We start from the raw sequence: 55,037 nt of genomic DNA on the forward strand, positions 1-55,037 counted from the left end.
ATTGACGTCCAGCGCGTGCTCGGCGTCGATGAAGGCCGCCACCCCGCCCGAGGCTTGCACCTGCGCGATGGCGTGCAGGCTCAGGCTCGTCTTGCCGGAGGACTCATTGCCGAACAGCTCCACCACCCGGCCGCGCGGATAGCCCCCCACCCCCAGGGCCCGGTCCAGGCTCACCGAGCCTGACGGGATGACCGCGACCTTCTGCTCCTGCGCCTCGCCGCCCAGCGCCATCACCGCCCCCTTGCCGAACTGCTTCTCGATTGCCGCCACCGCCGCCGCCACTGCCTTCAGCTTCTCCGTCACCTTGTTCATGGTTGCTCCAACGCCGCCCTTCACGGGGCCTGGGTGCTGCGCCCGGGCGCTTCGCGTCCACGGGGGCATCGTGCGGGGGCAGGAGCAATGACCGTGCCGGAGGGCTTCCGCTCGGAGGCGTGCGGCAGGAGGGTCCAGAAACGAGCCGCCCGTCCCGCATCGTGGACGGGGGGCCCGCGCGAGCGCTCACACCGGAGGGGAGGGCGTCGAGCGGCCCTCGTGGCCTTGCCGGGCAATGGCTTCGTCCACGGCGCCCGGGCCGCCAATCTCCCGGTGCAGTTGGATGAGGGCATCGCGGGTCCGGAGCAGCAGGGCGTCGCGGTCAGCCCCGGTGAGCCCCCGGGTCTCGATGGGCGTTCCCACCTTCACGCGGATGTCGTGGCGGCGCAGGTTGATGCCGCCGGTGGGCAGAGCGCGGCCAGAGCCCTCGATGGCCACGGGGACGATGGGCACCTGGGCTTCGAGGGCGAGCACGAAGGGGCCCTTCTTGAAGGGAAGGATGAGCCCATCCGTGGAGCGGGTGCCCTCGGGGAAAGCGAGGATGCTCTTGCCCGCGCGGATGCGCGCACCGGCCTGCTTCAAGCTCTGCATCGCTTTGCGGCGGTTCGAGCGGTTGATGAAGATCATCCCCGTCATCGCCATGTACCAGCCGAGGAAGGGCACGTACTGGAGCACGTGCTTGGCGATGAACCGGATGTTCACAGGCAGGGCCGCGAACGCGCAGGGGATGTCCATCGCGGACTGGTGGTTCATCAGGAAGATGTGGGGCTGGCTCCAGTCGATGTCCGGCAGGGGCTCGACGTGCATGTGGGCGCCAGCGATGCGCCAGTGCATGGGGGCCCAGAGGCGCCGCGCCATCATCAACGGCACGTTGCCGTTGAGGGTCAGCACCATCAGGATGCCCGAGAGGCTGATCCAGAACACCCCCCAGAGGACCAGGAAGATGAGTTGCAGCACGTTGAGCAGCGGGTAGAGCCACATCATGTCCAGCAAAGCCTCTTGGGCGCCCCGGCGCCGCTGGGGAAGCAGCCTTCTGTCACGTCACGGTCAATCAGGCGGAGCTGGACTCCGTCAACGGGCAAGGGCGCCACAAGAGGGTTGACTTCGCGTGAAGAGGGACGGACTGCTCTGGCTGTGAGCGACCCAACGGACACCCGGCATCATGTGGTCATCCTAGGCGGAGGTTTTGGCGGGCTCCACGCGGCCCTGCGGCTGAAGCGGGCCCCGGTGCGCGTGACGCTCGTGGACCGCCACAACCACCACCTGTTCCAGCCGCTGCTGTACCAGGTCGCCACCGCGACGCTCAGCCCGAGCGACATCGCCTCGCCGCTGCGAGGCTTGCTGGGCCGCCACCGCATTGCCGTGCTGCTCGCGGAGGCCACGCGCGTGGATGTCGAGGGCAAGCGCGTGATTCTCGCGGATGGCGAGCTGAAGTACGACTCGCTCATCGTCGCCACGGGGGCCACCCACTCCTACTTCGGCAACAACGCGTGGGCCGCGCATGCGCCGGGCCTGAAGACCATCGAGGACGCCCTGGAGATCCGCAAGCAGGTCCTGCTGGCCTTCGAGCTGGCCGAGCGCGAGCCGGACCCGGAGCTGCGCCGGCAGCTGTTGACCTTCGTCATCGCCGGGGGAGGGCCCACGGGGGTCGAGCTGGCAGGGGCCTTGGCGGAGATCAGCCGCCATGCCCTGGTGCGCGACTTCCAGAACATCGATCCCACGCAGGCCCGGATCATCCTCGTGGAGGGAAATCATCACCTACTGCCGACCTATCCCGAGCCGCTCGCGCAGCGGGCAAGGCAGTCGCTGGAGCGGCTGGGCGTCGAGGTACGCGCGGGGGCCCGGGTCACCCGCATCGATGAAACCGGCGTCTTCGTGGGAGACGAGCACATCCCGTGCCGGACGAAGCTCTGGGCCGCGGGGGTCGCGGCCTCCCCGCTGGCCCGGTCCCTGGGCGTGGAGCTGGATCGCGCGGGCCGGGTGCCGGTCTCGCCGGAGCTGACCCTTCCCGGCCGCAAGGACGTCTTCGTCATCGGGGATCTCGCCTCGCTTCAGCAGGACGGACACCCCATTCCCGGGGTGGCGCCGGCGGCGATGCAGCAGGGAAAGCACGCGGCGAGCAACATCCTGCGCCAGCTCCAGGGCAAGCCGATGAAGCCGTTCCGCTACAATGACCGGGGCACGTTCTCCGTCATTGGCCGGGGCGCGGCCGTGGGGATCGCCATGGCGCGCTTCCAGATGTCGGGCTACCCCGCGTGGCTCGCCTGGCTGTTCATCCACGTGCTGTTCCTCATCGGCTTCCGAAGCAGGGTGGCCGTGCTGCTGAACTGGGCCTACTCGTACCTGGCGTTCCGCCGCTCGGCGCGCATCATCACGGGCGTCATCCCCCTGCTGCCCCAGGCCCCCGCCCGGTCCGGCGCGCTCGCGGGGAGCACGGGCCCCGGGCAGGCACCGCGCGTGGAGGCTGCGCCGCGTCCGGGCGCATCCTGACGCCGGGGGCTCAGGGCTTGCCGGGCCGGGGGAAGGGCTCCCGGCGTCCCGGCAGGGCGCCGTGCGTGTTGGCGTGCAGCCACCCCCGGCGATCGAGGATGCGGCAGTCGATGGCGAGCTGAATGTCCACGTCCTCGATGCGGGCATGGCCCTCCAGGTCGGCCCGGGTGAGGGCGAGCTTGAGGATGCGGTCGTGGGCGCGGGCGGACAGGCCGTGGTGGCGCACGGCGAGCTCCAGCATGCGCTCGGCCCGGGCGCTCAGGACGCAGTGCTCGCGCAGGAGCCGGGGCGGCATCTGGGCATTGCAGTGGATGCCCGGCTCCCCCTGGAACCGGGCGCGTTGCCGGTCCCGGGCGGCTTCCACCCGCTGCCGGTAGTACGTGCTCGGGGGCTCGTCGCCGTGGGCCCGGGCGATCTGGTGGTACTCCACGGGCCGGGTCTGCAAGGTGATGTCGATGCGGTCCAGCAAGGGCCCACTCACCCGGGCGTGGTAGTCGAAGACGCGGTGCTCGGCGCAGGTGCAGGTGCGGCCCGGCACGTTGAAGTAGCCACAGGGGCAGGGGTTCATCGCCGCCACCAGCATCACCCGGCAGGGGTAGGTGACGTTCTGGCTGGCCCGGGCCAGGTGGATGAAGCCTTCCTCCATGGGCTGGCGCAGCACCTCCAGCACGTTCTTGCGGAACTCCGGCAGCTCGTCGAGGAACAGCACCCCGTGGTGCCCCAGGGACAGTTCCCCGGGCCGGGCCGCCGGGCCCCCGCCGACGAGCCCCGCGTCGGAGATGGTGTGGTGAGGCGCCCGGAAGGGGCGCTCCCGCATCAGGGCCTGGTCTTCGCCCAGCAGCCCCAGGACCGAGTAAATCTTTGTCACCTCCAGCGCCTCGGTGAAGGTCATCGTGGGCAGGATGCTGGGCAGCCGCCGGGCGAGCATGGTCTTCCCCGAGCCTGGAGGGCCGCACATGATGACGTTGTGGCCCCCGGCCGCGGCCAGCTCGAGCGCCAGCTTCACGTCGGGCTGCCCGCGCACATCCGCCATGTCGAGGGGCGGAGGGCTCCGGGAGGCTTCCCGGGAGGCCGCCTGGCGTGCGTAGGGGGTGAGGGGGCGGGCGCCGGTGAGGTGCTCGACGGCCTCGCGCAGGTGGCGTACCGGGAGCACCTGGATGCCCTCCATGAGGGCCGCCTCGGCCGCGTTGGCCAGGGGCACCATGACCCCCTCGAAGCCCCCGTTTCGCGCGGCCACCGCCAGCGGAAGGACGCCCTTGATGGGCTTCACCCACCCATCCAGCGACAGCTCGCCCCCAAAGAGGTAGCGCCCCAGGGGCTCCTCCTCCATGAGCCGGGCCGCTGCCAGCACGCCCAGGGCGATGGGCAGCTCGAACGCCGCGCCCTCCTTGCGGATGTCGGCGGGGGCCAGGTTCACGGTGATGCGCTTCTGGGGAAGCTCGAAGCCCGTGTTCTTCAAGGCCGAGATGACCCGCACCTTCGATTCGCGCACGGCCCCTTCCGGGAGGCCTACGACGTTGAAGTAGGGAAGCCCCAGCGCCATATCCACTTCACACTCCACCACCACCGCGTCGATGCCCATCAACGCGCCGGACCTCACCCTCGCCAGCATCACCACCTCCGGGTTGCTGACGAGGCCCAGCAGCAACCCGCGTACCAATCCCTCTGCGTAGGGAAACCTGCTTCCGCCGTCCACGGTGGGGGATGGGGGCGTCCAGCGGCGGGACGGGGGCGGGCAAAGCGCAGGGGGGTTGGTTAGGCTTTCGCCCCTCATGAACGACACGTCGCCTCAAGAAACCGCGTCAGGCCGCTTTCGCATCCGCCGCGCGGATCGGCTCCGGGCGCAGCGGGTCAAGCGCTCCTATGCCGTCTTCCGCTTCTGGCTCTACGGGATGGTGGGCATCTTCGCGGAGATCTTCTTCTACAACTTCGTCCGCATCGCCCGGAACGTGCCGCTGCTGGAGGCGCTGGTGCGCTTCCGCTGGCAGGTGGACGAGCGGCTCCCGCTCAATGACATCTGGGACACGCCCGCCATCGCCGCCTACGGCCAGTGCTCGCTGTGGATGTTCGCCGTCTACGGCATCGCGTCGCTCTACTTCATCGAGCCGGCCTTCCGGCGGCTGGTGCGCCAGCACCTGCTGGTGCGGGCCGCCGTGTACGGCGTCATCATCCTGCTCTTCGAGGGCGTGAGCGGGATGCTGCTGCACGGACTGACGGGCTATCGCATCTGGTACTACGCGGACGCGGGGGCCATTCTCTGGGGCATGACGTCGCTCTACATCCTGCCCATCTGGATGGTGACGGGGCTGCTGACGGAGCGCATCTACAGGGAGTTGATGGACCCGGCCCTCTTGGAGGCCTTCGAGTCGCCGCTGCCCAGCACGGAGGAGGAGACCGAGGCCTCCTTCCAGCTGATCCGGTAGGTGCAGCCATGGCCATCATGGTCCATGGGCTCGACGCGGATGTTCTGCGCGCCCGCCACGCGCAGCCCGGCGTGGATGATGCCGGCGGTGAAGGAGGGCAGGGCGCCCACCTCGTTCATCCACAGCTCGAACTGGGAGGCGCCCAGCTCGGTGAGCCGGGACTCGGTGTAGTTGTTGCCCGCGCGGAAGCTCTGCGTCGCACGGCCCAGGGCCCGCCGGGGGCCCAGCACGCGCAGCAGTGACAGCACGGCCCGCCCGAGCATCGTCTCCCGGAAGCCCTCGATGTAGAGCTCCCCGAGCTTGAAGGCGCCCTCGTCCACGGGCAGGTCCGCGTACAGCTCCTCCGTGGCGATGCGGAGGAACGTCATCCAGGACTGGAACGCGTAGGCGGGTTTGAGCTTCTGGTCGACGTCCAGGCCGGCTTCCCGCAGGCGGGCCTTGCAGTCGGGCTTCATGCGTCCGGCGAGCGCCCGGAGAAAGAGCGCTTCGATGGTCTGCTCGAAGATCAGGAGCTCGTCGGCCATGTGAAGGCCACTGTAGCCGACGAGCCCCGGAATGGGAACGGACTGTCCTACGGAGCAGGGGGCGCGGGAGGCGCCTCGGGCACCGCACCGTCAGCGCCGGGGACCACGGCGCCCTGAGGCAGGTCTTCCGTCGCCATGCCCAGCACGAAGGCGCCGGCGGCCTTGGCGCCATCCAGCGCGGCGACGAGCGAGCCGTAGTTCGTCTTGTCCGTCGCCATGAAGAAGACGATGCGCTCCTCCTTGGGCTTGGCGGCGAGCATGCGCTTGAGCCGGGTGACGTAGTCGTCCGGGCTCGCCATCTGCTCGGCGTTGATCTTGATCTTCCCCGTCTCGTCGAGCTGCACCACGAGCTGGTCCGGGTTCTCGGGGGGAGGCGTGTTCTCCACCTCGGTCTCCGGCACCCGCACCTCGATGTCCTTCTCGAGCAGGGGCGTCACCACCATGAAGATGATGAGGAGCACGAGCACCACGTCCACCAGCGGGGTGACGTTGATGTCCGAGTTGGGGGCGCTCTGCGGCTTGACCCACTGCCGTTGCTTGTGTGCGGCCATGGCTATTCCTTCAGCTCCTCGACGCCGAGCGCGATGCTCTTGGCCTGCGCCTTGCGCGCGATGTCCATCACCCGGCGCACGTCGCCGACATCCAGCGTGTTGTCACCCTTGAGGAGGATCTTCCGGCCGGGCGTCTTGCCGAGTTCCTCGCGCAGCTTGGTCTCCAGCCCCGCCGCGTCGAACTCGTCGTTCTCCAGGAACGTCTTCTTGTCCGGCGTGACGGACAGGATCAGCGGATCCGAGTCCGTCTTGTCCTTCTCGGTGTTCTGCGCCTTGGGCAGCGTCACGGACTTGCCCCGCTGAAGCATGGGCGTGATGACCATGAAGATGATGAGGAGCACGAGCACCACGTCCACCAGGGGCGTGACGTTGATCTCGTTCTTGATCCCCTTGTTGGAGCCTGCTGACATTCCCATGAATACACCTGGGGCTCCCGGCGAGGGAGCTGGAAAGAAGGGGGCCCGCCGTCAGACGAGGCGGGCCTGCCGGTACACGGCCCTTGGATCAGGAGTGGGAAGAGGCGCCGCCGGTCAGCTGCCGGGCCACCACGTCCAGGAACTCGTTGGAAGACTCGGAGATGTCCACCGAGCGCGCATCCACCCAGCCCTGGAGGAAGTTGTAGGCCATCACGGCGGGGATGGCCACCAGCAGGCCGAACGCCGTGGTGATGAGCGCCTCGGCGATACCGGCCGAGATGGTACCCAGACCGCCCGAGCCCGCCTCCGCCATGAGCTGGAAGGCGTTCACGATACCCATCGTGGTGCCGAGCAGACCGACGAACGGCGCCGTCGAGCCCACGGTGGCCAGCACACCCAGGCCGCGCTTGAGGCTCTGCACCTCGCGCTGCGCCTGGCGCTCCAGGGCGCGCGCCACGGACTCCACGGCCACGTCCTTGTTGCTGGGGCTGATCTTGTACGCCGTCAGGCCCGAGTTGATGACGCGGCCCAGGTGGCCCACGTCCTTGCCCAGGTTGGTGTTGGCCGCCGCGGTCAGGTCACCCTTGGCGAGGATGGCTCCCATCTTCGCGGCGAAATTGCGCGAGTCCGAGCGCGTCTTACGGAAGACGAAGATGCGCTCGGCCATGACGACCAGGGATGCGACCGACATGAAGGCCAGGGTGAAGATGATGAAACGGGCGAAGAGGCCCGTGTGCGCCCAGATATCCGCAAGAGTGAATTGCATGGTTGTAGGAGCGCTCCTCCTCGAGCGCGAGGGAAAGGACAGCTGACGGCAAGGAATGAAGCCGCGGCCTGAGGCGCTAGCGCGGCAGCGAGAGCTTGATGTTGAAGGTGTAGTCGACCTGGACGGGGCGGCCCTGGAAGGTCACCGGCTTGTAGCGCTGGGCATACAGGGCGTCCAGGACCGACTGCTCCATGTGGGGCAGGGGCTTGATGATGCGGCACTTCTCGACCTTGCCCTCGGTGGTGATGACGCACTTGACGATCATCAGACCTTGGACGCGGGCCTCCAGCGCCTCACGCGTGTACTGCGGGGAGGGACCCCCGATCTTCTCGGGCCGCGTCATGCCCGCGCCGAACGGCAGCACGTCCGTCCCGGTACCGCCCACCTGGCCACCGAGCACGCCGCCCAGCACGCCACCGACGACACCGCCCACCACGCCACCGGCCACGCCGCCTTCGACGCCGCCTTCGACGGCCTCCTCGGTCGGCTCCTCGGGCGCGGGCGGCTCCTCCACGGGCTCCTGCTCGGGCGGCTTCTCCTGCGGAATCTCCTTCGGCTGGACGATGGTGTCCGGCTTCTTGACGGGCTTCTTGGGCGTCGTCTTGGGCTTGGAGGCCGCGGGAGGGGGAGGCGGCGGGGGAGGGGGAGGCGGCGGGGCCATCGCGGCCTTGAAGGTGACCTCTACTTCCTTCTCTTCGAGCGGCGGCGGCCGGGTGGACAGGTAGATCGCCACGGCGAAGAGGACCACGTGCAGCACCACGGAGACCACGGCTCCGGTGCCGAACCGGCCTCTGGGGCCGGCTCCGCGGTCAAGGACAGAGTCGAACATTCGCGATCACTCCTCAGTTACCGGCGCGACCCCAGGAGATTCCCGGCCGCTTCGCCTGATCAAAGGCGTGCTACCATACAGAAATGCAGTCCGGGTTCAAGCAAGCGGCGATCAGGACTTGACTGACGCGGGCGTACCAATCCCGTAGGTCCCAAAAAAGCAACCATTGGTTGACAACTTGGCGACCTCAAGTATTTTCGGCGACCATTTTTCCTTGCATTGGCCCACCTTGGAGGGGTTCCAGCATGAGATTGACCCGAGTGCTCCGGGAAACCGGAGTTGTGCTGCTTGCTGGCCTGTTGTTTGGCTCAGCGGCCCTGGCGCAGTCGTCGAGTAGCGTCATCATCGGTACGGTCGTCAACGCCGACCCGTCCGCGAACAGGGCTTCCCTGGCGGATGTCGTCGTGACCGCGACGTCGCCCAACCTTCAGGGTGAGCAGACCGTGGTTACTGACTCCCGGGGCGAGTACCGTATTCCCCAGCTGCCGCCGGGCGTTTACACCCTGCGCTTTGACACGCAGGGCTTCAAGCCTTTCGCCCGCTCGGACATCCAGCTGCGCCTCAACCGCACGATCCGCGTGAACGTGGAGCTGCTGCCCGAGGCCTTCACCGAAGTCATCGAGGTGGCGGGTACCCCGCCGACGATCGACATCGGCAGCACCACGCAGGGCGTGAACGTGGACCAGGAGTTCGTCCGGCGCATCGCCGTGAACCGCCCCGGCGGCAAGGGCGGCGCGGCGCGCTCGTTCGACAGCTTGGCGGAGCTCGCCCCCGGCGCGCAGAACGACCAGTACGGCGTGTCCGTCGGCGGCGCGTCCTCTCCTGAGAACGGCTTCGTGGTGGACGGCCTGTCCACCAACGACCCGGCCTTCGGCATCAACGGCAGCGCGCTGAGCGTCGAGTTCGTGCAGGACGTGAACGTCGTCACCGGTGGTTACCTGCCGGAGTTCGGCCGCGCCACGGGCGGCGTCATCAACGCGGTGACCCGCTCGGGCTCGAACGAGTTCCACGGCAGCGTGTTCGGCAACTGGACCCCGGGCTCCCTGGAGGGCACGCGCACCGTCGCCCTGAACGCGGGCTCCGTCATCACCGGCAACAACCAGCTGAAGAACCTCGGTGACTTCGGCGCCACCCTCGGCGGCCCGATCATCAAGGACAAGCTGTGGTTCTTCGCCGGTGTCACCCCGTCCTTCACCCGCTACACCCACACCCGCGGCGTCAACTACTTCCAGTTCGACGAGGCCGGCAACCCGCTGCTGGACGAGAACGGCGACCAGCGCGTGCTGCCCATCGAGGGCGCCGAGCGGACGTACTTCGCGGACTCCCGCAGCATCCAGTACCTGGGCAAGCTGACGTACCTCATCAACCAGGACCACAACGTGGCGCTGTCCGTGAACGGCACCCCCGCGAGCACGGGTGGCCGGGGCAAGCTGACCATCAATCCCCAGAGCGGTGGCCTGCCGGCTGCCCAGACGATCAATCCCAATGACATCGGTCTGCGCGAGATCACCTCGGGTGCCACGTCCGTGGGCCTGAAGTACTCCGGCTCCTTCAATGACAAGAAGCTGCTCCTCGACGTGAACGCGGGCTGGTTCCACCAGGTCGCGTCCACCCTGCCGGTGGACGGCAGCGAGGTGGGTGACATCTACGGCAGCGGCCTGGCCGGCTACTCGGCCGTGGACTACCAGAAGCGCCGTTCGCTGGCGTACTTCGAGAACCTGGGTGCCACCGCGGCCGTGTGCGATCCGGCGGACAGCACGGATCCGGTCATCTGCCCGGTGAACACCTACCGCGTGGGCGGCCCGAACCTCCTGACCGACGGCTCGCTGAACCGCTACCAGGCCAACGCCAAGGCGACCTACCTGCTCAACGCGCTGGGCAGCCACGTGTTCAAGGCGGGCCTGGACGTCGAGCTGCTCTCCTACAGCCAGAAGAAGTCCTACAGCGGCGGCGTGTACTTCAACGAGACGAACCTGGGTGGCCGCATCGACCCGCGCACGGGGACGGCGATCGCTCCGGGCACGTACGGCTGGATTGATGCCCGCCGCTTCGGCATCCAGACCCGGCCGGACAGCGCCGAGGTGCTGCCGTTCCTCCAGTCCGACGTGAGCAGCAACACGATCGGTGGCTTCCTGCAGGACAGCTGGACCATCGCCAGCCGCGTGACGCTCAACCTCGGCCTCCGCTACGACGTGCAGCAGGTGTACGGTTCGGACGGGGACCTGGCGATGGTGCTGCCCAACCAGTGGTCGCCCCGCCTGGGTGCCATCGTGGACCCCCTGGCCAACGGCCGCATGAAGTTCTTCTTCAACTACGCGCGCTACTACGAGCAGGTTCCGCTCAACCTGGCGGACCGTCAGTTCCCGCCTGAGCGTCAGGTCACCGCCTACCGTGTGGCCCCCACGACGGCGGGTGGGACGAATGGGTGTGACCCGAGCACGCTGGAAGGCCAGCGGACCGGCTGCGCCGACCCGGCCTACCTGGCGGGCAGCGCGGAGACGAACCGCAACCCGAGCCGCCTCTACGGCGGTGGCAAGACGGAGCCGACGCCCATCGACCCGGACCTCAAGCCGCAGTCCGCCAACGAGTACGTGGTGGGCGGCGAGTACGAGGTCGTCTCGAACACCCGCTTTGGTGCTACCTACACGCACCGCAACGTGGGCAACGTCCTGGAGGACATGAGCCGCGACAACGGCGCCACGTACTTCCTCGGCAACCCGGGCGAGGGCTTTGCCCAGGAGTTCCCCAAGGCGCAGCGTGACTACGACGCCGTCACCCTCTACCTGAACCGCAACTTCGCGGGCGGCTGGCTGGCCCAGGCCAGCTACACCTGGTCCCGGCTGTACGGCAACTACCCCGGCCTGTTCCGTCCGGAGACCGGTCAGCTCGACCCGAACATCACCGCGGACTTCGACCTGATCGAGCTGCTGGAGAACCGTACGGGTCTGCTGCCCTTCGACCGCACGCACTCCGTGAAGCTGTTCGGTGCCAAGGAGATCAACTTCACCAACGCGATCTCGAGCAACATCGGTCTGTCCTACCGCGGCAACTCGGGTACGCCCATCAACTACCTGGGCGCTCACCCCTCCTACCTCGAGGATGAGTCCTTCGTTCTGCCGCGTGGTTCCGGCGGCCGGACCCCGTGGACCAACATCATCGACACCAACATCGGGTTGAACTACCGGATCAACAAGGACAACGTGGTGTCGTTCACCATGGACGTGTTCAACCTCTTCAACTTCCAGACGGTGAGCACGGTGGACGAGACCTACACGCTCTCCAGCGTCTACCCGGTCAAGGGCGGTACGCGCGCGGACCTGCCCACCAAGGTGCAGATCAACACGGGCGACAGCGCCGAGGATGCGGCGAACCCCGTGTACCTCACCGAGGGCGAGGTGAACCCCAACTTCGGGAATGGGCGCACGTACCAGTCGCCCCGCCAGTTCCGGTTCGGCGTCCGTTACACCTTCTAGAGATCCGAGATGGGAACCAAGAAAGTCATGATCAAGAACATCGTTTCCACCGTGACCGCTCTGGCTGGCATGAGCCTGCTGTTGACGGGCTGCGACCAGCCCAGCGCCGGATGCATCGTGCAGGACTCGACCAGCTGGTACGCCCGGTACGACGTGAAGGAAGGCCAGACCATTTCCGAGGCCTGCGCCGCCCTGATCCCCAAGGGGGAGCCGGTCGGTGTCTTCAAGTACGTGGACCCCGAGGTGGAGAACTCGGCCGTGCTCGCCCTGCGGCCCAACACCCTGGCGCTTCGCTCGATCGATGACGCCACCGTCAACGTGCCGGCTAACGGCGTCTATCCTCAGACGGCCATTGGCAACCTGGCCGCGGAGCCGGATGGCGACGACCTGTGTGGAACGACGGAGTGGACCACGGCGTCGGTGGATGCTGCGCCGAGGACCACGCCGACCGTGCTGCCCGCAATGCAAGCCTCCTACACGTACAGCAACGTGCGGGTGGTGGCCCGGCCGGACGCGCCGGGAACGCAGATGGGCGGAGACATCGCCTTCAGCCGGACCCAGAATGGGCTGACCTGCACCGCGAATCTGACGATGCGGGCCATCTGGCCGGCGGTGCCGTGCGATCCGGCGGACCCGGATTCGTGCGGTCCCACGCACAACGTCAACCCGATCTTCGACGTGGTGTGCGACCCGGTCGTGAACTTCTGCGTGCCGCGCAAGGAAGTTCCTTCCTTCAAGTAGTGGTTCAGGTTCAAGCCGTTTGACCGTGGCCCCGGTTGCCCTCCCCTGGGAGTGGCTGCCCGGGGCCGCGGTGTTTACAGAGGACAGGATTTTCTTCGGAGGCACATGGAGGGCCGGTACTCACTCGTCGAAGCAGTCCGCGCACGGCTGGCGGACGAGCAGGGAACGCTCTTCAAGGAGGCGCCCTACCGGGTGGCCCTGTGTTACCCGAGCCCCTACCACGTGGGGATGAGCTCCCTCGGCTACCAGACGATCTACCGGGAGTTCCACGCGCACCCGGACGTCTCCGCCGAGCGCGTCTTCCTCCCGGACGATGTGGAGGCTTACAAAAAGACCCGGACCCCGCTCTTCACCTACGAGTCCGCGGCCCATGTCTCCAGCCTGCCGATGCTCGCCTTCTCGGTGGCGTATGAGCTGGAACTCACCGGGCTCTTCACGATGCTGGAGCTGGCGGGCCTGCCCGTGCTCCGGGAAGAGCGGACGGCGCGGCACCCGCTGATTGTCGCTGGAGGGCCGCTGACCTTCTCCAATCCGGACCCGCTGGAGCCCTTTGTGGATGTGCTGCTCCAGGGGGAGGCGGAAGAACTCGTCCATACCTTGCTGGAGGCCGCCCTCACGATGGAGCGGGAGGCCCTGCTGGACCACCTGGCGCAGCGGCCCGGCTTCCTGGTGCCTGGGCGGGGTGGCAAGCGCTACTTCGTTGCCAAGGCGATGGATGCCCGGCTCCCGGCCCGCTCGCAGATCATCACCCCCCATACCGAGCTGCGGTCGATGTTCCTCATCGAGCCCGAGCGTGGGTGCTCCCGGGGGTGCCACTACTGTGTGATGCGGCGGACCACCAATGGGGGGATGCGGACGGTGCCTCCCGAGCGGGTGCTGTCGCTCATTCCCGAGCATGCCCGGCGCGTGGGGCTGGTGGGCGCGGCCGTCACGGACCATCCGCGCATCGTCGAGCTGCTGCGGACCCTGGTGGACGCGGGCCGGGAGGTGGGCGTGTCCTCGCTGCGCGCGGACCGGCTCACCCAGGAGCTGGTGGACACCCTGCGCCGGGGCGGCGCCTCCAACCTCACCGTGGCCGCGGATGGGGCCTCTCAGCGGATGAGAGACCTGGTGGATCGCAAGCACTCGGAGGAGCAGATTGTCCGCGCGGCGAACTTCGCGCGGAACGCGGGGTTCAAGCAGCTCAAGGTCTACAACGTCGTCGGCCTCCCCCTGGAGGAGGACGCGGACGTGGACGAGCTCATCCGCTTCACCACCGAGCTGTCGCGCATCATCCCCGTGGCGCTGGGGGTGGCCCCCTTCGTGGCCAAGCGCAACACCCCGCTGGATGGCGCGCCCTTCGCGGGCATCCGCGAGGTGGATGCGAAGCTGGACCGGTTGAGGAAGGGGCTGCGCGGCCGGGCGGAGGTGCGCCCCACCTCGGCCCGGTGGGCCTGGGTGGAGTACATGCTCGCCCAATGTGGCCCCGAGGCGGGGCTGGCCGCCATGGACGCCTGGAAGGCGGGGGCAGGGTTCGCCGCCTTCAAACGGGCCTTCGAGGCGCGCGGGTGCGTGCCGTACCTGGCCCGCCGGGTGGATGATGGGCGGCGAAATCCCACCGTCTGGCCCACGGTGCCTCAGGTGGCCCCACTCGGGGCGGGCGCTCTGCTAGAAGGCCCGCTGGCGTCGGCGGACGGCGCGATGAGGAGACGCAGCGTTGAGCACTGAGCGCGTGGACAAGGCATGGCAGAACAAGGGCCTCCAGGGGTATTCGACGGAGGCCATCCTCGGGACCCTGGGGCACTATGGGGCGCCCACCACCGAGGCGGACTTCCGGACGCTCTCCGAGACGGTCTGGCCGGCGGACATCGCCCAGCAGTGGGGCTCCAAGTGGAAGGGCACGGGCCCCTTCAAGGTCTTCCCCTTCGGCGCGGCCGAGGAGCTGTGGCGCCGGTGGGTTCCCGACCGGCTCGCGCCCCGGGAGCTCTCCGAGAGCCTGGTCGAGGTGATGCAGTCGGCGTTGAAGCTGCTGGGCGGCATGCAGGATGCGCCCCTGGGGGCCGCGTTCGAGCGCATGAGCGCCGTGCGCCAGAAGGTGCCCCTGGATGAGAAGGGCCAGCCCAAGCAGCCGTTCATCGAGCGCGCGCTGGGCGTCTTCAACGAGAAGATCGCCGAGACGTTCGACTCGCTGGCCGAGTCGCTCACCAAGGCTGGGCACCCCCAGCATGGCGAGGCCTTCGCGGACCTGGAGGAGTTCCTCCTGCCCGAGCGCAAGGGCATCGCCAGCGCCATCGTGCGCGCGGCCAAGGGCGAGCGCGACCCGGCCATCGCCAGCCTGGAGCAGATCATCACCGACACGTCCCGGACGCAGCTCAGCCGGTTGCTCTCCGTGGATGGGTTGATCCACCTGGGCGCCTATCCGCAGGCGGCGGCGCACGCGCGGCCCGTCATGCTGCAGGCCGAGAAGGATGGGGACATCCACCTGGCGATCGATCTCTGCTCGCGCCTGGAGCACATCTTCAAGACCACGGGCGACCGGGGCTCGCAGCAGGAAGTGGCCCGGGACATGGCGCGCCTCAGCGCGATGCATGACCAGATGCACCCGGGGCACGGGCACCGGCACGGCTGACGCGAGCTACTTCGCGCCGGTTCCCGTGGGAGCGAGGGCCTCGGCTTCGGGGCCCTCCTGGCGCTCAGCCCCCTGCGCGGGCGCGGCACTCTTGCCCGCGCCCCGCTTCAGGGACACGCACAGGACGCCGGGCACCGCATCGGCCACCTCGTGGCAGGGCACCACCGCGCCCACCGTGGTGTAGCGGATGGCGCCCGTCTTCGTCGTCGTGTGCTTGAGCGGGTATTCCTTGGCCTTCGGCAGGAACCACTCCCGCACGTTCTTCAGCGGCAGGGCATGGAGCTGGGCCTGGGCGAGGAAGACGTAAACGAGCAGATCCGCGGAGCTGTAGAGGAAGCAGCCCGGGGTGTCCTTCTCCACGTTGGAGACGAGCTCGAACCAGTAGCGCCGGCGCGCCTGGCGGTCGCCCTTCACCTCGATGCCCCGCACTTCTCCGGAGGGCAGCTCCCAGAGCAGGTCCACGCCCCGGTGCTGGAAGCGCGGGTCCTCTTGCACGTCATGAATGCGGGAGCCCGGCTCGGTCTCCAGCATCCAGTTCCGGGCGTGTTGCACGGCCCGGTCGGCCGCGCCCTGCACGCCCCTCATGCTGAAGCTGCGCACCATTGCCTAGCGGCGCAGCTCGACGCCGGTGGCCACGAGCTGCACCTCGCGGGGCTTGCCGTCATTGCCCCGGGGAACCATCGCGCCCTCGGACTCGTAGTGCTTGGCGCGGGCCTCGCTCAGCTCCGCCACCTTCACCACGCCCTCCACGCGGGCCGCGGAGCCCGCGGAGTCCACGGGGACGAAGAAGCCGTAGTCCTTGAAGGTGACGCGCACCCCCGGGCTCTTGGCATCCTGCGAGGCCGCCAGCTCCATCCAGCAGCCCTTGCGCTCACAGGCCTTGCGCACCTGGCCCTCCAGGAGGACCGTCTTGCCGTCGTGCGCCTGGGGCTTGGCCAGCACGTCGGCCAGCTTCACGGCCTGGGCGCCCTTGAGGGGCTCGCCGCGCGTCAGGGTCCAGCCATCCTTCGGCGTGGCGGCCTGAGGCGGCGTGGGGTGGTGGCACTCCGCCTCGGCGGCCTTGGCGGCCTTCGGGGAAGCGGGGGCGGCGGACGGCTCACCCGCGAGCGCCACGCAGGGAACAGCGGCCAGCATCAGCAGGGCGGAACGGAGCGTCTTCATGTCCATGCGAATAGCCCAAAAGTCTTTGTCCGGGCAAGACAGCGGCCCGCCGCCGTCCACTCCTGGACCGCTTCCAGGGTAGACTGTTCCCGTGAAGGTTTTCTTTCCTCCGCCGAATCGCCGGTTCGGCACCGTGGATGTGCTCGGCCTGGTGGGACTCATCGGGCTGCTCATTGGCCGCTATGTCCCCGTGGCGAAGCTCATTCCCTTCTGGGGCTGTGTGCTTCGCGAGTCGACAGGCTGGCCCTGCCTCGGCTGTGGGCTGACCCGTGTGGCCGACCGGGTGGCCCACTTCAACTTCGTGGGGGCGTGGGAGGCCAATCCCATGGGCACGGTGGGGGCGCTCCTGTTCGCCCTGGCCGCGGTGGTGATGGTGCTGCACATGGCCTTCAAGATGCCGGTGCCCGAAATCGAGCTGTCCCCCCGCGAGTGGACCTGGCTGCGGGTGGCCTTCCCCATCCTCCTCTTCGTCAACTACGCCTATGTGGTGGTGAAGACGAAGTTTCCTCACCTGCTGACCTGAGCCCGACGTGCTCACCGCCCTCATCCTGCTGGGGTATCTCGCGGGCTCCATTCCCTTCGGCGTCCTGGTGACGCGCTGGGCGCGGGGCGTGGATGTCCGCGCGGAGGGCAGCGGCAACATTGGCGCCACCAACGTGGCGCGGGTGGCGGGCAAGAAGGCCGGAGGGCTCGTCCTGGCGCTGGATGCGCTCAAGGGGGCGCTGCCGGTGCTGCTGGCCTTGCAGCTCATGCCGGGCGAGCCCCGGGCCCATGTGTTCGTGGGGCTGGCGGCGTTTCTCGGCCATTGCTTCCCCGTGTGGCTGAAGCTGCGCGGAGGCAAGGGCGTGGCCACCGCGCTGGGCGTGCTGCTCGTGCTGGTGCCCCTGGCGGCGCTCGTGGGCGGGGCCGTGTACGCGCTCGTGGTGAAGGTGGCGCGGATGAGCTCGCTGGGCTCGCTCTCGGCGGGGGCGGCCGCCGTGGGGACCGCGGCGTTCACCGCCGCCGCGCCCGAGTACGCGTTCCTCTCAGGCCTCCTCTTCGCCTTCATGCTTTGGACGCACCGGGGCAACATCGGGCGTCTGCTTCGAAGGACCGAGCGCCGCTTCTGAGCGCCGTTCCGCCAGGGGCGCGCCCCAACTGCCCAGCCGGTAGCCCAGCAGCTCGCACTCGATGGGGCCGTTCCACACCTCGCGGCGGCTGGAGGGCCGGGCGTGGAAGGCGCTCTCGAAGCCGGGGTTGCCGGAGAGGATGTGGGCGCGCCAGCCATCCAGCTCCTGGAAGCTCTCTCCGAGCTTGAAATAGAAGGACTTCATGCCCTTCTGGCCGCCCGTGCCGATGCGCTCACCATAGGGCGGGTTGGTGATGAGCAGCCCCCCGGGCTTGGGGAGGGGCAGGGGCTTCGTGGCATCGCCCTCGGCCACCTGAATCTCCTCGGCGAGCCGCGCGGCCTTGATGTTGCGGCGCGCGGCCTCCAGGGCCTCGGGATCCTTGTCGAAGCCCAGGATGGGAAAGAGCACCTTGCGCTCGTTGCGGCGGGCATCCGCGCGCAAGTCCTCCAGCAGCTCCCGGGCCCGGGGCCCCTGGTGGGGCCAGCGCTCCACCGCGAAGGACCGGCCGATGCCGGGCGCCCGGTGCCGGGCGATGAAGCCCGCCTCGATGAGCAGCGTGCCGGAGCCGCACATGGGGTCCACCAGCGGCTCTTCACCGGTGTAGTTCGCCGCGCGCAGCAGGGCGGCGGCCAGCGTCTCCTTGAGCGGCGCCGCCGTGGGCCGCACGCGGTATCCGCGGCGGTTCAGGGGCTCTCCGCACAGGTCCAGCGAGAGCGACAGCTTCTCCTTCGCCAGGTGGGCCACCACGCGCACGTCCGGCTCCCGTGTGTTCACGTCCGGCCGGGAGCCCAGGGTGCCCCGCATGCGGTCCACGAGGGCGTCCTTGACCTTGAGCGCCACGAAGCCCGAGTGGCTGTGCTCGCTGTCGCGCAACGTCGCCTCCACCGCGAAGGTGTGGTCCGGCGTGAGGTGCTCCTCCCACGGCACGCTCGCGGCGGCCTCGTAGAGCCCCTCCGCCCCCCGGGCCTCGAACTCTCCCAGAGGGTAGAGCACGCGCATGGCGATGCGGGACCAGAGGCAGACCTGGAGGGCCTCGTACAGCGAGGCGAGGAAGCGCACGCCTCCCCGGTCCTGACGGATGCGGCGGGCCCCCAGCTCGCGAAGCTCCTCGGCCAGGAGGTCCTCGGTACCGCGAGCGGTGGTGGCGAAAAGGGGGAGGCGTTCGGCCATGGTTCCTCGCCCTTAACGGACCTGGGGCCTCTTGGGAACGGGGAAGAGGCTCATTGGGCCACGACTTCGTACAGGGCGAAGGTGGCATCCTCCTGCGCGGCCCCGGCGGCCTTGGCGGCCTGGAAGTCCTCGGATTGGAGGTAGGCCCTCAGGGCGTCCCGGTCCCGCCAGCGCGTCATCAGCAGGAACTCGGGCTGCCGCTCGAAGGACCGGAGGACTTCCAGGCCCAGGAAGCCCTCGTGCCGGTCCACGAGCCGGGCGCGCTCCTGGAACCGGGCGGCCAGGGCGTCCCCCTGGCCCTCGGGTGGCCGGAATCGGGAGATGGCGATGATCATCCCCCGGAGTCTACATCGCCCCCGCGCCGGGCATCTCGCCCACCCCGCGCAAGAGCACCTCACGGGGCTTGGCGCCATCGGCGGGGCCGACCACGCCCTCGCGCTCCATGCGTTCGATCATGCGCGCGGCGCGGTTGTAGCCGATGCGCATCTTGCGCTGGAGCATGGAGATGGAGACGGCGCGCATCTCGCTCACCGTGGCGAGTGCCTGGTCGTACAGCTCGTCGGACAGCTCGTCCTCCTCGCCACCACCCTCGGTGTCCTCGTCGCGCGGCTTGAGGATGGACTCGTCGAAGACGGGCTTGCCCTGGGCCTTGAGGTGGTCCACCGCGCGCTTGATTTCCGTCTCGGAGACGTAGGCGCCGTGCACGCGCTGCAGGTGGGCGCTCGTGGGAGGCATGATGAGCATGTCGCCCATGCCCAGCAGGGCCTCGGAGCCCACCGTGCCGAGAATGGTCATCGAGTCCGGCTTGGAGCGCAGCATGAAGCTGACGCGCGTGGGGAAGTTGGCCTTGATGACGCCTGTCACCACGTCCGTCGAGGGGCGCTGGGTGGCGACCATCAGGTGGATGCCGGAGGCGCGCGCCATCTGCGCCAGGCGCGCCACGTACGTCTCCACCTCGCGGCTGGCCACCATCATGAGGTCCGCCAGCTCGTCGATGATGACCACGAGGTAGGGCAGCTTCTTGAGCTCCTTCTTCTCCGGGGCCGCCTCGGGAGCGCTCTCCTCCACGGCGGCGTCCTCCTCGGCCTCCGCTTGGACTTCGGGCACGTCCTCCTCGGACTCGACCGCCTCGCGCATGTCCTCCAGGTCGTCCTTCGGCGCAGCCACACCGGGGCCGTCGCTGGACGCGGTGCCGTCGACGACGAGCACCTTCTTGGCCTTGGCGGGCTTCTTCTCCTCGGCGGCCTTCTCGGGTTTGACCTCGGTGGCGGAGCTCTCCACGAACTTGTTGTACCCGGCGATGTTGCGCACGCCCGCCTCGGACAGCAGCTGGTAGCGGCGCTCCATCTCCTCCACGGCCCAGCGCAGCGCGAGCGCCGCCTTCTTCGGGTCGGTAACGACGGGCAGCAGCAGGTGGGGGATGCCCTCGTACACGGACAGCTCGAGCATCTTCGGGTCCACCATGATGAAGCGGACCTCCTCCGGCGTGGACTTCAGGAGGATGCTCATGATCATCGAGTTGACCGCCACGGACTTACCCGAGCCGGTGGTGCCTGCGATGAGCAGGTGCGGGGCCTTGGCCAGGTCGAGCACGTACGGCATGCCCTCGATGTCCTTGCCCATGCACATGGTGAGCTTGCTCTGGCTCTTCTGGAAGGCGTCCTGCTCGGCGATCTCCTTGAGGTAGACGGTCTCGCGGTCCTTGTTGGGCACCTCGATGCCCACCACGCCCTTGCCGGGGATGGGGGCGACGATGCGCACGCGCATGGCCTCCATGGCCATGGCGAGATCGTCCGAGAGCGAGGCGATCTTGCTCACCTTGATGCCGGGGCCCGGGAGGAACTCGTACATGGTGACGACGGGACCGGGGCGGATCTCCACCACCTCGCCCTGGATGCCGAAGTCGGCCAGCTTGGCGCGCAGCTTCTCGGCGGTGACGAGGAACGTGTCCTTGTCCAGCGCCGTGCGCTCCTTCAAGTCACACTCGAGCACGCTCAGCGGCGGCAGCGAGAAGCTCTTGCGGCCTCCGACGAACTCGAACTCCTCCACGTCGCGCTTCTTCGGCGAGGTGGGCTTGGGCGGGGCCTTGGGCTCCACGATGAGCGGCATGCGGGCCAACGCCGAGGCAGGCGCGGGCACGATGGCCGAGGGGCCCGCGGCCACGGGGGGCGCCACGGGGGCGGGCGCCGCCTCCTCCTCTTCGGAGGAGGCCGCCGGAGACATGGGGAACACGGCGGCGGGCGTGGCCGGCGCGGTGACGATGTTGGGCGTCTTGCGGTCCCGCTTGCGCAGGGGCTCGGCGGCCACCGCCTCGGGGGAGGGGATGTTGGGGGTAGGGGAGAGGAAGGACGCCCAGGCGGGATCCGCACCCGGGGCAGGCCGCTTCTCGGCCTGGGCCACGGGGGCCGCGGCGGGCTCGGCGGGCTTCTCCTTGGCCTGCGCCTTGGCCTCGCGGGTGAGCTCCTTGGTCTCCTTGGCGGCCTTCTTGGCGGCCAGCAGCTGCTCCTTCTCGGCCTCGCGTGCCAGGCGCACGGCCTCCTCGGCCATGGCCTCGGCCTCGGCGGCCTCGGCTTCCGCGGCCTCGCGCTCGGCCTCCAGCAGCTCCTCCTCGTCCGCCTCGAGCTGGGCGAGGAACGCGGCCTCCTCTTCCTTCTCCTTGGCGGCCCGCTCCTGGCGCTGCTGGTAGGCCACCTTCTGAGCCTCCCAGAAGGCCTGGCCCGCTTCCTGGGCCCGCTTGCCGAACACACAGGCCCCCGCCCACAGCAGGGCGCACAGCTTCAGGAAGGTGTACTGCGTGCCGACGATGAGCCCCGCGACCGCCACGGCGGTGACGAGGATGACGGTGCCCACGGTGGAGAAGAGCTTCTGCAGCGTGCCACCGAGGGCCGAGCCCACGGCGCCGCCCGGTGGGTGCGCCCACCCGGGCTCTCCGGCGAAGAAGATGTGCGCGAGCACCGAGGCGCTCAGGGTCAGCAGCGTCAGCGCGGCGATCTGCGGCAACCGGCGGCGATCGCGATGCCCCACGAAGAGGATCATCGCCGCATAGCCCCCGCACAGGGGAATGAGGTAGGCGCACACGCCCAGCATCCCGCGCAGGGACTCGGCGATGAGGTGGCCCATGGGGCCGACCATGTTGCGGAAGCCAGGCCCCACGCGGTCCTTCGCGCTGAAGGTGGCAACCGACAAGAAAGAGATGATCGAAGCCGATAGGAGAAAGACGCCCACGATGGCACGCCGGCTGGCGCCTCCCGTTTGCATCTTCTTGGCCGCCAGCGCCTTGCGACGCGTGGCGATCTCCTGCCTCGACAGGACCGTCTTTTCTGCCCTGCCCTTCCTTGCCGCCGTCATGACCTTCCCTCTGTAAGACCCGTAGCAGGCTGTAGCGACTGCCCGGGCGAGTGTAGGGGGGGACGCTGATCGGTCAACTTTCCAGCCTGTTGAGCGGCGGCCGTTTGGGGCTCCAAATTGAGGTCTTGGCAGTCCGGAGCAAGTATGTTGCCTGAACCGAAGCGGGCAGGCGGGGTGCATGGACGTCCGATGTGATCGCTGTAAGTCGCAGTACCAGCTGGAGGACGCCCGAATCCCCGAGGCCGGTCTCACCGTTCAGTGCCCCACGTGCCAGTACGTCTTCGGCCTGAAGAAGAAAACGCTGCTCATCACGCTTGCGGTGAAGCCAGGCCAGGAGCTGTCCTCGCCGGTGGTGATCCTGGGCAGCTCCGCGCCCGTCGTGGCCCCCGACGAGGGCCCGGAGCCGGGCCTTCCTCCCGCCGGGGCCGGCGAGCGGTCCCGCGAGTGGCGGGTGCGCCAGGCCAGTGGGAACGTCTTCTCCCTCAAGGATCTCACCACGCTCCAGAAGTGGATCATCGAGCGCAAGGTGGTGCGCGATGATGAGATCTCCCTGACGGGGGACAACTGGAAACGGCTCGGGGACATCGCGGAGCTGGCGACCTTCTTCCAGGTGCTGGATGAGGCCCAGCGGGCCTCCCTGCTTCAGGCGCAGATGGAGCTTGGCAAGGCCCTGGGGACCCAGAAGCCGGGCGGGCCTGCGGGGGGAACGCCGGTGGGTGCCGGGAATTTGAGCCCCCGGCCTCAAGGCCCGGTGGCCATGCGGCGGGGCAGCCCTCTTCCGCTCCTGGTGTTGCTCCTCCTGGGGGCGGGCGGAGCCTTCTATTACTTCCAGGTGTGGGGTCCCCAACGCGAGGAGGCGGCGCGGGCGGAGTCCGTCCGGAAAGAGGAGGCGCAGCAGGCGCAGCTTCGCGCGGAGCGTGCCGCCGCCGAAGCCCCCCCCGCCACCCCGGACGCCGGGGGTGGGAATGACCCCTCGGACGCGGGGGAGGCGCTCGCCGCGGCGGTGCCCCCTGACTCCCAGGACGCGGGGGGGGAGGAAGACGCGGTGGAACTCGTCGATGTGGGCGCCCTCGCGGACGCGGGCGCGGATGCAGGGGAGGCGGTGGACGCGGGCGGGGAGGCGGACGCGGGGACAGACCTGGACGGGGGAAGCCCTCCGGTGAAGCGGCCCGAGCCCGTGCGCGACTACAACTACTACATGGCACAAGGCGACCGCCTGCGGGCGCGGGAGCGCTTCGTGGCGGCCGCGGAGGCCTTCGCGAACGCGGCGGAGCTCGAACCGGAGCGGGCGGAGCCCTACTCGGGCCGGGGGCTGGCGCTGCTGGACCTGGGCAACCCCCAGGAGGCGGCCAGGGAGTTCGAGCAGGCCCTCCGGCTCAACCCCCGGTACGGGGAGGCCATGATTGGACTTGCGGAGACCTACCGCTCCCAGGGAAAGAAGGCGGAAGCGATTCGCTACTACCAGCGGTACCTTGAGATCCTCCCGGAGGGTCCCGAGGCGGAGGTGGCGCGCAGCGCCATCGAGCGTTTGATGCAGTGAAGGAGAACCACATGGCCGAGTTCGACAAGCCGTCGTCCACCGAGGAAGAGTACTTCGCCCGCGAGGATATCGAGAAGAAGCGCAAGCTCGCCCTCCAGCAGTCCGAGCAGATGGCCGCCAAGCAGCGGGAGGAGCTCCAGAAGCTCCACTACATGAAGTGCCCCAAGTGCGGCCTGGACCTGCACACCCTGAAGAAGGGGCAGGTGGAGCTCGACACGTGCTTCAACTGCAAGGGGGTCTGGCTGGACGCGGGCGAGCTGGAGCAGGTGCTGCAGCAGGGCTCGGAGAACAATGGCAAGGTGATGGGCGCCATCCTCAACCTGTTCAAGGGCCGCTAGGAGGTCTCCCCGATGAAGCTCACGCTCGAGCAGGTCCGTCATGTGGCCTCCCTGGCCCGGCTGTCGCTGTCACCCGAGGAGGAGCGGCGCTACGCCACGCAGCTCTCGGCGGTGCTCGACGCGGTGGCCCAGCTCCAGGAGCTCGACGTGAGTGACGTGGAGCCCACCTCTCACGCGACGCTCGCGGCCTCGCTGTTGCGCGAGGACGTGACGCGTCCCTCCCTGCCGCCGGAGAAGGGGCTGGCCAATGCCCCCTCGAAGGTCGGCACCCGCTTCGCCGTCCCGAAGATCATCGAGTAAGGCCATGTCCCTGACCGAACTGTCGATGTTGGAGCTGGCGGCGAAGCTCGCCTCGGGGGAAGTTTCCTCCCTGGAGGCCACGCGCGCGTGCCTGACGCGCATTGCCCAGGTGGATGGGAAGGTGAAGGCCTTCCTGCGCCTGGACGAGAAGGGTGCCCTGGCCGCCGCCGAGGCCAGTGATGCGCGCCGCAAGGCGGGCAACCCCGCCAGCCCCCTGGACGGGGTGCCCATCGGGCTCAAGGACATCTTCCTGACGGAGGGCACGGAGACGACGTGTGCCTCGCGCATCCTCCAGGGCTTCGTCCCCCCGTATGACGCCACGGTGGTGCGGCTCCTGAAGGAGGCGGGCCTGCCCATCCTGGGCAAGCTCAACATGGACGAGTTCGCCATGGGCTCGTCCACCGAGGGCAGCGCGTTCGGCCCGACGTACAACCCGTGGGACCTGGAGCGGACCCCCGGCGGTTCCTCGGGCGGTTCGGCGGCGGCGGTGGCGGCGTGTGAAGTCTTCGGCGCCCTGGGCACGGACACGGGCGGCTCCATCCGCCAGCCCGCGGCGCTCACCAACACGGTGGGGCTCAAGCCCACGTACGGCCGGGTGTCGCGCTACGGCGTCATCGCCTACGCCTCGTCGCTGGACCAGGTGGGGCCCATGACACGCACGGTGGCGGACACCGCGGCGCTGTTGCAGCTCCTCGCCCGGCATGACCCGCTCGACTCGACCTCGGCGAAGGCCGACGCGCCCGACTACCGGGAGGACCTGGAGGGCGGTGTGCGCGGCCTCCGGCTGGGGGTGCCCCGCGAGTACTTCACCGAGGGCATGGACCCCGAGGTGGAGCAGGCGGTGCGCGAGGCACTGAAGACCTACGAGCGCATGGGCGCGACGCTGGTGGACGTGTCGCTGCCCCACACGAAGTACGCCCTGGCCACGTATTACCTCCTGGCCACCGCGGAGGCCTCCAGCAACCTGGCCCGCTACGACGGCATCCGCTACGGCCAGCGCGCGAAGGATGCGAAGGGGCTGAAGGAGCTCTACGGCCTGACGCGGGACCGGGGCTTCGGGGCCGAAGTCAAACGCCGCATCATGCTGGGCACCTATGCCCTGTCCGCGGGCTACTACGACGCCTACTACCTCCGGGCCCAGAAGGTCCGCACGCTGATCCGCCAGGACTTCGCGGGCGCCTTCGAGCAGGTGGATGCCCTGCTGTCGCCCACCTCCCCGGTGCCCGCCTTCAAGCTGGGCGAGAAGGTGGCGGACCCGCTGTCCATGTACCTCATGGACGTGTTCACCCTGCCGTGCAACCTGGCGGGATTGCCGGGCCTGTCGCTGCCGTGTGGGTTCACGAAGGCGAACCTGCCCATTGGGCTGCAGATTCTCGGCAAGCCCTTCGACGAGGCCCGTCTGCTGCGCATCGGCCGCGCCTTCGAGCGCGAGCACGGTTTCACCCGCCGGTTCCCGGCGCTCTAGAGGACCGCCATGCCCTTGAACGATTTCCAGGCCGTCATCGGGCTCGAGGTCCACGCCCAGCTGCTGACGAAGTCGAAGCTCTTCTGCGGCTGCTCCACGGAGTTCGGCGCGGAGCCCAACCAGAACACCTGCCCGGTATGCCTCGCGATGCCGGGGGTGCTCCCGGTGCTCAACCAGCGCGTGGCGGAGTTCGCCATCCGCACGGGGCTGGCGCTCGGCTGCACCATCAAGAAGACGAGCGTGTGGAGCCGGAAGAACTACTTCTATCCGGATCTGCCCAAGGGCTATCAAATCACCCAGTACGATCAGCCCATCTGCGAGTGGGGCGCGCTCACCATCGACACCCCGGAAGGGGAGAAGACGATCCGTATCCGCCGCATCCACATGGAGGAGGACGCGGGCAAGAACGTGCACGACGCGGCCGTGGGCGAGAGCCTGGTGGACCTCAACCGCGCCGGGGTGCCGCTCCTGGAGATCGTCAGCGAGCCGGACCTGCGCAGCGCGGACGAGGCGGTGGAGTACCTCAAGGCCCTGCGGGACGTGCTCGTCTACCTGGGGGTGAACGACGGCAACATGGAGGAGGGCTCCTTCCGCTGCGACGTGAACGTCTCGGTGATGCGCAAGGGCGAGAGCCAGTACGGCCAGCGCTGCGAGCTGAAGAACATCAACTCCTTCCGGTTCATCAAGCAGGCCGCCGAGTACGAGATTTCCCGGCACGTGGAGGTGCTCGAGTCGGGCGGTAAAATCGACCAGGAGACGCGGCTCTGGGACACGCAGCGGGGCGAGACGCGCTCCATGCGCTCCAAGGAGGACGCGCACGACTACCGCTACTTCCCGGAGCCGGACCTGCCGCCGCTGCACCTGCCGGACGCGCTCATCGACGAGGTGGCGCAGGGGCTGCCGGAGCTGCCGCGCGCGAAGTTCACGCGCTTCATGAGCCAGTACGGCCTGCCCGCCTACGACGCCAAGCTCCTGTGCGCCGAGCGCCCGCTGGCGGAGTTCTTCGAGGCGTGCACCCAGCACTTCAAGGACTACAAGAAGCTCTCCAACTGGTTCCAGGGGGAGCTGGCGCGCCTGCTGAACGAGAGCGGCGGCACGGTGACCCTCTCCACGCTCAAGTTCACGCCGGCGCAGTTCGGTGAGCTGCTGGGGGCGGTGGAGAAGGGGACCCTGTCGAACAACGCCGCCAAGGACGTGTTCGCGGAGATGTTCCGCGAGGGCAAGTCCCCGGAGGCCATCATCGCCGAGAAGGGCCTGGCGCAGGTCAGCGACGCGGGCGCGGTGGAGGCGGTGGTGGACGACGTGCTGGCCAAGAACGCGGGCGAGGCCGAGAAGTACCGCGCGGGCAAGAAGCAGATCTTCGGCTTCTTCGTGGGCCAGGTGATGAAGGCGATGAAGGGCAAGGGCAACCCCGCCCTCGTCAACGAGCTTCTCAAGAAGAAGCTCGGAGACTGACTCCCGCGGGCTACTTGATGAGGCCGATCTCCCGCAGGCGCTGCTGGAGAAAGGCATCCGCGGTGATAGGGGGCGGGGCCACCGGGTGCTCGGCGGTGGTGGTGCCCGGAATGGGCTTCAGCACGCACTGCGGATAGGGGTGGACGAAGAAGGGCATGGAGTAGCGGGTGGTGTCCTGCTCGCCGCTCTGCGGGTTCACGACGCGGTGCGTGGTGGCGGGGATGACGTTGTTGGTGACGCGGCTGAGCATGTCGCCCGAGTCCACGACGATCTGCCCGCGCAGCGTGTCCACGGGCAGCCACTCCCCATCGCGCGTGAGCAGCTCCAGGCCGGACGCGGTGCCCTCGCAGAGCAGGGTGATGAGGTTGATGTCCTCGTGCTCGGCGGCGCGGACCCCGCCGGGGATGAAGCGCTCCTTGAGGGGCGGGTAGTGGATGAGCCGGAGGATGGAGTTGCCATCCTCCGCCATGGCGCTGAAGGTGGTGCGCTCCACGCCGAAGTACTCCGCCAGGGCCTGGAGCATCACCGCCGCGGCCCCATCGAGCGCGTTGAAGAGGCTCCGCGTGTTCTCTTGGAAAGTGGGAACTTCCGAGGGCCACACGTTGGGGCCGTACTGGGGGGAGAAGTGTGGGTGGGATGCAGACAGCTCCCGTCCGACGTGCCAGAACTCCTTGAGGTCCCCCACGGTGCGGTTCTTCGCGTGCTCCTGGCCGTAGCCGGTGTAGCCGCGCTGGCCGCCGCCGCCCGGGACGGCGTAGCATTGCTTCACCGCCTCGGGGAGCTGGAAGAAGCGCTCCACGTCCGCATAGGTGCGGCGGATGAGGCCATCTTCGATGCCATGTCCCTCCACCGAGACGAAGCCAAACTCCTTGAGCGCATCCCCGAAGACTTGAACGAAGCGGGCGCGCTCCTGGGGCGTCCCGGAGCGGTAGTGGGCAAGGTGAACGAGCGGAACGCGGCGGGTGGACATGGGCGCGACTCTACCCTTCCGTAGGCCTGGAGGTCCTTCTGTCTACTGCCCAGGCGGGCAGGACGGACGCTTGCCGGAGACGCTCTCTCGAAACAGGCATGTCTGAAAGAACCGAAGTGCTGTAAAACCAGGGCGGGGGCCGGAGAAAGCGCGTCACGGGTGACTCCCTGCCAGAACATGTCGAGAATGGGCTCTGTATGAGGCTTGCTCCAGATGCCAGCGACGAATTCGAGCCCCTGGAGGCGGTGGAGGACGTTGCCGGCACCGATGCGTCCGAGGAACCGGATCCCCTGCTGGGCACGCAGCTCGGCAGCTTCCGGCTGATGCGGCGGTTGGGGCGGGGCGGGATGGGGGCGGTGTACCTGGGCGAGCACGTTTCCATCGGCAGCCGCATGGCGGTGAAGGTGCTGCACGAGCACCTGGCCGCGTATCCGGAGCTGGTGCAGCGCTTCCATGCGGAGGCGCGGGCCGTGAACCTCATCGGCCACGAGAACATCGTCAGCATCGTCGACCTGAACGCCGCGCCCCCTCGCCCGTACCTCATCATGGAGTACCTGGAGGGCATGCCGCTGTCCTCGTACGTGGGCACGCCCATGAAGGCCTCGCAGTGGGTGCCCATCCTGGCCCAGGCGTGCGAGGCGCTGCATGCGGCGCACCTGCGGGGCATCGTCCACCGCGATCTCAAGCCCGACAACATCTTCCTCGTGCAGCGCGCGCAGGGCGCCGCGCCCTTCGTGAAGGTGCTCGACTTCGGCATCGCCAAGCTCCTGGACAGCGCGGGCCCCCAGACGCAGGCCGGCATCATCGTGGGCACGCCCGAGTACATGGCGCCGGAGCAGTCCCAGACGGGGCGGATCGACGGCCGGGCGGATGTCTACGCGTTCGGGGTGATTGCCTACCAGCTCGCCACGGGGCAACTGCCCTTCACCGTGGAGGGGTCCGCCGCGCAGCTCGTGGCGCACCAGACGCAGCTGCCCGCGCCGCCCCGCTCGGTGTGTCCGGACGTGTCGCCGGTGATTGAAGCGGTCATCCTGCGGGCGCTCGCCAAGTCCATCACGGAGCGCTACCAGACGACGCTGGAGCTGCGCGCCGCGCTGGAAGAGGCGCTGGCCGAGGAGCGCCGGGGCGCGAGTGCCCCCGTGGCCGCCGCGCCGCCTTCCGGGGCCGCGCTCGATGCGCTGTCTCGGCGGAGGGCACGCCCCGTGGAGGTGCCGGCCAAGGTGGTGCTCCGGCCCGGTGCCCCGCCCGAGCAGCTGGTGTGCTCGGACATTGCCCGGGGCGGGCTGTTCCTGCGCATGGAGTCGTCCCTGCCGCCCCTCTTCTCACGGGTCCAGGTGACGCTGGAGCTGGACCGGGGGCCGCTGACGTCCACGTGCGAGGTGGTGCGGCACGTCACCCCCGAGCAGGCCAAGCTCTGGGGCATGGCGCCCGGCTTCGGCGTCCAGTTCGTGGAGCCTCCCGCGGACCTGAAGGCCGCCGTGGCCCAGATTCTGCGCGGGGGCACGGGCAACACCCCGCTGTCGGTGTCGCCACCGGTGCTGGATGCCGAGGTCTCCGCCCTGGTGGCGCCGTACCTCTCGCACCTGCAGCAGGACTACTACACGTTCCTGTCGCTCTCGCAGGACGCGGGCTTCGAGACCGTCCGGGGGCGGGTGAGGACCGCGCTCTCGGAGCTGGAGGGGCTCCGGGCCCGGCAGCTCTCCTCGGCCCAGCGGGCGCTGCTGGACTCGGTGCTCACGCGGGTCCGGGACGCGGGCGAGACGCTGGGCAACCTCACCCGGCGGGCCCTGTACGACGCGGGGCTGGGCAACTTCCGGGGCGTGGAGTGCTGCCTGGCCGCGGGGCTCACCGTCACCCAGCTGGATGCGCTGCACCGGGAGTTCCTGACCCGGAAGCCCAGCGCGGCGGGGGCCGCCCGGGTCCACACCCTCACGGGCAATGCCTACGAGCGGGATGGGCAGCTGGCCAAGGCCCTGGATGCCTACGAGCGGGGGCTGGCGGCCGATCCGCTCGACCTCCAGTTGCTGCAGCGCTACCGCACCGTGCGCCGGGCCCTGGCCCAGCGCCCCGCGCCCTGAAGAAAAAAGAAGAGCCCAGCTCCTCACGGGGAGCTGGGCTCTGACTACCTGCGCGGACTGCTGCCTAGCGGGCGATGCTGTAGTTCGCGGGGACCTTCAGCGAGCTGGCGGAGATGGACGCCGCACAAGCCCGGCTCACCTTGGTCACCAGCGTCGTGAAGCAGGCGCCGTAGGCGGCCTCGAACGGCTCGGAGTCGCTCGCGGAGCACTTGGGCAGGTCATTGATGCAGTCCGCGACGTCCTTGATCGCGTCCTTGTCGCTGTCCGAGCAATCCTCCAGCGCGTCCTTGCACTGGTCCCGCTCCTCGTCCGTGGACTTCTCGAAGTAGGACTCGTCGATGACGTTGCGGCAAGCCGCCGCTTGATCCGCCGCGAAGTCATTGGCATCCGCCAGATCGTCGCACGTGCTATCGCCACCACAGCCCACCAGCGCCAGGGACACCGCCGCCACACATGCCATCCACTTCTTCATGGGAACTCTCCTTGGGACATGAAATGAAGCGGCGGCATCCTAGCGATGGCCCCTCACGGTGCCAGGAGAGCCTGCAACCAGGCGGAAGTTCAGACGACTTTCATACTTTCCAGGTGTCCCTACATCCGTCTTGACTCCCCGGGCCTTCTCTCGTAGATCGGCCATCCTTTGCGTATCCGGGCGATCAGCCGTCCGAAATGCGCGGCGACTCCCACGGGTTGACCCAACCCGACCGATAGAGGGTTTGACGATGTACGCAGTGATTCGCACGGGCGGTAAGCAGTACCGCGTTGCCGAGGGCGATGTGCTCCGCATCGAGAAGGTCGCGGGCGATGTCGGCACTGAGGTGACCTTCAACGACATCCTCCTGCTGGGCGGCACGGACTCTCCCAAGGTGGGCCGGCCGACGGTCAGCGGCGCCAAGGTGGTGGGGAAGATCCTCGCGCAGGACAAGCACCGCCGCGTCCTCCATTTCCGCAAGGAGAAGGAAGGCTGGACGCGCCGCCGGGGCCACCGTCAGCCGTACACCGAGGTCAAGGTTACCTCCATCGCGGGCTAGTACCGGCTCATCCACTCTTCGGCCGCCTCTGGCGGCCCGTCTCACGTAGGACAGGTGTCATGGCTCATAAAAAGGGACAGGGTTCTTCTCGCAACGGCCGCGATTCGAATGCGCAGCGCCGGGGCGTCAAGGTGTACGGCGGCGAGGCAGTGTCCGCGGGCAGCATCCTCGTGCGGCAGCTGGGCACGGTCATCCACGCGGGCACCAACGTGAAGCTGGGCCGTGACTACACCCTCTACTCCACGGTGGACGGGGTGGTGAAGTACGAGCGGCTGGGGCGTGACCGCAAGAAGGTCTCGGTCTATCCGGCTGAGGCGAGCGCCGCCTAGGCGTTCCCTTCGGGCCTGGTCCTCCGGACGGGCCCTGTTGCATCCGAGCGGGTCGCTCCCGGTCCAGGTGCCTCAAGGCGGCTGGACACGAGGGCGGCCCGTTTTGCATTTTTCGACTCCTGCTTCCCCAAGCTGGGGTGAGGCCAGAGCCATGAAATTCGTCGATGAAGTCCGCATCTTCGTGAAGGCCGGGGACGGGGGGAACGGCGCCGTCTCCTTCCGCCGGGAAAAGTTCATCGAGCGCGGCGGGCCCAACGGAGGGGATGGGGGCAACGGCGGCTCGGTGGTGTTCGTGGCGAACCCCCAGCTCACCACGCTCCTGGACTTCCGCTACCAGCAGCACCACCGGGCGAAGAACGGTGAGAACGGCATGGGCAGCGACTGCAACGGCCGGGGCGCCGAGGACATGATCCTCCAAGTCCCGGTGGGCACGCTCATCCGTTCGACGGACACGGGCGAGCTGCTGGTGGACCTGAGCGCGCCGGAGCAGCGCTACGTGGCCGCCCAGGGCGGGCGCGGCGGCCTGGGCAACATGAACTTCGCCACCTCGACGCGGCAGACCCCGCGCTTCGCCCAGGATGGGACGAAGGGCGAGGAAGTTACGCTCACCCTCGAGCTGAAGCTGCTGGCGGACGTGGGGCTGCTGGGCTTTCCCAACGCGGGCAAGAGCACCTTCATCTCCCGGGTGAGCCGGGCCCGGCCCAAGGTGGCCGACTACCCCTTCACCACGCTGGTGCCGAACCTCGGCATGGTCCAGTACAAGGACAACCTCTCGTTCGTGATGGCCGACATCCCCGGCATCATCGAGGGGGCCAGTGAGGGCGTGGGGCTGGGCCACCAGTTCCTGCGGCACGTGGAGCGCTGCAAGGTGCTCATCCACCTCATCGACCTGGGCGCGGAGGGCGAGGGGCGCGAGCCCCTGCAGGACTTCGACATCCTCAACCGCGAACTGGGGAAGTACAGCGCGGAGCTGGCGAGGAAGCCGCAGGTGGTGGCCGCCAACAAGCTGGACCTCACGCACGCGCGGGAGCGCCTGGAGGCACTCACCAGCGCCCTGCGTGAGCGGGGCATCGCCGTGTTCCCGGTCTCCACCGCGACCGGCGAGGGCATGCAAGCGCTCATGGATGCCACCGCCGAGGTGCTCTTCACGGGCAGGACGGACAAGCTCCAGGTGGAGCCCCCGGCGAAGCCCGCGTCCCGGGCCGTCGTCAAGAAGGCCCCTGCACAGAAGGCGCCCGTGAAGAAGGCCGCCCCCCAGAAGGCCGCCGCGAAGAAGGTTCCCGCAAAGAAAGCGGCCGTGAAGAAGGCGCCTGCCAAGAAAGCCGCCGCTAAGAAGGCGCCCGCCAAGAAGGCGCCTGCCAAGAAGGCGCCTGCCCGGAAGGCCGCGGTGAAAAAGGCCCCCGCGAAGAAGGCCGCCGTGAAGCGGGCCCCCGCCAAGAAGGCTCCGGCCCGGAAGGCGTCCGCGAAGCGCGCGCCCGCGAAGCCGGTGCGCGCGAAAGGGCGGAGGTCCTAGGCGATGAGTGGGGGAGGTCCTCGGTACGCGCCATTCGAGGGCAAGCCCGTGGAGCCGGAGTCGCTCCTGCTCGACGTGCGCAAGGAGAAGATCGATCGCGTGGTGGAGCAGCGGACGCGAACGTTCACCGTCGTGCTGGACCGGTTGGAGGACAGCTTCAACATGGCCGCGGTGCTGCGGACGTGTGAGGCCATGGGCGTGCAGGAGGTGCACGTCGTCATCAACCCGGAGGCCCCGTTCCTCCCCAACTCGCGGGTGGCGCAGGGCTGCGACAAGTGGCTGGACGTGAAGCTCTACAAGTCGTTCGCCGAGTGCCGGGAGCACCTCAAGGGGCGGGGCTTCGCGCTGTATGCCTCGGCCATCCGGGAGGGCGCCGAGAGCCTTTACTCGATGCGCTTCGATTCGAAGGTCGCGATCGTGTTCGGCAACGAGCGCTTCGGGGTGAGCGAGGAGGTGCTCGCCGGGGTGGATGGCACCTTCTGGATTCCCATGCGGGGCTTCAGTCAGAGCATCAACATCTCGGCGGCCGCGTCCGCGTGTGTGAGCCGCGCCATGGCCTGGCGCGAGGAGCACCTGGGCAAGGTGGGAGACCTCTCCCCGGAGGAAGCCCAGGAACTCCGGGAGCGCTTCTATGTGCTGGCTGTCAAACAGAGGAAGCGGATTTTCAAGGCCCAGCAGCCGTGAATGAGGCGTTCCAGGCCGCGTCATGAAGGGATAGACGCCTTCTTCTTGGAGACCCCACTGTCATGCTGATCGAGACCTTGCTCGTGTCCTTGCTGTCCGCACAAGCAGCCCCTCCAGCGGCGCCTACCGCTCCCAAGCCCGCCCCCATGGCCAAGGGCAGCGTGGCCCCCGAGGTGAAGACGCTCGTCGACCGGATGCAGTCCTTCTACGAGAAGACCGAGGACTTCCAGTCCAGCTTCAAGCAGGACTACAAGTACAAGACGTTCCGCCGCACGCAGACCTCCACGGGCACCGTGACGTACAAGAAGCCCGGGCTGATGCGCTGGGAGTACGAGAAGCCCTCGCCCCGCACCTTCGTGCTCGCGGGCAACAAGGTGTACGCGTACGACCCCGGGGCGCAGAGCCTCACCGTGGGCAGCGTGGACACCAACACGCTCTCTGCCTCGGTGACGTTCCTCTTCGGGCAGGGCCGCCTAGCCGATGAGTTCAACATCACCAAGGGCACCTGCGCCGACTGCAAGGGCACCCTGCTGGTGCTGGACCCGGCGCAGGCCGACCCGCGCTTCAAGCAGGTCCGCCTGGAGGTGGACCCCAAGACCGCCCAGGTGCTCAAGAGCACCGTGATTGACCCGGATGGCAGCGAGAACGCCATCTCCTTCCTGAACCTGAAGACGAACGTGGGCATCTCGAAGGACAGCTTCCGGCTGGATCCCCCCGAGGGCACCCGCATCGACGACTTCACCAAGCAGGGAAAGTAGCCCGGCGTGCGTGGCGTGCTCCTCGTGGCGGTGCTGGGGCTCACGGGCTGCCTCCGGGGGGCCGCCGCCCCTGTACCCGAGAAGCCCCACTTCACCGGCCGGACCTTTCCGCTGCTGTCCTCCCCCGCGCTGCGCCTGTCCGTGCCGGGCAAGCTAGGGGACCGGCCGATTCCCATCCTGCTCGACGTGGCCCGGCCGCTCTCCCTGGTGGCCACGGCGTGTTTCCCCGGGGGCCCTCCACCTCCGGAAGGGAAGGTACGCGCCCCCGAGCCCAACGGCATGCGGGAGTGGGCCATGGTGCCGCTGCCCGGCTTGCTCGTGGGCGAGGTGCCCCTGCCCGGGTTCTCGGCGGGGCTCACGGGGGAGAAGTTCTGCGCGGTGACGCTGGGGGCGGATGTCCTGGCCCCGTATGCCCTCACCGTGGATGCCCTGCGCCGCGAAGTCGCCTTCGCCGCTTCCCGTTCGCGCGAGGCGTACGCCGCCGAGCTGGCCGCCCTGCAGGAGGATCCTGCTTGGGAAGGCCACCTGCTGGAGCTGAGCCGCGAGCCCATCGGGGATTGGCCCCTGCTGGCCGCGCGGGTGGGGCAGGGCGAGGCCCGTCTCACAGGCCCCCTGGTCCTCTCCACGAGGGATCCCTTCTCACGGGTGGCCTTGGGGCCCGCCGAGGCCCAGGGGTTGCGCCCGCTGGAGACGGCCGCGGGGCTGCCCCCGCGCGCCATCCTGGTGGACTCCGTGGAAGTGGCGGTGGGCCTGGGCGTTCACCCCGTGGTGGTCGAGACGGGAGGGTGGGCCTCCGCGAGCTCGCTGGGCCGCCTGGGGCCGGATGTCTGGGGCCACTTCCTCGCCACCGTGGACGTGCAGGGCGGGGTGCTCCTGCTGCGGCGGCCACGGGTGCAGGACTCGGGGAGCCGCCAGCGCTGTGCCCGGACCGGCAGCAAGGGCTTCGATGAGGAGTTCTGCTACGCGCTCCACACGCGGACGGATCCCGATGGGGTGCTGGCCCTCTCCGTGGCGGCGTACCGGGACCTGCCCGAGGGAGGCCGTCTCCACCTCGAACCCCTGGGGGAGGACGGCACCCCGCTTCAGACAGGTTGCCGCGTGGGCGTCACCTTCGCGCAGACGAGCCGCGGGGCGACGACGCAGCACCGCCTGCCCTGGCCCTCCCTGGCCCAGTCCATGCCCGAGTGCCACGCGGAGCTCTCTTCCGGAAAGGGCTATGCGCTGGCCCTCTTCGAGGAGGGCAGCTTGCCGGAGTGCTCATTGACCTGTGCCTTCGTGCACGAGACGCGAACCCGGCGGACGGTGTGCGAGTGCCCGCCGACGCCGCTGGGCGAAGGGGTGAGTGCTGCCCCGCGCAAGTCCAGGTCCTCGCGGCTTCCGCCCCTCGAGGAGCGGCGCCTGGAGCCCGAGGATCCGAAGTAACGGGCTGCCTCAGGCGACGGCCGGCCGGCTTCCGTTCAGGACGAATTCGGTCAACAGCATGGGGTGATCCGTCAGGCCGGGGAGCCGCTCCAGGGTGTGTTTCAGCACCTGGAGGTTGGGACCCCGGTAGAGGATGAAGTCGATGAAGTCCCCCAGCTCGCCGCTGTTGTGCAGCCCCTCGGCCATCACCCGCTGAAGCTCGTCGGTGTCCTGGTGGGTGTTGAAGTCCCCGCCACACAGGATGACGCTGGCGCCGGGCACGCGGCTCAGCCGGCCCGCGGTGGCGGCCGCGGCCGTCTTCCGGTTGATGAGCTGGCGGTTGTCCCAGTGGTGGGACGACACGTGAAAGCGCATCCCGTGGTGCTGGAACGCGGCCACGCAGAAGTACACGTCCCGGCGATTGAGCAACTGCCGGATGGGCGTCAGGGAGGGCTTTCGCGGCAGCTCTGGGGCCTCGAAGTCCGTGAGCTCGAACCGGGAGAGGATGGCCACATCCCCCGCCCAGACCCCGTAGGGGAGCCCGGAGCCCCTCTGGAAGAGCTCGAACTGGGCCTTGGAGCCTTCCATCTCCTGGAGCAGCACGACGTCCAGGTTCCGCTCGCGGAGCACCGCGGCGAGCCCGTGGTTGCGCTGCACCTTGTCAGGGCCGGGATTCCAGATGTTCAGCGAGACAACCCGGAGCGTGTACGTCAGGCGGCCGGGGAGGGCACTGCTGTCCGGAATCGGTGGGCTCACGGGGAATGCCTCCCGGCAAGGTTCCCCTCGAACCTATCGCGGAGAGGCGCTCATGGCCATGGGGGCTGGCACCGCGTCGCGGGCCTTCAGGGTGCGCTGCTTCGGGTCGGGCCGCTCCACCACCCGGCCTACCAGGTCGTAATCGTGCGCCTCCGTCACCTCCAGGGTGACGAACTCGCCCGGGTAGGCCAGACCGTCGTTGATGTAGACCTGACCGTCGATTTCCGGCGCCTGGCCCTCGTGGCGGCCCACCAGCAGGTGCTCGGTCTCCGGGCTCGTGCCCTCCACCAGCACCTCGATGCGCTTGCCCACGAGCTTCTTGTTCTGCTCGCGGTTGATGCGCTTCTGGATGGCCATCACCTCGCGCCACCGGCGCTCGATGGTCTTCTGGGGAATCTTGTTGGGCATGTCGTATGCCGCGGTCCCCTCTTCATCCGAGTACTGGAAGACGCCCAGCCGCTCGAAGCGCTGCGTCTTCACGAACTCCTTCAGCAGCTCGAAGTCCTCCTCCGTCTCGCCTGGCAGGCCCACGATGAGCGAGGTGCGCATCACGAGGTTCGGCACCCGGGCGCGTAGCTTGGCCAGCAGGTCCGTGAGGAACTGCGAGTTGCGGCCGCGCTTCATGGACATGAGCAGCTTGTCGCTGGCGTGCTGCAGCGGCATGTCCAGGTACTTGGCGATCTTCTTCTCCGTGGCCATCACCTCGATGAGCTCGTCCGGGAAGATGCGCGGGTAGGCGTAGTGCAGGCGGATCCACCGCACGTCCACCTTGACCAGCTCCTTGAGCAAGTCGTGCAGCTTGGGCTTGCCGGGCAAGTCATGCCCATAGGCCGTCAGGTCCTGCGCCACCAGGTTCAGCTCCTGCACGCCCTGGTCCGCCAGTCGCGTGGCCTCCGCGATGATGTCCGCGATGGGGCGCGAGCGCTGGCCGCCGCGCAGCGTGGGGATGATGCAGAACGCGCACGCGTTGTCGCAGCCCTCGGACACCTTGAGGTAGGCGGTGTACGACGGCATCGAGTTCTCGCGGGGCGTCTCCGCGTTGTGGATGTAGTCCGGATCCGGGATGACCTGCCGGGGCGAGGCCTCGGCGGCGAGCAGATCGCCAATCTGGGCGTAGGCGCTGGTGCCCAGGAAGTGGTCCACCTCGGGCATCTCCTGCGCCAGCTCGCTGCCGTGGCGCTGGGACAGACAGCCCGTCACCACGAGCGTGCTGCACGCCCCCGACTTCTTGTACTCGGCCATCTCCAGGATGGAGTCCACGGACTCCTGCTTCGCCGGGCCGATGAAGGCGCAGGTGTTGACGACGATGACCTGGGCCTCGGCGGGCTCCTGCACGAGCCGGTAGCCGCGCTGCTTGAGGGTTCCCAGCATCACCTCGGAGTCCACCCGGTTCTTCGGGCACCCGAGGGTCATCATGTAGAGGCTCTTGGTGTCTGGCTGCACTCGCGTCTACCGCTTTCCGAGTTCGGTTCGATCGAAGTGGTCCGCACTCCAAACGAAGTTGATGGTCGTGCCGTTCGAGTAACCGATGGTCAATGCACCGTCTTCATCGAGGCTCACCGAGAGGGCCCTGCCCAGCGCGCAGGAGGCAGCCGGCCAATCGAGCACACGCTGTGCCGTCTTGCCCTTTCCGATGACCAGGTAAAGTCCCAGCCTCAACTCCCGGTCCCCGTCACATTTTCCCTCGGTGGCATAGGGATTCTGCCCCGAGACGACGGAGAGGACTGCCCGCCCGCCGGGCAGGGTGAGGGTCTCGGGCACGTTGACCCCCACCTGCTGCGGGTCCACCGAGTCCTGGGCCACCAGCGCCCGGAGCGACCGGGTGCTCAGGGGCTCGTCGGCCTCCACCCAGGCCGGGTGGTGCATGACGCCCCAGCCGAGCCAGCCGCCCTGCACGGCCTCCAGCGACAGGATGTCCGGCGGCGGCTTGAGCTTGAGCCCCTTGCGCAACTCGTCGGGCAGCTTGAGCGCCTCGCCCAGCATGCCCCCGCCCTTGCAGTTGGAGAGGACGGCGGGCGTCTGGCCCACCGCGTCCTGGTCCTCGTAGGAGAGGCAGAGATCGAAGATGAGCGGCTCCACGGCCGGGAAGCGCGGGAAGGCCTGGATGGGGAGCGCCACCTCCAGGTTCAGCTTGGTGTCCTGGCGCTGCACGCCCGCCTCAACCTGGGCCTGGGCGAAGGCGGAGGTGCCCAGCTCGGGCCCCGAGGTCCGCTTGCCATCGAGGGCGAAGCGGAAGGTGTTGCCCGTGGCGGTGGGCCCGGCGCCCGGAAAGAAGAGGGAGAGGGTGAGGAGGTCTCCGGTCAGGAGCTGGTCGTCCGTCACCTCCACGCCCACGTAGAGCGTCTCCTTGCGCCAAGCCACCCGGGCGGTGAAGGACGCCGTGGCATCCACCGCCGCCGGCGGCCGCAGCGTCAGGGGCGAGGCGAAGTCCTTGAGGGCGCCATCCAGCTTGGGGGCCTTGGCCAGCGCGGGCACGGCCTTGCTCGGGCGCTCCTGGGCGCCGGCCGCCAGGGGCATGAAGAGCAGGCACAGCGGGAGGAGGGCATCGCGCATGGCTAGTCCCGGAAGTTGGTGAACTGCATGTCCAGCTTCAGCCGGTCCTGTTCCTTGCGGAACAAAGCAATGGCCGCCTGCAGGTCATCCCGGTTCTTGCCGGTGACGCGGAGCTGGTCCGACTGGATGGAGCCCTGGACTTTCAGCTTGGAGTCCTTGAGGAGCCGGGTGAGCTCCTTGGCCTTGTCCACGGGGATGCCCTGCTGGAGCTTGATGTTCTGCTTGACGTTGTGCAGGCCCGTCTTCTCGATGTCGAGGAACTCCAGGGCGCGCAGGGAGATGTTGCGCTTGGCGAGCTTCGTCAGGAGGACTTCCTTGGCGGCCTGGACGCGCTCCTCGCTGTGGGCCTTCACGGTGATGACGGTCTGGTCCGGGGAGACGACGACATCCGCCTGGGTCCCCTGGAAATCATACCGGGTGGTGAGCTCCTTCTTGGTCTGGTTGACCGCGTTGTCGAGCTCGGCGAGATCGATCTTGGAGACGACGTCAAAGGAAGGCATGGCCGCCAGGGCCCTTATCACACCTTGACGACCATGGGCACCACCAGGGGCCGCTTGTTCGTGAACAGCTTGAAAGCCCGGCGCACCGAGCGGGTCAGCTCCTCTCGCACCAGGGCGTCGTCCCCGCGCAGCTGTGGGGAGAGCTGGAGAAACAGGGAGCGGGCCTCCTCGGCCACCCGGGGCAGCAGGGCCTGCTCGTCCAGGGAGAGCCCCTGGCCGGTGAGCTGGGGCCCCGCCATGAGGGCCAGGGAGGCCCGGTCGATGACGGCCACGGCCACCACCATGCCCGTCTCCGCCAGCCGGGTGCGCTCCTGGAGGGCCTCGGGCGTCACCACCCCGCCGCTGTAGAGGTCCTTGTGGATGCGGCCAGTGGGCACCTGGCCTGCGAAGCGGCCCCGGCCCTCCTCGAAGGTGATGAGGTCGCCATCCCGCGCGAGCAGGAGCTGCTCGGGGGCCATGCCCGACTCGCGCGCCGTGGCCAGGTGGCGGTGCAGGTGGCGCATCTCCCCGTGCACGGGGATGAAGTGCTGGGGGCGCACCAGGTCCAGGACACGGCGCTGCTGGGGCTGGCTGGCGTGCCCGGAGACGTGGATGTCGGGCTCCACCTGGGCGTAGATGAGGCGGGCCCCGGTCCACTGGAGCTGGTCCAGCAGCGCCCCCACGGAGCGCTCGTTGCCGGGGATGGGGCGGGCGCTCAGGATGACCATGTCCCCGGGGCCCAGCCGCACGGGCCCCTTGCCCGCGGCGAGCTGGGCCAGCCCCGCGCGGGCCTCGCCCTGGGCGCCCGTGGCGAGCAGGACGACCCGGCCCGGGGCCAGGCTGGGCACGGCCTCCAGCGGAACGAAGAGGGACTCGGGCACATCCAGGTAGCCGAGCTGCCGCGCCATCTCCACGTTGCGCGTCATGCTGCGGCCCTGGAGCGCCACCCGGCGCCCGAGCTGCTCGGCCAGCTTCAGCACGGTGCGCACGCGGTGGAGGTTGGAGGCGAAGAGCGCCACGACGATGCGGCCCTGGGCCTCGCGGAACAGCCGCTCGAAGGCGTGCTCCACCACGCGCTCGCTGCCCGTCTCCTGGGTGACTTCCGCGTTGGTGGAGTCCGACAGGAGGCACAGCACGCCCTGCTCTCCCGCCTCGCCCCAGCGCTCCAGGTCCGTGCGCAGCCCGTCGATGGGGTCGGGGTCCAGCTTGAAGTCGCCCGTGTGGATGACGGTCCCCTCGGGGGTCCGGATGATGTAGCCCACCGCGTCGGGCACGGTGTGGGTGACGCGGCTGGCCTCCACCTTGAACATGGTGCCGACGGGGAAGGGCGTCCGGGGCTCGATCTCCCGCAGGTCGGCGATGACGCCCAGCTCGTCCAGCCGGTTGCGCGCCATGGCCAGCGTGTACTTGGTGCCGTAGACGGGCACGGGCAGGTCATCGAGCAGGTAGGGCAGCGCGCCCATGTGGTCCTCGTGCCCGTGCGTGAGGACGATGCCCCGGAACTGGGAGGCGTTCTGCTTCAGGTGGCGGAAGTCCGGGATGACGATGTCGATGCCGGGGGCCTCCACCGTGGGGAACATCAACCCCGCGTCGATGAGGAGCATCTCCCCGCGGCAGGCCAGCACCATCGCATTGAGGCCAATCTCACCCAACCCGCCCAACGGAATTACATGAAGCATGTCTACTCATTATGGATGGAGAGATGGTGCCGCCCGAGCTTTTTGAGCGGGCGCCCGCTCTACTGCCTGCTCCCCCCCGTCCGTCAAGAGGGGGAGACGGCATCGGCGGGGGGGCGGGAAATCCAGGCCGCGATGAACAGGTCCATGTCGCCGCGCAGGACGTCCTTGACGCGGGGCGTTCCCGCGCCGGTGCGAGGGTCCTCCACGCGCGCGCCGCGGCCCAGGTAGTAGCGCCGGGCCTCGTCCGTGCTCGTGCCCTGGCCCGAGACGACCCGCGCGGCGATGTCCTTCAGCTCCTCCAGGTCCCCCGGGCCCGTCAGGGTCAACACCCGGCCGGTGGCGGAGTCCTTCACCGTGACTTCGGTCCGGACGCGCTCCAGGAAGGTGCCCTCGTGCTGCTTCATGGGGCGGCCCTCGATGGCCAGCGCCAGGTCCTCCAGCGTGCCGGGAGAGCCGCCCCGGTGCACCCGGACGTAGGCGCGCTGGCGCTTCTCCTCCTCGATGCGCCGGTGCAGCCCGGCCTCGCCGGCGAGGAATCCGTAGGCCCCGGGCCCCGCGATGCGCACCACCACCCGGGCCGGGTGCACCGCCTCGGCCACGAGCATGGCCTCGTAGCCGCGTCTCTGGGCCCACCCCAGGTACATGGTGGCCAGCTCCTGAATCCACGCGTCCTGGGCCTCCGCCGAGTCGCTGGCGCAGATGTCCACCAGCGCCTCGACGTCGTTGGCGGTGGCGCCCGAGGCATGCAGCGCCTCGGACATCTGCACCTCGCGGGCGACCTCCTCCACCTGCTTGGCGGCGGAGGTCAGCTGCACCTCGTTCTTGGCCTCGCGCACCAGGCGCCGGGCGAAGGTGACGGCCTGCTCCACCCGCTCCAGCTCGTTGATTTGCGCCTCGACGGTGCGGAAGGCGCGCAGGGTGGCGGCGGCGCGCGCCGGGTCATCCCAGAGGTTGGGTGCCTGGGTCTCGGACAGGAGCTGGTTGCGCTTCTCCTCCAGCAGGGGCCGCTCGGAGGAGACGGACAGCGCCCGGGCCCGCCCCACCAGCCGGTCCATCTCGAGCAGCAGCGACTTGCGGTCCAGCCGGCGCTTGACGGAGGCCGCTTTGGGCGTGGGCAGGGAGAGCTGGGCGGTGGCCTCGCGGGGGAGGGGCAGGGGCTCGGCCACGGCCATGACCTTGCCGCCGGGACGGGCCTCCACCCGCACCGGGGTGCCCGGCCGCAGCGGCTTGCGGGCAATCTCCACGGCGAGCGCGGCGGTGAGCGTCTTCTCGATTTCCCGCTGAAGGAATCGCGCGCCGAACTGGGGCGAGTAGCCCCGCTCCACGAGCAGGTCCACCACCTCGGGCGTCACCTCCACGTCCAGGGCCCGGGCCCGGATGCCCTCGCGCTCCAGCACGCGGCCCACCTCGCGCTGGGCAATCTTGCGGATCTCCACCTTGGTGAGCGGCCGGAAGTGGCAGATGGCATCGAAGCGGTTGAGGAACTCGGGCCGGAAGGCCTCGGCGATGCGCCGGTCCACCTCGGTGACGAGCTCCTGGTCCCGCCGGTTGCCGGCGAAGCCCAGCGCGGGCTCCCGGTACACCTCGGCGCCCACGTTGGAGGTGGCCACGATGAGCGTGTTGTTGCAGGAGACCGTCTCGCCCGCGCCGTTGACGAACGTCCCCTCGTCGAAGAGCTGGAGGAAGCGGTCGTGCACGCTGCGCGCCGCCTTCTCGAACTCGTCGAGCAGCAGCACGGTGAACACCTTGCCGTCGAGCAGGGCGGTCAGCTCGCCGCGCCGGGTCTCCAGGGCGGGGGCCCAGGAGGCGCCGAAGGGGACGTTCTCATCCCCATCGTTGGGAAAGTCCGCCATGTTGAGGCGCACCAGCCGGTCCGCGGAGCCGAAGAGGTACTCGGCCAGCAGCTTGGCGAGCTGCGTCTTGCCCACGCCCGTGGGGCCCGCGAAGAGGAAGACGCCCAGCGGCCGGCGCGGATCATTCAGGCCTGCCTTGAGCAGGGCCACAGAGCGCAGCACCGCGCCCACCGCATCCGTCTGGCCGAGCAGCCGCTCCCCGAAGAAGCGCTCCGTCTCGTCCAGGTCCAGCGGCATCGCGTCGTCCACCACGAAGCGGGGCAGGCGCGTGGCGGAGCAGAACCGGGTCAGCACGTCTTCGGAGCCCACGCGGTCGCGGGCCGCGCTGCTGGCCTCGGCGGCGGTCTCCTTGAGCAGCTCGATGGCCTTGCGCGGCATGCGCTGGGCGAGCAGGAACTTGGCGGACAGGCGCAGGGCCAAATCACACGCGGCCGGGTCGATGGGCAGGCGCAGCTCGCGCTCCAGCTCCTCGGCGACGCGGCCCAGAATCCACCGCGAGCGATCCAGGGGCGGCTCCTGGAGGGGGATGAGGTGAAGCCGCTCGGCGAGCGCCTCGTCCGCGCGCAGGAGCTCCTGCACGCGCTTGGGCTCGGTCTCGAAGATGAAGCGCAGGCCGCCGGTGCGCAGCGCGCGGATGGCCACGGGCGCCAGGGGGCCGCCGAGCACCAGGGGCAGGTCCCGGATGTAGACGATGGGGCAGGGGTGCCGGCTCAGGTGGCCGAGCAGCTCCTCGAAGCGCTCCGCGGCCTGCCGGTCCGTGCTGCGGGCCAGGATGTTGGCGGTGGAGATCTCCACCAGGCGCGCGGGGGCCAGCTCCGCGTCCACCCGGCCCTCGGCGATGCGGCGGGCCACTTCCTGGATGAGGGCGCTCTTGCCCACCCCGGGTTCCCCCGCCAGCAAGGGGTGCTTGCCCCCGCGGGTGAGCAGTCCGAGCACTTCCGCCACCCCCGCATCCGCCCCGTGCGCGGGGGGGAGCTTGCCTTCACGCGCGGCCGCCGTGAGGTCGCGATCGATGAGCCTCTCGTTGTCCTCGCCTTTGCGCGTCGCCATGATGAACCGCCCCTGGAGGAGGTGCGGCACTCTAACGGAAGTCCTGCCCCAGGGGGCCTGCCTCGCTCACGCGACCGCGCGGCAGAGGGAGATCTCCGCGGGCGCGGCCAGCAGGGCCTGCAGCTCCGAGAAGACCTTCTCCATGTGCGGCAGGGCCAGGTGCGTGTTCAGGACGGTCTCGCTGGCCCACTCTTCCATCAAGAAGAACAGGGTCGGGTCCTGCTGGCTCTGGACGGGCTCGTAGCGGATGACGCCTTCTTCTTGAAGGGTCTGCTCCTTCAGCATCCGCATCAGCTGAAGCAGGGATTCCTCTCCTCCGGACTTCGTCTTCATCCGGACGACGACACAAACCTTATGAGTCATGGTTCCCCTCCCAATGTGCCACTGCACCATACCGCACGGTCCAAGATGCCGTGTTCAGGCCTCGGCATCCAGACCGTCTGGAAATGAACAGTGGCCCGGAACCCAGCAGGTAGGGCGATTCCCGCGCAACCCATGAGGTCATAGCCTCCCGGGAAACGCGGGGAGAACCATGGGTGAGAGCGCGGAAGCGTTGCACGGGTGGGAAGTCACGCCCCAGGAAGCAGTCGCGTTGCAGAACGCGCTTCGGGAGCGACTGGTTTTGCAGCCGCCTGCCGGCCTGCGGGTCTCCCATGTCGCGGGGGCGGATATCTCCACCGAGACCGGCAACGTGCTGGGATATGGCGGCTTCGTGGTGCTCGATGCGGTCTCCTTGCGGCCCGTGGAGCACGCGGGGGCGGCGGTCGCGTTGAGCTTTCCCTATGTCCCGGGGCTGCTCTCGTTTCGCGAGCTGCCCGTGCTTCTGGCCGCGTGGAACCGGATGGCGCGGAAGCCCGATCTGGTCATCTTCGATGGGCAGGGCATCGCGCACCCGCGCCGGTTTGGAATCGCCTGCCACGGCGGCCTGCTGCTGGGCGTTCCGTCCATCGGGTGTGCGAAGTCCCTGCTGGTGGGCAAGGTGGGGCCCCTGGGCGAGGCCCGCGGCGAGACGGCGGAGATCCGTCACCGGGGCGAGGTGGTGGGCATGGCGGTCCGCACCCGGCGGGGCGTGAGCCCGGTCTACGTCTCGCCGGGGCATCTGATGGACTTGCCCACGGCGGTGGAATGGGTGCTGCGCGTGAGCCCGCGCTACCGCGAGCCGGAGACGACCCGCCATGCGCACCGCTTCGTCAACGCGTTGCGCACGGGAGGGTGAGGGGTCCGCGAGGCCCTGGGTGGGTTGCCCGGTCTCCCCTCCCGGCGAGCGGGCAGGCATCTGAGGAGGGGGCTCGGAGAAAAAGGGCTTTTGTCAGGGGCGTCCGAGAACCCGCGTCGCATCTGCTGGAACGACGTCCTTTCGTTGGAGGATGCCTGCGGATGCCATCGTGGTACCTTGCCACGCCGTGGATGAGGCCCCTACCGATGCAGTGGGTAGGCTTTGACCCTCTCGGCGCAATCAGGTCCCTTCGGTGTACGACCAACGCACGGATGAAGAGTTGTTCGCGGAAGTGGCTCAACGCCGCGCCGCGGGCCAGGCCTTCGGAGGGCCCCTCGGGGCACTCGTCGAGCGGTGGGGACGCCCCGCCCGCTACGTCGTCAGCAAAATCCAAGCCAGTTATGGCCGCGGCTCGCCGGCGGATGCGGACGAGCTGTTCCAGGACGCGGTGGGCAAGTTCATCGATCGCGGGCTGGACCAGTTCCGGGGCATCTCCGAGCAGATGCCCGGCAAGAGCGCCTCGCCCAAGACGTTCTTCCTGCGCATCGTCAAGCACGTCGCCATCGACTTCTACCGGCGTCAGCGCGAGGACCTGGCCCCCGCGCCCCGGGATCCCGATGACGCCCCGGAGGAGTCTCCCGTGCAGACCGCCCGCGCCATGGAGTCCGCGCGGCGCGGCGAGGAGCGCTCCGAGGCCCAGGCGTTCTACTGGGCCGCGTTCGCCCGCCTCCAGCGGGAACACCCCAAGGAGGCAGGTGCGTGGGAGCTGTACCACCACCTGGATGTGGAGGATCACGTGGAATGTGCTCGCCGGCTGGAGATCACCGTGGCCAATTCCTACAAGCGCGTCAGCCGCGCCCAGGCGTACTTGAAGCTGTACCTGCTCGAAGCGCGGCAGACGGCCGAGACTGAGGCCGCACCCCGATCCTCCATTGCCGGAAAGGTGTCCGATGAGTGAAGCACTCTCGCGTTATCAGTCACGGCGCCATCAGCTCGCGGGCGCTTCCCTGTCCGTGGGAAGCACGCTGGAGATCGCCGGAGAGCTCCTGCGCCGGAGCGGCACGCTGGACACCGAAGGGGTGAAGCCCGCGCTGCTCGCCCTGAGCCACGCCCAGCTCGAGACCTGGCTGAAAGGCCTGAATCCAGGGGACTTGAGAGCCACCCTGCTGCGCGCCGCGGAAGAGGCGATCGAGGTGGCGCTGGGGGACGGTGGAGAGGAGGCGGAGCTGTGGCGCGCTTCCGCGATGGAGGGACTGGGGGCGCGGGATCGCGCGGCCTCCGCGCTCCGGGCGCTGCGGGAGTGGGAAGGGCTTCACGGGGAACTCCAGGGAGAGGCCGCACAGCTCAAAGCCCACTTTCTCCAGGCGCTCGGCAACATCGACACCGCGCTGCTTCCGAGGGCTCGCTGGTTCATCCCCTTGAACCCGTACCGCCGGGAAGAGCGCGACCTGCTCGATGAGACAGAGCGGAACCGGGCATGGTGGTTCTCCGCGCGCGCCCACTGCGATGACCTGGTGGCCGCCTGGATGGCACCGTCCGCCGCACACTCCTCGCACCTGGAGAGCTGCTCCGAGTGCCGGGAAGATCTGGAAGAGACCGCCGCCGTCGACAATCCTCCGGGCCATCATCTGAGCGAGGATGACCTCTGGCGGTTCGACATGGGGACGCTTTCGGGAAGTGAGCGCGCCCGGGTCGATGCCCATGCTGGGAAGTGTGCGGAATGTGCTCAGGCCCTCCTGGCGCTCGACGAAGGGGATGCGGCCATCGAGGAGGCGCTGGGCCAGGAAGTGGGGACCTCCGGCGCGCGGACCTCGCGTGCGAGCCTTTCTCCCCGCCCGGGGGCCCGTCATCCCGAGCAGCGTGAGGTGCTCGAGGAGCGGCGGGAGTTCCGCGTGCTCCTGGTGAGGGATCGGCAACGGGTAAGGCTGCTGGTGTCCCCGCTGGAGGGCCGCACCCTGACCGCTGCGGTGTTTCTCACCCCGGGTAAGCCGTCGCTCAAGCCCATTCCCGGGCCCGAGGGGCTGACCTTCGAGCTGGGAGACAGCACGGGCGGCCTCCGCTCCGCCCACCTCTCGGTGAAGGCGGGGACCGTCACGCTGGAGCGGGACTTCTCGTTCTGAGTCAGTTGACCGCGGGGCTCTCGCCAGAGGCCCAAGGCAGGGTGGAGATGCGCACCACCCCCTGGGCGCGGGCGCAGATGTTTCCCTGATCATCCCGGATGCGGGCGGAGGCGAAGAGGGTGCTCTTCCCGTGGGAGTCGATCTCGGCTTCCGCCTCGATGGACTTGCCCACCAGGGGGCGCTGGAAGCTGACGGAGATCTGCAGGGTGGCGCAGCGCCGGGTGGGATCCACCAGCGCGGGCGTGCAGCCAATGGCCAGGTCGAACAGGGCGGAGATGATCGCGCCGTTGACGGCCGTGGTGCCCAGGCCTCCCAGGTGCTCGGGGCGTACCTCGGGCATGGTGATGACGGACTTGCGGCCCTCCGGGAAGGAGAGCCGGACGCCCAGGTAGCGCAGGGTCTGGCTTTGGGTGAACTGTTCCGCGAAGCGGTCCAACTGCTCCTGGGTGGGGCGGGAGGGGGGAGTGGACATGGCTGCACTCTATAGATACGGGCGGCCAGGGAGGCGCAAGTCCCCTGCGGATCCTCCTTCTCCAGAACGCGAAAGGCGTTAGAAGAGAGGGTTGCTGCTCCTGGATCCGCCTTGAATACCCACGAACAAGCCCTCCTCGAAGACCTGAATCCTCCCCAGAAGGAGGCCGTCCTGCATGGGGACGGCCCCCTGCTCGTCCTGTCGGGGGCAGGCAGCGGAAAGACCCGCGTCATCACCCGCCGCGTGGCCCACCTGGTGAAGGTCCGCCGCGTCTTCCCCTGGCGCATCCTGGCGGTGACGTTCACCAACAAGGCCGCGCGGGAGATGCGCGAGCGTCTCGTGCAGCTCCTGGGGGCGCAGGCCCATGAGCTGGTCGTCAGCACCTTCCACTCGTCGGCGGCGATGATTCTCCGCCGGGAGGCGGAGGCGGTGGGGCTCACCCGCAGCTTCGTCATCTACGACGACGGGGATCAGCTCAACATCGTCAAGCGCGCCATGCGCGAGGCTCGCGTGGAGCCCATCATGCAGCCGCGTGAGATTCTCCACCGCATCGACCAGGAGAAGAACGCCGCCCGCCTGCCCGAGGACATGCAGGTGGATGTGGATGACATGCGCGGCATGGTGGTGAAGCGGGCCTACCAGACCTACCAGCGGCTGCTGCGGGCAGCGAACGCGGTGGACTTCGGAGACCTGCTGCTGCTGCTCGTCTCGTTGTTCCGCAAGCGCCCGGATGTGCTGGCCAACTACCAGCGGCGCTTCCACCACGTGCTGGTGGACGAGTTCCAGGACACCAACCCGGTGCAGTACGAATTGCTGCGGCTGCTGGCCCCGCCTCCGGGCGCCAACCTGGTGGTGGTGGGCGACGACGACCAGTCCATTTACCGCTGGCGCGGGGCCAGCGTGGACAACATCCTGAACTTCCCGGGCATCTACCCCGGCGCCAAGGTGGTGAAGCTGGAGCAGAACTACCGCTCCGACCAGGCCATCCTGGAGGCGGCGCACGCGGTCATCTCCAAGAACCGGCGCCGCATGGCGAAGAAGCTCTGGAGCGAGCGGCCACGGGGCGAACACCTCCAACTGCTCATCCTTCGTGACGAGCGGGCCGAGGCGCAGGAGGTGGCCCGGCAGATCCATGCCCTGCAGCGCGAGGGGTTCATCAAGTACTCAGGGATGGCGGTCTTCTACCGGGTGAACGCCCAGAGCCGCGTGCTGGAAGAGGCGCTCCGGCTGGCGCGGGTACCGTACACGCTGGTCAGTGGACGCAGCTTCTACGACCGGGCCGAGGTGCGTGATGCGGCGGCCTACCTCCGGCTCATGGTCAACCCCCGCTCGGATGCGGACCTGCTGCGCATCATCAACACGCCTGCCCGAGGCATCGGCGACACCACGGTGGAGCGGCTGACCACCTATGCGGACCATCAGGGCATCAGCCTCTATGAGGCGATTGCCCAGCCGGAGCAGATCCCCGCGATCAACAGCGCGGCGGTGCGCCGGCTGGCGGGGGTCCACACGTTGCTCGCCACGCTGAACGGCTTCGCGCAAGGGGCCAAGGATGCGGCGAGCGCGGTGGACGAGATGCTCCGGGAGACCCGGCTGGTGGAATCCCTCACCGCTGAGGGCAGCGATGAGTCGCTCACCCGGGCTGAGAACTTGCGCGAGTTCCTCGGCGCCGCGCAGGAGTTCGATCTGAACCGTGCCGCCGCGGCGGTGGCGGCCGCAACCGCGGCGTCTGCCGAGCCCGAGGAGCCGCCTCCGGCGGACTTGGACGCGGCACCCCTCACGGCGGACGTCCCGCCGCTTCAGTCGTTCCTGGAGCAGATCAGCCTGGTGGGCGATGCGGACGCGGAGGTGGGGGAGGGCAAGGTGGCGTTGATGACGCTCCACGCGGCCAAGGGCCTGGAGTTCGACGCCGTGTTCCTGACGGGCATGGAGGACAACGTCTTCCCGCACTCGCGTGCGCTGTCGGGCGAGGAGCCGGAAGAAGGGGAGGAGATGGCCGAGGAGCGGCGGCTTTGCTACGTGGGGTTCACCCGCGCTCGCAGGCGGCTCTTCGTGAGCCTCGCCCAGTGCCGGTCGCTCTTCGGAGAGCTGCGTTACAACCCACCTTCCCGGTTCCTGCGGGATGTGCCGCCGACGCTCTTCGGCATTGATCCTTCGATGCAAGAAGCACCGCGCCCGGTGGCGGCGCCGGTGGCCCCTCGCCGCCGATCCTACGACGATGACGAGGGTCCTCGGATTGACCGCTCCTATTCGCAGGCATCGGACATGGACGGTGTGGGCGGGGACGTCCGGGGGATGCGCGTCCGTCACGAGCAATTCGGAGTGGGGCGTGTCGTCTCCACGGATGGCTCGGGCCCCAATGCGAAGGTGACGGTGGAGTTTGGCGCAGGCGTGGGCCTCAAGCGCGTCATCGCCCGCTTCCTGCTGCCGGGTTGATATGACCCAAGGGGCTCGGAAAAAGCCGGCGAAGGGCACCTCGAAGAAAGTCGCGATAGCATCGCGACAATTGCCCGGCACCGCGATTGCCGTCCCACCGAGACGGCAATCCCGTGCGGTTATGGCCGACGGCGACGACGCCAGGTTCGGAGATGTCGTGGCTCTCATCGAGGCGGCTCGACGAGAAGCGAGCCGCGCGGTGAACGTCCAGCTCATCGAGCTCTATTGGAAGATCGGCGCCGTCATCAGCCGGCGCATCGAGAACGACGGTTGGGGCAAGGGAACCGTAGAGGAACTGGCCGCCCACCTGGCCCGGACGCAGCGAAGCACGCGTGGCTTCTCACCGCAGAACCTCTGGAGGATGCGCCAGTTCTTCGAGACGTACCGGGATGTGCCAGAGCTCTCAACGCTGGTGAGAGAATTGCCGTGGTCGGCGAACCTTCACATCATGAGCGGTGCGAAGCGGCCGGAGGCGCGTGAATTCTATTTGCGCATGGCGGTTCAGATGCGGTGGAACGTCCGGGAACTCGCCCGGCAGATTGATGCCGGCGCGTTCGAACGCGCTGTGGCCGCGCCGCCAAAACTCTCAACAGCGTTGAGAGAAGTTCACCCCGGCGCCGTCGACGTATTCAAGGACGTCTACTCCTTTGAGTTCGCCGGCCTGCCGAAGGGCCACTCCGAGACCGAACTCCACGAGGGGCTGCTGCGCCACCTCGGCCGCTTCATCACCGAGATTGGCCGCGATTTCTGCTTCGTCGGCTCCGAGTACCCGGTGCAGGTTGGCAACCGCGACTTCGCGATCGACCTGGTTTTCTTTCACCGTGGCCTCCAGTGCCTCGTGGCCTTCGAGCTGAAGGTCGGCCGGTTCGAGCCAGAGCACCTCGGGAAGTTGAGCTTCTATGTCGAAGCGCTCGATCGCGATGTGAGGAAGCCCCATGAACGGCCCTCGATCGGCGTGCTCCTCTGCGCGAGCAAGGAGGACGAGGTCGTCGAGTTCGCGCTCGCTCGAACGACATCGCCTACGCTCGTCGCCGAGTATCAGACGGTGCTCCCGCCGAAAGATGTGCTTCGAGCGAAGCTCCACGAGTTCTATGCGCAACTGGCTTCCGGTGATGAGGAGCCAAGCGCGCCCGCACCAGCACCTCGGCGAACAGGAGCCAAGCGCAAGAGGCAGCGCTCATGACAGCGCTCGCGCGCATCCCGGGCTGGGAACTGGCATGGGATGCCACGGGGAGAGGCATGGCAAGCCCTTCGCCCTTCAGGGGCAGTTCACCCTGCGGCTGGGCGGTGGCTTGAGCGGCGGGCGCCTGGAGTACGCTGAAGCCTTCACGGAGGACTGCCATGTGCCGGAGCATCAAGACGCTGTTCAACTTCGAGCCCCCTGCGTCGGACGCGGAGATCCGCGCGGCCGCCCTGCAGTTCGTTCGCAAATTGAGCGGCACCAGTGGCCCCTCCAAGATGAATGAGGAGGTCTTCAACCGGGCCGTCGAGGAAGTCACGGACGCAGCGCGCCGGTTGGTGGACTCCCTGGTGACCACCGCTCCTCCACGGAACCGTGACATCGAAGCCCTCAAGGCGAAGCTGCGGTCGGCGAAGCGCTTCGAACCGCGCTGAGAGGTATTTCGTTTAATCTTGAAATGCTTGACTTCCGGAGAGATGAAAAGCAGGCTGTAGGCTCACGAAAAGGAGCAATGCGCATGAGCCCCCGTCCTGCCCCCTTGATCCAACGAGCCGGTACCCTCGCGGTGGCGGTCCTCGCCGTGGTGGCTGCCTCCAGCGCGGCGATCGCCAGCGTTCGATCGGCGGACGTACCGAAGGCCGCTGCTGCGGCCAACGAGCAGCTGCGCGTGGTGACGGCCAACCTCGCCTTCCGTGGCCCCGATGCGGTTCGCAACGACTGGAACACGATTGGCCCCAACGCGGACATCGTGTTCGTCCAGGAGGCCAAGAACGTCCGGTTGCGCGACATCCTGGGAGATGCCTGGGCCGTGCGTCAGGACACGTCCTCCGACGACCGGCAGGGCAGCGCCGTGGTGATCCGCAAGTCGGCGGTGAAGAGCGTTGGGGACCTCCTGCTGGTGAAGGGGACCGATGCCAGCAGCTGCAACAATGCCGAGGAGGGCGGCATCATGACCCGCTGGATTGCCCGGGTGGATGTCCAGTTGAACAACGGCCGGTGGATCCGCGCCGCCTCGCTGCACATGCCTCCGCCGCGCTGCCAGTACGGTCTGGGCAGCCCGTTCGCCGTCATGGCCGACAACGTCGTGGCGTTCGCCCACCGCAGCGACCCCCTGCTCGTTCTGGGCGCGGACTGGAACAAGGTGGTCGATGCCGATCCGAATGAGATCGGCGCCCGCACCGGCCTGAAGCCGCGGGGCCCTGATACCGGTTCGCGCATCGACGGCTTCTACGTGTCGCCCGCGATCACCACCAACGATCTGCACTACCTGGCCCAGACGGGCAGCGACCACCGCCCGGTGCAGATGACGATCGGGGTGCCTGCCCCTTAGCCAGAAGCCCCCATCGCCCCGGAGCGGCAGCCCCGCTCACCGTTTGGGGGCGCGGAGGGTCCAGGAGAGCACCCGCCCGTCCAGGCCCAGCACGAAGAGCTGAGCGCCGAGCAGCACCGGTTCCGTGCGAAGCGGGGTGTCGGCCTGAAGCGAGAAGAGGGGCGTCATCCCCTCGGGGTTCAGGACGAGCAGTTGGCCCTGGCTGCCACTGGTGGGGATGAGCAGGCGCTCCTCCCAGATGGCGGGCCGCGTCACCAGCGGTGCGGGCAAGTTCGTGCTGGAGAACGTCTCTCCTGTCCCGGGCGAGAGCGCGAGGAGCTGGGGCGGCTCGGTCCCCGTTCCCACCCAGAGCTTGCCCAGGGCCACCGTTGGCGGGCTCGTGAGCAGGGTGGAAGGCTGCTTCTCCCAGCGCAGGGCCCCGCCCGAGGCGTTCAGGGCGACTACGCGGCCGTTCCTCGCCGTGGCGTAGAGCGTTCCCGCGTCCAGGGCCAGTCCCAGCACCTGCTCCAAAGGGTGGGTCCACCGTGGCGTGCCGTCCTCGGTGGAGAGCGCCACCAGGCCCGCCGCTCCCGTTGCCACCACCAGGGTGTCGCCGATGAGAAGCGGGGCGGACGGGCGGGCCGGGGAGGCATCTTGCTTGGGGGGCGGGCGGCTCCAACGCACCTGCCCCGTGTCCAGCGCATGGGCGCGGACGCCCCCCTCCGCATCCAGGACATAGACGGAGGATGCATCCGCCGTGAGGTCCGTGAGGATGGGTGGCTGGCCGGTGAGGTGCCAGCGCTCCTGGCCGGTGGGAATCTCCACGCCCACCAGCTCTCCCCCTGTTGTTCCGACAACCACCGTATTGCTGGACTTCACGGGCCGTGCCGCCACCTCCTGCGCGAACCGGAGCCGCCAACCGGGTTTGCCCGTCCGGTCCAGCCGGAGCAAGGCGCCGGTCTCGGTGCCCACCAGGACGCCATCCTCCAGGGCCACCAGCCCCGAGCGGGACGAGGCGTTGGCGGAGAACTCGAAGCGCCGCTCCGCCGGGCGCTGGCAGCCCGCCGTCCCTGTCACCAGGAGCACGAGCCACAAGAGGGTGCATGGACAGGCGCGCGGCAGCATGGTTTGAGGGATGCATCTTCCAGCCCTCCACCGGGTTGGCAAGCAAGGAACTGTGACCATGGCTTCCATTCGTGACGACGAGCTGCCCAACGCCACGGGCATTCCTTCGGCCGCACGGCGCACCGATATCTCCCCACCTCCCACGCTGGAGGTCACCGAGGAGCTGCTCCACGCGCTGCCCAAGACGGACCTGCACTGCCACCTCGATGGCTCCATGCGGCTGAGGACCATCCTGGAGCTGGCCGAGCAGCAGAAGGTGAAGCTGCTGGCGGACACCGAGGACGGCCTGGCCAAGGCCATCCACATGGGGGAGGTGTGCAAGAGCCTCGAGGAGTACCTCGTGGCCTTCGATGTCACCCTGTCCGTGCTGCAGACCGCCGAGGCGCTCTACCGCGCCGCCTACGAGCTGGCGGTGGACGCGGCGGCCGAGAACGTGCGCTACCTGGAGGTGCGCTACTCGCCCGCGCTGCACCTGCAGAAGGGGCTGAAGATGACCACGGTCATCGACTCGGTGCTCGAGGGGCTGCGCACGGCCAAGCGGGAGACGGGCATCAAGTACGGCGTCATCGTCTGCGGCATCCGCCACATCAACCCGCAGACGTCCATGCGGCTGGCGGAGCTGAGCGTTGCCTACAAGAACCGGGGCGTCATCGGCTTCGACCTGGCCGGCGCCGAGGCGAGCTTCCCCGCCAAGGACCACAAGGACGCCTTCCAGCTCATCCTCAAGAACAACGTCAACTGCACCGCGCACGCCGGTGAGGCGTTCGGTCCCGAGTCCATCTCCCAGGCCATCCACTACCTGGGCGCGCACCGCATTGGCCATGGCACGCGGCTGCGCGAGGACGGCGACCTGCTCAACTACGTGAACGACCACCGCATCCCGCTGGAGGTCTGCCCCACGTCCAACGTGCAGACCGGGGCGGTGTCGAGCCTCGCGGCGCACCCGCTGAAGTTCTACTTCGACTACGGCCTGCGGGTGACCATCAACACCGACAACCGGCTCATCACCGACACCACCGTGACGAA

General features: G+C 68.7%; 52 protein-coding genes (2 of these 52 running past the window's edge). 28 read left to right on the forward strand and 24 right to left on the reverse strand.

Annotation, left to right across the window (positions count from 1 at the left end; translation table 11 throughout):
- Together recA and KY661_RS10360 are read right to left on the reverse strand one after the other, a co-directional pair.
- Positions 1–312, reverse strand: the beginning of a protein-coding gene (recA, locus tag KY661_RS10355; RefSeq protein WP_225410044.1) for a recombinase RecA. The gene continues 720 nt to the left of window position 1, outside the view; only the first 312 of its 1,032 coding nucleotides appear in the window; its start codon is at positions 310–312; its stop codon lies beyond the left edge, outside the window.
- 186 nt (positions 313–498) lie between these two features.
- Positions 499–1,296, reverse strand: a complete 798-nt coding sequence (locus KY661_RS10360) for a lysophospholipid acyltransferase family protein (RefSeq protein WP_225410045.1) — start codon at positions 1,294–1,296, stop codon at positions 499–501.
- Positions 1,297–1,476: 180 nt separating this feature from the next.
- Here KY661_RS10360 and KY661_RS10365 point away from each other — a divergent pair, with 180 nt between their 5' ends.
- Positions 1,477–2,802 (forward strand): NAD(P)/FAD-dependent oxidoreductase, encoded by a 1,326-nt coding sequence (locus KY661_RS10365; protein ID WP_225410046.1) that lies wholly within the window; start codon positions 1,477–1,479, stop codon positions 2,800–2,802.
- Positions 2,803–2,812: 10 nt separating this feature from the next.
- Here KY661_RS10365 and KY661_RS10370 read toward each other — a convergent pair whose 3' ends face one another.
- Positions 2,813–4,414 (reverse strand): YifB family Mg chelatase-like AAA ATPase, encoded by a 1,602-nt coding sequence (locus KY661_RS10370; RefSeq protein WP_317987247.1) that lies wholly within the window; start codon positions 4,412–4,414, stop codon positions 2,813–2,815.
- Between the two features lie 160 nt (positions 4,415–4,574).
- Between KY661_RS10370 and KY661_RS10375 the strand changes: the two genes are divergently transcribed.
- Positions 4,575–5,225 (forward strand): hypothetical protein, encoded by a 651-nt coding sequence (locus KY661_RS10375; protein WP_075004583.1) that lies wholly within the window; start codon positions 4,575–4,577, stop codon positions 5,223–5,225.
- Here the strand turns inward: KY661_RS10375 and KY661_RS10380 are convergent.
- The 5 genes from KY661_RS10380 to KY661_RS10400 form a co-directional block, all read right to left on the reverse strand.
- Positions 5,126–5,749, reverse strand: coding sequence for a DUF2378 family protein (locus KY661_RS10380; protein ID WP_225410048.1), 624 nt, complete (start codon positions 5,747–5,749; stop codon positions 5,126–5,128). The two genes, KY661_RS10375 and KY661_RS10380, sit on opposite strands and share 100 nt — an antisense overlap.
- 47 nt (positions 5,750–5,796) lie before the next feature.
- On the reverse strand, positions 5,797–6,300 hold the full coding sequence (locus KY661_RS10385; RefSeq protein ID WP_075004585.1) for an ExbD/TolR family protein: 504 nt from the start codon (positions 6,298–6,300) through the stop codon (positions 5,797–5,799).
- Between the two features lie 2 nt (positions 6,301–6,302).
- Positions 6,303–6,716 (reverse strand): ExbD/TolR family protein, encoded by a 414-nt coding sequence (locus KY661_RS10390; protein WP_075004586.1) that lies wholly within the window; start codon positions 6,714–6,716, stop codon positions 6,303–6,305.
- An 88-nt stretch (positions 6,717–6,804) separates the two neighbouring features.
- Positions 6,805–7,482 (reverse strand): MotA/TolQ/ExbB proton channel family protein, encoded by a 678-nt coding sequence (locus KY661_RS10395; protein WP_075004587.1) that lies wholly within the window; start codon positions 7,480–7,482, stop codon positions 6,805–6,807.
- 76 nt (positions 7,483–7,558) lie between these two features.
- Positions 7,559–8,311, reverse strand: coding sequence for an energy transducer TonB (locus tag KY661_RS10400; RefSeq protein ID WP_075004588.1), 753 nt, complete (start codon positions 8,309–8,311; stop codon positions 7,559–7,561).
- A gap of 245 nt (positions 8,312–8,556) precedes the next feature.
- On the opposite strand from KY661_RS10400, the gene KY661_RS10405 reads away from it, so the two are divergent.
- The 4 genes from KY661_RS10405 to KY661_RS10420 all read left to right on the forward strand — a co-directional run bounded on the left by KY661_RS10405 (position 8,557) and on the right by KY661_RS10420 (position 15,133).
- Positions 8,557–11,784: a TonB-dependent receptor gene (locus tag KY661_RS10405; RefSeq protein WP_225410049.1), complete on the forward strand. Its 3,228-nt coding sequence runs from the start codon at positions 8,557–8,559 to the stop codon at positions 11,782–11,784.
- A gap of 9 nt (positions 11,785–11,793) precedes the next feature.
- The gene (locus KY661_RS10410) at positions 11,794–12,525 is read left to right on the forward strand and encodes a hypothetical protein (protein WP_225410050.1); all 732 of its coding nucleotides are present in this window, start codon (positions 11,794–11,796) and stop codon (positions 12,523–12,525) included.
- A 105-nt stretch (positions 12,526–12,630) separates the two neighbouring features.
- The gene (locus KY661_RS10415; protein WP_225410051.1) at positions 12,631–14,232 is read left to right on the forward strand and encodes a radical SAM protein; all 1,602 of its coding nucleotides are present in this window, start codon (positions 12,631–12,633) and stop codon (positions 14,230–14,232) included.
- Positions 14,222–15,133, forward strand: a complete 912-nt coding sequence (locus KY661_RS10420; RefSeq protein WP_225410052.1) for a hypothetical protein — start codon at positions 14,222–14,224, stop codon at positions 15,131–15,133. The genes KY661_RS10415 and KY661_RS10420 overlap by 11 nt, the downstream gene beginning before the upstream one ends.
- A gap of 6 nt (positions 15,134–15,139) precedes the next feature.
- On the opposite strand, the gene KY661_RS10425 is transcribed toward KY661_RS10420, so the two are convergent.
- Both KY661_RS10425 and KY661_RS10430 read right to left on the reverse strand, forming a co-directional pair.
- Positions 15,140–15,736 carry a hypothetical protein gene (locus tag KY661_RS10425; protein ID WP_225410053.1) on the reverse strand — a complete coding sequence of 199 codons (597 nt, stop codon included), beginning with the start codon at positions 15,734–15,736 and terminating at the stop codon, positions 15,140–15,142.
- Positions 15,737–15,739: 3 nt separating this feature from the next.
- Complete coding sequence (locus KY661_RS10430) at positions 15,740–16,294, reverse strand: DUF4920 domain-containing protein (protein ID WP_225410054.1); 555 nt, start codon at positions 16,292–16,294, stop codon at positions 15,740–15,742.
- A gap of 91 nt (positions 16,295–16,385) precedes the next feature.
- Here KY661_RS10430 and KY661_RS10435 point away from each other — a divergent pair, with 91 nt between their 5' ends.
- Both KY661_RS10435 and plsY read left to right on the forward strand, forming a co-directional pair.
- Positions 16,386–16,817: a DUF2752 domain-containing protein gene (locus KY661_RS10435; RefSeq protein WP_225410055.1), complete on the forward strand. Its 432-nt coding sequence runs from the start codon at positions 16,386–16,388 to the stop codon at positions 16,815–16,817.
- 7 nt (positions 16,818–16,824) lie between these two features.
- Positions 16,825–17,403 carry a glycerol-3-phosphate 1-O-acyltransferase PlsY gene (plsY, locus tag KY661_RS10440; RefSeq protein WP_225410056.1) on the forward strand — a complete coding sequence of 193 codons (579 nt, stop codon included), beginning with the start codon at positions 16,825–16,827 and terminating at the stop codon, positions 17,401–17,403.
- Here plsY and KY661_RS10445 read toward each other — a convergent pair.
- The 3 genes from KY661_RS10445 to KY661_RS10455 are packed head-to-tail and all read right to left on the reverse strand — an operon-like array spanning position 17,320 to position 21,921.
- Positions 17,320–18,573: a THUMP domain-containing class I SAM-dependent RNA methyltransferase gene (locus KY661_RS10445; protein WP_225410057.1), complete on the reverse strand. Its 1,254-nt coding sequence runs from the start codon at positions 18,571–18,573 to the stop codon at positions 17,320–17,322. The genes plsY and KY661_RS10445 overlap by 84 nt on opposite strands.
- A gap of 50 nt (positions 18,574–18,623) precedes the next feature.
- A complete protein-coding gene (locus KY661_RS10450) occupies positions 18,624–18,908 on the reverse strand; it encodes an antibiotic biosynthesis monooxygenase family protein (RefSeq protein ID WP_225410058.1) in 285 nt (94 codons plus the stop codon).
- Positions 18,909–18,918: 10 nt separating this feature from the next.
- Positions 18,919–21,921, reverse strand: coding sequence for an FtsK/SpoIIIE family DNA translocase (locus KY661_RS10455; protein WP_225410059.1), 3,003 nt, complete (start codon positions 21,919–21,921; stop codon positions 18,919–18,921).
- 178 nt (positions 21,922–22,099) lie between these two features.
- Here KY661_RS10455 and KY661_RS10460 point away from each other — a divergent pair, with 178 nt between their 5' ends.
- The 5 genes from KY661_RS10460 to gatB are packed head-to-tail and all read left to right on the forward strand — an operon-like array spanning position 22,100 to position 27,019.
- Complete coding sequence (locus KY661_RS10460; RefSeq protein ID WP_225410060.1) at positions 22,100–23,461, forward strand: tetratricopeptide repeat protein; 1,362 nt, start codon at positions 22,100–22,102, stop codon at positions 23,459–23,461.
- A gap of 11 nt (positions 23,462–23,472) precedes the next feature.
- Complete coding sequence (locus tag KY661_RS10465; RefSeq protein ID WP_225410061.1) at positions 23,473–23,799, forward strand: TFIIB-type zinc ribbon-containing protein; 327 nt, start codon at positions 23,473–23,475, stop codon at positions 23,797–23,799.
- A gap of 12 nt (positions 23,800–23,811) precedes the next feature.
- Positions 23,812–24,099, forward strand: a complete 288-nt coding sequence (gene gatC, locus KY661_RS10470) for an Asp-tRNA(Asn)/Glu-tRNA(Gln) amidotransferase subunit GatC (protein WP_225410062.1) — start codon at positions 23,812–23,814, stop codon at positions 24,097–24,099.
- 4 nt (positions 24,100–24,103) lie between these two features.
- Entirely contained in the window at positions 24,104–25,564 is a 1,461-nt protein-coding gene (gene gatA, locus KY661_RS10475) for an Asp-tRNA(Asn)/Glu-tRNA(Gln) amidotransferase subunit GatA (protein ID WP_225410063.1), read from the forward strand.
- 9 nt (positions 25,565–25,573) lie between these two features.
- The gene (gene gatB / locus KY661_RS10480) at positions 25,574–27,019 is read left to right on the forward strand and encodes an Asp-tRNA(Asn)/Glu-tRNA(Gln) amidotransferase subunit GatB (protein WP_225410064.1); all 1,446 of its coding nucleotides are present in this window, start codon (positions 25,574–25,576) and stop codon (positions 27,017–27,019) included.
- A gap of 10 nt (positions 27,020–27,029) precedes the next feature.
- Here gatB and KY661_RS10485 read toward each other — a convergent pair whose 3' ends face one another.
- A complete protein-coding gene (locus KY661_RS10485) occupies positions 27,030–27,989 on the reverse strand; it encodes an isopenicillin N synthase family dioxygenase (protein ID WP_225410065.1) in 960 nt (319 codons plus the stop codon).
- A 197-nt stretch (positions 27,990–28,186) separates the two neighbouring features.
- Between KY661_RS10485 and KY661_RS10490 the strand changes: the two genes are divergently transcribed.
- Positions 28,187–30,067, forward strand: a complete 1,881-nt coding sequence (locus tag KY661_RS10490) for a serine/threonine-protein kinase (RefSeq protein ID WP_225410066.1) — start codon at positions 28,187–28,189, stop codon at positions 30,065–30,067.
- 64 nt (positions 30,068–30,131) lie between these two features.
- Here KY661_RS10490 and KY661_RS10495 read toward each other — a convergent pair whose 3' ends face one another.
- Positions 30,132–30,539 (reverse strand): hypothetical protein, encoded by a 408-nt coding sequence (locus tag KY661_RS10495; RefSeq protein ID WP_225410067.1) that lies wholly within the window; start codon positions 30,537–30,539, stop codon positions 30,132–30,134.
- A 250-nt stretch (positions 30,540–30,789) separates the two neighbouring features.
- Between KY661_RS10495 and rplU the strand changes: the two genes are divergently transcribed.
- The 6 genes from rplU (at position 30,790) to KY661_RS10525 (ending at position 35,804) form a co-directional block, all read left to right on the forward strand.
- On the forward strand, positions 30,790–31,098 hold the full coding sequence (gene rplU, locus KY661_RS10500) for a 50S ribosomal protein L21 (protein WP_075004604.1): 309 nt from the start codon (positions 30,790–30,792) through the stop codon (positions 31,096–31,098).
- Between the two features lie 59 nt (positions 31,099–31,157).
- Positions 31,158–31,427, forward strand: a complete 270-nt coding sequence (rpmA, locus tag KY661_RS10505) for a 50S ribosomal protein L27 (protein WP_075004605.1) — start codon at positions 31,158–31,160, stop codon at positions 31,425–31,427.
- Positions 31,428–31,578: 151 nt separating this feature from the next.
- Positions 31,579–32,940 carry a GTPase ObgE gene (obgE, locus tag KY661_RS10510; protein ID WP_225410068.1) on the forward strand — a complete coding sequence of 454 codons (1,362 nt, stop codon included), beginning with the start codon at positions 31,579–31,581 and terminating at the stop codon, positions 32,938–32,940.
- Between the two features lie 3 nt (positions 32,941–32,943).
- Complete coding sequence (locus KY661_RS10515; protein WP_225410069.1) at positions 32,944–33,624, forward strand: TrmH family RNA methyltransferase; 681 nt, start codon at positions 32,944–32,946, stop codon at positions 33,622–33,624.
- A gap of 62 nt (positions 33,625–33,686) precedes the next feature.
- Positions 33,687–34,382: a LolA family protein gene (locus tag KY661_RS10520; protein ID WP_225410070.1), complete on the forward strand. Its 696-nt coding sequence runs from the start codon at positions 33,687–33,689 to the stop codon at positions 34,380–34,382.
- Positions 34,383–34,388: 6 nt separating this feature from the next.
- Positions 34,389–35,804, forward strand: coding sequence for a hypothetical protein (locus KY661_RS10525; RefSeq protein WP_225410071.1), 1,416 nt, complete (start codon positions 34,389–34,391; stop codon positions 35,802–35,804).
- Positions 35,805–35,813: 9 nt separating this feature from the next.
- On the opposite strand, the gene KY661_RS10530 is transcribed toward KY661_RS10525, so the two are convergent.
- From KY661_RS10530 to KY661_RS10560, 7 genes are all read right to left on the reverse strand, one after another.
- Positions 35,814–36,539 carry an endonuclease/exonuclease/phosphatase family protein gene (locus KY661_RS10530; protein WP_225410072.1) on the reverse strand — a complete coding sequence of 242 codons (726 nt, stop codon included), beginning with the start codon at positions 36,537–36,539 and terminating at the stop codon, positions 35,814–35,816.
- Between the two features lie 33 nt (positions 36,540–36,572).
- The gene (gene rimO / locus KY661_RS10535; RefSeq protein ID WP_263436899.1) at positions 36,573–37,952 is read right to left on the reverse strand and encodes a 30S ribosomal protein S12 methylthiotransferase RimO; all 1,380 of its coding nucleotides are present in this window, start codon (positions 37,950–37,952) and stop codon (positions 36,573–36,575) included.
- A gap of 36 nt (positions 37,953–37,988) precedes the next feature.
- A complete protein-coding gene (locus KY661_RS10540; protein WP_225410074.1) occupies positions 37,989–39,092 on the reverse strand; it encodes a DOMON domain-containing protein in 1,104 nt (367 codons plus the stop codon).
- A 2-nt stretch (positions 39,093–39,094) separates the two neighbouring features.
- Positions 39,095–39,592, reverse strand: coding sequence for a YajQ family cyclic di-GMP-binding protein (locus tag KY661_RS10545; RefSeq protein WP_225410075.1), 498 nt, complete (start codon positions 39,590–39,592; stop codon positions 39,095–39,097).
- Positions 39,593–39,609: 17 nt separating this feature from the next.
- Positions 39,610–41,250 (reverse strand): ribonuclease J, encoded by a 1,641-nt coding sequence (locus tag KY661_RS10550; protein WP_225410076.1) that lies wholly within the window; start codon positions 41,248–41,250, stop codon positions 39,610–39,612.
- Between the two features lie 83 nt (positions 41,251–41,333).
- Entirely contained in the window at positions 41,334–44,153 is a 2,820-nt protein-coding gene (locus KY661_RS10555; protein WP_225410077.1) for an AAA family ATPase, read from the reverse strand.
- Between the two features lie 66 nt (positions 44,154–44,219).
- On the reverse strand, positions 44,220–44,516 hold the full coding sequence (locus tag KY661_RS10560) for a putative quinol monooxygenase (RefSeq protein WP_075005112.1): 297 nt from the start codon (positions 44,514–44,516) through the stop codon (positions 44,220–44,222).
- Between the two features lie 169 nt (positions 44,517–44,685).
- Here KY661_RS10560 and nfi point away from each other — a divergent pair, with 169 nt between their 5' ends.
- From nfi to KY661_RS10575, 3 genes are all read left to right on the forward strand, one after another.
- Positions 44,686–45,369, forward strand: coding sequence for a deoxyribonuclease V (gene nfi, locus KY661_RS10565; protein ID WP_225410078.1), 684 nt, complete (start codon positions 44,686–44,688; stop codon positions 45,367–45,369).
- 253 nt (positions 45,370–45,622) lie between these two features.
- Positions 45,623–46,327: an RNA polymerase sigma factor gene (locus tag KY661_RS10570; RefSeq protein WP_317987242.1), complete on the forward strand. Its 705-nt coding sequence runs from the start codon at positions 45,623–45,625 to the stop codon at positions 46,325–46,327.
- Complete coding sequence (locus KY661_RS10575; RefSeq protein ID WP_225410080.1) at positions 46,320–47,489, forward strand: hypothetical protein; 1,170 nt, start codon at positions 46,320–46,322, stop codon at positions 47,487–47,489. The genes KY661_RS10570 and KY661_RS10575 overlap by 8 nt, the downstream gene beginning before the upstream one ends.
- A gap of 1 nt (position 47,490) precedes the next feature.
- Here KY661_RS10575 and KY661_RS10580 read toward each other — a convergent pair whose 3' ends face one another.
- On the reverse strand, positions 47,491–47,961 hold the full coding sequence (locus KY661_RS10580; protein WP_075004618.1) for a PaaI family thioesterase: 471 nt from the start codon (positions 47,959–47,961) through the stop codon (positions 47,491–47,493).
- Between the two features lie 111 nt (positions 47,962–48,072).
- On the opposite strand from KY661_RS10580, the gene KY661_RS10585 reads away from it, so the two are divergent.
- The 4 genes from KY661_RS10585 (at position 48,073) to KY661_RS10600 (ending at position 52,907) form a co-directional block, all read left to right on the forward strand.
- The gene (locus KY661_RS10585) at positions 48,073–50,397 is read left to right on the forward strand and encodes an ATP-dependent helicase (protein ID WP_225410081.1); all 2,325 of its coding nucleotides are present in this window, start codon (positions 48,073–48,075) and stop codon (positions 50,395–50,397) included.
- Between the two features lie 121 nt (positions 50,398–50,518).
- Complete coding sequence (locus KY661_RS10590) at positions 50,519–51,580, forward strand: PDDEXK nuclease domain-containing protein (RefSeq protein WP_225410082.1); 1,062 nt, start codon at positions 50,519–50,521, stop codon at positions 51,578–51,580.
- 158 nt (positions 51,581–51,738) lie between these two features.
- The gene (locus tag KY661_RS10595; RefSeq protein ID WP_075004620.1) at positions 51,739–52,011 is read left to right on the forward strand and encodes a DUF2277 domain-containing protein; all 273 of its coding nucleotides are present in this window, start codon (positions 51,739–51,741) and stop codon (positions 52,009–52,011) included.
- Positions 52,012–52,094: 83 nt separating this feature from the next.
- A complete protein-coding gene (locus KY661_RS10600; protein WP_225410083.1) occupies positions 52,095–52,907 on the forward strand; it encodes an endonuclease/exonuclease/phosphatase family protein in 813 nt (270 codons plus the stop codon).
- Between the two features lie 36 nt (positions 52,908–52,943).
- Here the strand turns inward: KY661_RS10600 and KY661_RS10605 are convergent, their stop codons facing one another.
- Positions 52,944–54,011: an outer membrane protein assembly factor BamB family protein gene (locus KY661_RS10605; protein ID WP_225410084.1), complete on the reverse strand. Its 1,068-nt coding sequence runs from the start codon at positions 54,009–54,011 to the stop codon at positions 52,944–52,946.
- A gap of 58 nt (positions 54,012–54,069) precedes the next feature.
- Between KY661_RS10605 and add the strand changes: the two genes are divergently transcribed.
- A protein-coding gene (gene add / locus KY661_RS10610; protein WP_075004622.1) for an adenosine deaminase crosses the window boundary here: on the forward strand, positions 54,070–55,037 show its 5' portion. 193 nt of this gene lie beyond the right edge of the window; only the first 968 of its 1,161 coding nucleotides appear in the window; it begins with the start codon at positions 54,070–54,072; its stop codon lies beyond the right edge, outside the window.

Origin of the sequence: Allostigmatella hybrida (genome assembly GCF_020103775.1) — a bacterium.
In the GTDB taxonomy this organism is placed as follows: Bacteria; Myxococcota; Myxococcia; order Myxococcales; family Myxococcaceae; genus Hyalangium; species Hyalangium aurantiaca.

What these genes read in the sequence shown, in the direction of transcription:
- KY661_RS10360 (WP_225410045.1), bottom strand. Translation starts at nt 1,296, where the DNA reads ATGATGTGGCTCTACCCGCTGCTCAACGTGCTGCAACTCATCTTCCTG.
- KY661_RS10370 (WP_317987247.1), bottom strand. Translation starts at nt 4,414, where the DNA reads ATGCTGGCGAGGGTGAGGTCCGGCGCGTTGATGGGCATCGACGCGGTG.
- KY661_RS10375 (WP_075004583.1), top strand. Translation starts at nt 4,575, where the DNA reads ATGAACGACACGTCGCCTCAAGAAACCGCGTCAGGCCGCTTTCGCATC.
- KY661_RS10380 (WP_225410048.1), bottom strand. Translation starts at nt 5,749, where the DNA reads ATGGCCGACGAGCTCCTGATCTTCGAGCAGACCATCGAAGCGCTCTTT.
- KY661_RS10385 (WP_075004585.1), bottom strand. Translation starts at nt 6,300, where the DNA reads ATGGCCGCACACAAGCAACGGCAGTGGGTCAAGCCGCAGAGCGCCCCC.
- KY661_RS10390 (WP_075004586.1), bottom strand. Translation starts at nt 6,716, where the DNA reads ATGGGAATGTCAGCAGGCTCCAACAAGGGGATCAAGAACGAGATCAAC.
- KY661_RS10395 (WP_075004587.1), bottom strand. Translation starts at nt 7,482, where the DNA reads ATGCAATTCACTCTTGCGGATATCTGGGCGCACACGGGCCTCTTCGCC.
- KY661_RS10400 (WP_075004588.1), bottom strand. Translation starts at nt 8,311, where the DNA reads ATGTTCGACTCTGTCCTTGACCGCGGAGCCGGCCCCAGAGGCCGGTTC.
- KY661_RS10405 (WP_225410049.1), top strand. Translation starts at nt 8,557, where the DNA reads ATGAGATTGACCCGAGTGCTCCGGGAAACCGGAGTTGTGCTGCTTGCT.
- KY661_RS10410 (WP_225410050.1), top strand. Translation starts at nt 11,794, where the DNA reads ATGGGAACCAAGAAAGTCATGATCAAGAACATCGTTTCCACCGTGACC.
- KY661_RS10415 (WP_225410051.1), top strand. Translation starts at nt 12,631, where the DNA reads ATGGAGGGCCGGTACTCACTCGTCGAAGCAGTCCGCGCACGGCTGGCG.
- KY661_RS10425 (WP_225410053.1), bottom strand. Translation starts at nt 15,736, where the DNA reads ATGGTGCGCAGCTTCAGCATGAGGGGCGTGCAGGGCGCGGCCGACCGG.
- KY661_RS10430 (WP_225410054.1), bottom strand. Translation starts at nt 16,294, where the DNA reads ATGAAGACGCTCCGTTCCGCCCTGCTGATGCTGGCCGCTGTTCCCTGC.
- KY661_RS10445 (WP_225410057.1), bottom strand. Translation starts at nt 18,573, where the DNA reads ATGGCCGAACGCCTCCCCCTTTTCGCCACCACCGCTCGCGGTACCGAG.
- KY661_RS10450 (WP_225410058.1), bottom strand. Translation starts at nt 18,908, where the DNA reads ATGATCATCGCCATCTCCCGATTCCGGCCACCCGAGGGCCAGGGGGAC.
- KY661_RS10455 (WP_225410059.1), bottom strand. Translation starts at nt 21,921, where the DNA reads ATGACGGCGGCAAGGAAGGGCAGGGCAGAAAAGACGGTCCTGTCGAGG.
- KY661_RS10460 (WP_225410060.1), top strand. Translation starts at nt 22,100, where the DNA reads ATGGACGTCCGATGTGATCGCTGTAAGTCGCAGTACCAGCTGGAGGAC.
- KY661_RS10465 (WP_225410061.1), top strand. Translation starts at nt 23,473, where the DNA reads ATGGCCGAGTTCGACAAGCCGTCGTCCACCGAGGAAGAGTACTTCGCC.
- gatC (WP_225410062.1), top strand. Translation starts at nt 23,812, where the DNA reads ATGAAGCTCACGCTCGAGCAGGTCCGTCATGTGGCCTCCCTGGCCCGG.
- gatA (WP_225410063.1), top strand. Translation starts at nt 24,104, where the DNA reads ATGTCCCTGACCGAACTGTCGATGTTGGAGCTGGCGGCGAAGCTCGCC.
- gatB (WP_225410064.1), top strand. Translation starts at nt 25,574, where the DNA reads ATGCCCTTGAACGATTTCCAGGCCGTCATCGGGCTCGAGGTCCACGCC.
- KY661_RS10485 (WP_225410065.1), bottom strand. Translation starts at nt 27,989, where the DNA reads ATGTCCACCCGCCGCGTTCCGCTCGTTCACCTTGCCCACTACCGCTCC.
- KY661_RS10490 (WP_225410066.1), top strand. Translation starts at nt 28,187, where the DNA reads ATGAGGCTTGCTCCAGATGCCAGCGACGAATTCGAGCCCCTGGAGGCG.
- KY661_RS10495 (WP_225410067.1), bottom strand. Translation starts at nt 30,539, where the DNA reads ATGAAGAAGTGGATGGCATGTGTGGCGGCGGTGTCCCTGGCGCTGGTG.
- rplU (WP_075004604.1), top strand. Translation starts at nt 30,790, where the DNA reads ATGTACGCAGTGATTCGCACGGGCGGTAAGCAGTACCGCGTTGCCGAG.
- rpmA (WP_075004605.1), top strand. Translation starts at nt 31,158, where the DNA reads ATGGCTCATAAAAAGGGACAGGGTTCTTCTCGCAACGGCCGCGATTCG.
- obgE (WP_225410068.1), top strand. Translation starts at nt 31,579, where the DNA reads ATGAAATTCGTCGATGAAGTCCGCATCTTCGTGAAGGCCGGGGACGGG.
- KY661_RS10515 (WP_225410069.1), top strand. Translation starts at nt 32,944, where the DNA reads ATGAGTGGGGGAGGTCCTCGGTACGCGCCATTCGAGGGCAAGCCCGTG.
- KY661_RS10520 (WP_225410070.1), top strand. Translation starts at nt 33,687, where the DNA reads ATGCTGATCGAGACCTTGCTCGTGTCCTTGCTGTCCGCACAAGCAGCC.
- rimO (WP_263436899.1), bottom strand. Translation starts at nt 37,952, where the DNA reads ATGACCCTCGGGTGCCCGAAGAACCGGGTGGACTCCGAGGTGATGCTG.
- KY661_RS10540 (WP_225410074.1), bottom strand. Translation starts at nt 39,092, where the DNA reads ATGCGCGATGCCCTCCTCCCGCTGTGCCTGCTCTTCATGCCCCTGGCG.
- KY661_RS10545 (WP_225410075.1), bottom strand. Translation starts at nt 39,592, where the DNA reads ATGCCTTCCTTTGACGTCGTCTCCAAGATCGATCTCGCCGAGCTCGAC.
- KY661_RS10550 (WP_225410076.1), bottom strand. Translation starts at nt 41,250, where the DNA reads ATGCTTCATGTAATTCCGTTGGGCGGGTTGGGTGAGATTGGCCTCAAT.
- KY661_RS10555 (WP_225410077.1), bottom strand. Translation starts at nt 44,153, where the DNA reads ATGGCGACGCGCAAAGGCGAGGACAACGAGAGGCTCATCGATCGCGAC.
- KY661_RS10560 (WP_075005112.1), bottom strand. Translation starts at nt 44,516, where the DNA reads ATGACTCATAAGGTTTGTGTCGTCGTCCGGATGAAGACGAAGTCCGGA.
- nfi (WP_225410078.1), top strand. Translation starts at nt 44,686, where the DNA reads ATGGGTGAGAGCGCGGAAGCGTTGCACGGGTGGGAAGTCACGCCCCAG.
- KY661_RS10575 (WP_225410080.1), top strand. Translation starts at nt 46,320, where the DNA reads ATGAGTGAAGCACTCTCGCGTTATCAGTCACGGCGCCATCAGCTCGCG.
- KY661_RS10580 (WP_075004618.1), bottom strand. Translation starts at nt 47,961, where the DNA reads ATGTCCACTCCCCCCTCCCGCCCCACCCAGGAGCAGTTGGACCGCTTC.
- KY661_RS10590 (WP_225410082.1), top strand. Translation starts at nt 50,519, where the DNA reads ATGGCCGACGGCGACGACGCCAGGTTCGGAGATGTCGTGGCTCTCATC.
- KY661_RS10595 (WP_075004620.1), top strand. Translation starts at nt 51,739, where the DNA reads ATGTGCCGGAGCATCAAGACGCTGTTCAACTTCGAGCCCCCTGCGTCG.
- KY661_RS10600 (WP_225410083.1), top strand. Translation starts at nt 52,095, where the DNA reads ATGAGCCCCCGTCCTGCCCCCTTGATCCAACGAGCCGGTACCCTCGCG.
- KY661_RS10605 (WP_225410084.1), bottom strand. Translation starts at nt 54,011, where the DNA reads ATGCTGCCGCGCGCCTGTCCATGCACCCTCTTGTGGCTCGTGCTCCTG.